The sequence below is a fragment of the Streptomyces kurssanovii genome, from assembly GCF_040677245.1.
GTDB lineage: Bacteria > Actinomycetota > Actinomycetes > Streptomycetales > Streptomycetaceae > Streptomyces > Streptomyces kurssanovii.
On record NZ_JBFAQK010000019.1, the window covers coordinates 1 to 57671 of the forward strand.

51 protein-coding genes (1 of these 51 running past the window's edge) are annotated in these 57671 nt (G+C 71.4%); 23 read left to right on the forward strand and 28 right to left on the reverse strand.

The annotated features are described in order from the left end of the window. Positions 1–48: 48 nt before the first annotated feature. Positions 49–2874, reverse strand: a complete 2826-nt coding sequence (locus AB0K36_RS15940; RefSeq protein ID WP_364593905.1) for a glycoside hydrolase family 3 C-terminal domain-containing protein — start codon at positions 2872–2874, stop codon at positions 49–51. 353 nt (positions 2875–3227) lie between these two features. Between AB0K36_RS15940 and AB0K36_RS15945 the strand changes: the two genes are divergently transcribed. From AB0K36_RS15945 to AB0K36_RS15975, 7 genes are all read left to right on the forward strand, one after another. Next, positions 3228–4895 (forward strand): extracellular solute-binding protein, encoded by a 1668-nt coding sequence (locus AB0K36_RS15945; protein ID WP_364593908.1) that lies wholly within the window; start codon positions 3228–3230, stop codon positions 4893–4895. 37 nt (positions 4896–4932) lie between these two features. Continuing rightward, positions 4933–5991 carry an ABC transporter permease gene (locus AB0K36_RS15950; protein ID WP_364593911.1) on the forward strand — a complete coding sequence of 353 codons (1059 nt, stop codon included), beginning with the start codon at positions 4933–4935 and terminating at the stop codon, positions 5989–5991. Further along, the gene (locus AB0K36_RS15955; RefSeq protein ID WP_364593914.1) at positions 5988–6917 is read left to right on the forward strand and encodes a carbohydrate ABC transporter permease; all 930 of its coding nucleotides are present in this window, start codon (positions 5988–5990) and stop codon (positions 6915–6917) included. Before AB0K36_RS15950 ends, AB0K36_RS15955 begins: the two co-directional genes overlap by 4 nt. 146 nt (positions 6918–7063) lie before the next feature. Then, positions 7064–9301 (forward strand): 1,4-beta-glucanase, encoded by a 2238-nt coding sequence (locus AB0K36_RS15960; RefSeq protein ID WP_364593917.1) that lies wholly within the window; start codon positions 7064–7066, stop codon positions 9299–9301. A gap of 41 nt (positions 9302–9342) precedes the next feature. After that, positions 9343–11325, forward strand: coding sequence for a beta-galactosidase (locus tag AB0K36_RS15965; protein ID WP_364593920.1), 1983 nt, complete (start codon positions 9343–9345; stop codon positions 11323–11325). After that, positions 11322–13553: a glycosyl hydrolase family 95 catalytic domain-containing protein gene (locus tag AB0K36_RS15970; RefSeq protein ID WP_364593923.1), complete on the forward strand. Its 2232-nt coding sequence runs from the start codon at positions 11322–11324 to the stop codon at positions 13551–13553. Before AB0K36_RS15965 ends, AB0K36_RS15970 begins: the two co-directional genes overlap by 4 nt. 38 nt (positions 13554–13591) lie before the next feature. Further along, complete coding sequence (locus AB0K36_RS15975) at positions 13592–14308, forward strand: glycoside hydrolase family 12 protein (protein ID WP_364593926.1); 717 nt, start codon at positions 13592–13594, stop codon at positions 14306–14308. A gap of 64 nt (positions 14309–14372) precedes the next feature. Here the strand turns inward: AB0K36_RS15975 and AB0K36_RS15980 are convergent, their stop codons facing one another. From AB0K36_RS15980 to AB0K36_RS15990, 3 genes are all read right to left on the reverse strand, one after another. Next, complete coding sequence (locus tag AB0K36_RS15980; RefSeq protein ID WP_364593929.1) at positions 14373–16397, reverse strand: glycoside hydrolase family 31 protein; 2025 nt, start codon at positions 16395–16397, stop codon at positions 14373–14375. Between the two features lie 90 nt (positions 16398–16487). Then, a complete protein-coding gene (locus tag AB0K36_RS15985) occupies positions 16488–17504 on the reverse strand; it encodes a LacI family DNA-binding transcriptional regulator (RefSeq protein WP_364593932.1) in 1017 nt (338 codons plus the stop codon). 257 nt (positions 17505–17761) lie between these two features. Beyond that, positions 17762–18598: an SMP-30/gluconolactonase/LRE family protein gene (locus AB0K36_RS15990; protein WP_364593935.1), complete on the reverse strand. Its 837-nt coding sequence runs from the start codon at positions 18596–18598 to the stop codon at positions 17762–17764. Between the two features lie 222 nt (positions 18599–18820). Between AB0K36_RS15990 and AB0K36_RS15995 the strand changes: the two genes are divergently transcribed. Further along, positions 18821–19315 carry a protein-tyrosine phosphatase family protein gene (locus AB0K36_RS15995; protein WP_364593938.1) on the forward strand — a complete coding sequence of 165 codons (495 nt, stop codon included), beginning with the start codon at positions 18821–18823 and terminating at the stop codon, positions 19313–19315. A gap of 12 nt (positions 19316–19327) precedes the next feature. On the opposite strand, the gene AB0K36_RS16000 is transcribed toward AB0K36_RS15995, so the two are convergent. Then, complete coding sequence (locus tag AB0K36_RS16000; protein ID WP_364593941.1) at positions 19328–20044, reverse strand: MerR family transcriptional regulator; 717 nt, start codon at positions 20042–20044, stop codon at positions 19328–19330. 201 nt (positions 20045–20245) lie between these two features. On the opposite strand from AB0K36_RS16000, the gene AB0K36_RS16005 reads away from it, so the two are divergent. Further along, entirely contained in the window at positions 20246–20443 is a 198-nt protein-coding gene (locus AB0K36_RS16005; RefSeq protein WP_364593944.1) for a hypothetical protein, read from the forward strand. 152 nt (positions 20444–20595) lie between these two features. On the opposite strand, the gene AB0K36_RS16010 is transcribed toward AB0K36_RS16005, so the two are convergent. The 7 genes from AB0K36_RS16010 to AB0K36_RS16040 all read right to left on the reverse strand — a co-directional run bounded on the left by AB0K36_RS16010 (position 20596) and on the right by AB0K36_RS16040 (position 25116). After that, entirely contained in the window at positions 20596–21684 is a 1089-nt protein-coding gene (locus AB0K36_RS16010) for a YihY/virulence factor BrkB family protein (protein WP_364593947.1), read from the reverse strand. Positions 21685–21976: 292 nt separating this feature from the next. Continuing rightward, the gene (locus AB0K36_RS16015; RefSeq protein ID WP_364593950.1) at positions 21977–22243 is read right to left on the reverse strand and encodes a DUF4235 domain-containing protein; all 267 of its coding nucleotides are present in this window, start codon (positions 22241–22243) and stop codon (positions 21977–21979) included. Beyond that, entirely contained in the window at positions 22240–22629 is a 390-nt protein-coding gene (locus AB0K36_RS16020; protein ID WP_364593953.1) for a DUF3618 domain-containing protein, read from the reverse strand. The genes AB0K36_RS16015 and AB0K36_RS16020 overlap by 4 nt, the downstream gene beginning before the upstream one ends. Beyond that, positions 22626–23033: a phage holin family protein gene (locus AB0K36_RS16025; RefSeq protein ID WP_364593956.1), complete on the reverse strand. Its 408-nt coding sequence runs from the start codon at positions 23031–23033 to the stop codon at positions 22626–22628. The genes AB0K36_RS16020 and AB0K36_RS16025 overlap by 4 nt, the downstream gene beginning before the upstream one ends. Before the next feature lie 282 nt (positions 23034–23315). Then, positions 23316–24017 (reverse strand): class F sortase, encoded by a 702-nt coding sequence (locus AB0K36_RS16030; protein WP_364593958.1) that lies wholly within the window; start codon positions 24015–24017, stop codon positions 23316–23318. A 14-nt stretch (positions 24018–24031) separates the two neighbouring features. Next, positions 24032–24550, reverse strand: a complete 519-nt coding sequence (locus tag AB0K36_RS16035; protein ID WP_364593961.1) for a hypothetical protein — start codon at positions 24548–24550, stop codon at positions 24032–24034. Between the two features lie 197 nt (positions 24551–24747). Next, on the reverse strand, positions 24748–25116 hold the full coding sequence (locus AB0K36_RS16040; RefSeq protein WP_159694553.1) for an ArsR/SmtB family transcription factor: 369 nt from the start codon (positions 25114–25116) through the stop codon (positions 24748–24750). 124 nt (positions 25117–25240) lie between these two features. On the opposite strand from AB0K36_RS16040, the gene AB0K36_RS16045 reads away from it, so the two are divergent. After that, positions 25241–27226, forward strand: coding sequence for a heavy metal translocating P-type ATPase (locus tag AB0K36_RS16045; RefSeq protein ID WP_364593964.1), 1986 nt, complete (start codon positions 25241–25243; stop codon positions 27224–27226). A gap of 165 nt (positions 27227–27391) precedes the next feature. On the opposite strand, the gene AB0K36_RS16050 is transcribed toward AB0K36_RS16045, so the two are convergent. From AB0K36_RS16050 to AB0K36_RS16070, 5 genes are all read right to left on the reverse strand, one after another. Beyond that, a complete protein-coding gene (locus AB0K36_RS16050; RefSeq protein WP_364593967.1) occupies positions 27392–29419 on the reverse strand; it encodes a CocE/NonD family hydrolase in 2028 nt (675 codons plus the stop codon). 91 nt (positions 29420–29510) lie between these two features. After that, positions 29511–30818, reverse strand: a complete 1308-nt coding sequence (locus tag AB0K36_RS16055) for an ATP-grasp domain-containing protein (protein ID WP_364593970.1) — start codon at positions 30816–30818, stop codon at positions 29511–29513. Between the two features lie 163 nt (positions 30819–30981). After that, positions 30982–32532 (reverse strand): DUF4246 domain-containing protein, encoded by a 1551-nt coding sequence (locus AB0K36_RS16060; protein ID WP_494517677.1) that lies wholly within the window; start codon positions 32530–32532, stop codon positions 30982–30984. A gap of 75 nt (positions 32533–32607) precedes the next feature. After that, on the reverse strand, positions 32608–33267 hold the full coding sequence (gene folE, locus AB0K36_RS16065) for a GTP cyclohydrolase I FolE (RefSeq protein ID WP_364593976.1): 660 nt from the start codon (positions 33265–33267) through the stop codon (positions 32608–32610). A 1-nt stretch (position 33268) separates the two neighbouring features. Continuing rightward, the gene (locus tag AB0K36_RS16070) at positions 33269–33409 is read right to left on the reverse strand and encodes a hypothetical protein (RefSeq protein ID WP_364593979.1); all 141 of its coding nucleotides are present in this window, start codon (positions 33407–33409) and stop codon (positions 33269–33271) included. 124 nt (positions 33410–33533) lie between these two features. On the opposite strand from AB0K36_RS16070, the gene AB0K36_RS16075 reads away from it, so the two are divergent. Together AB0K36_RS16075 and AB0K36_RS16080 are read left to right on the forward strand one after the other, a co-directional pair. Further along, the gene (locus AB0K36_RS16075; protein WP_364593982.1) at positions 33534–34391 is read left to right on the forward strand and encodes a helix-turn-helix transcriptional regulator; all 858 of its coding nucleotides are present in this window, start codon (positions 33534–33536) and stop codon (positions 34389–34391) included. Beyond that, the gene (locus AB0K36_RS16080) at positions 34388–35638 is read left to right on the forward strand and encodes an NAD(P)/FAD-dependent oxidoreductase (RefSeq protein ID WP_364593985.1); all 1251 of its coding nucleotides are present in this window, start codon (positions 34388–34390) and stop codon (positions 35636–35638) included. Before AB0K36_RS16075 ends, AB0K36_RS16080 begins: the two co-directional genes overlap by 4 nt. Positions 35639–35727: 89 nt before the next feature. On the opposite strand, the gene AB0K36_RS16085 is transcribed toward AB0K36_RS16080, so the two are convergent. The 4 genes from AB0K36_RS16085 to AB0K36_RS16100 are packed head-to-tail and all read right to left on the reverse strand — an operon-like array spanning position 35728 to position 39865. After that, the gene (locus AB0K36_RS16085) at positions 35728–36801 is read right to left on the reverse strand and encodes an acyl-CoA dehydrogenase family protein (RefSeq protein WP_364593988.1); all 1074 of its coding nucleotides are present in this window, start codon (positions 36799–36801) and stop codon (positions 35728–35730) included. 39 nt (positions 36802–36840) lie between these two features. Beyond that, positions 36841–37830 (reverse strand): acyl-CoA dehydrogenase family protein, encoded by a 990-nt coding sequence (locus tag AB0K36_RS16090; protein ID WP_364594221.1) that lies wholly within the window; start codon positions 37828–37830, stop codon positions 36841–36843. Next, a complete protein-coding gene (locus AB0K36_RS16095; protein ID WP_364593991.1) occupies positions 37830–39008 on the reverse strand; it encodes an acyl-CoA dehydrogenase family protein in 1179 nt (392 codons plus the stop codon). Before AB0K36_RS16095 ends, AB0K36_RS16090 begins: the two co-directional genes overlap by 1 nt. Further along, positions 39008–39865 carry an enoyl-CoA hydratase gene (locus AB0K36_RS16100; RefSeq protein ID WP_364593994.1) on the reverse strand — a complete coding sequence of 286 codons (858 nt, stop codon included), beginning with the start codon at positions 39863–39865 and terminating at the stop codon, positions 39008–39010. Before AB0K36_RS16100 ends, AB0K36_RS16095 begins: the two co-directional genes overlap by 1 nt. Before the next feature lie 101 nt (positions 39866–39966). Between AB0K36_RS16100 and AB0K36_RS16105 the strand changes: the two genes are divergently transcribed. The 4 genes from AB0K36_RS16105 to AB0K36_RS16120 are packed head-to-tail and all read left to right on the forward strand — an operon-like array spanning position 39967 to position 43737. After that, positions 39967–41133, forward strand: coding sequence for an acyl-CoA dehydrogenase family protein (locus AB0K36_RS16105; protein ID WP_364593997.1), 1167 nt, complete (start codon positions 39967–39969; stop codon positions 41131–41133). Then, positions 41130–41918: an SDR family oxidoreductase gene (locus tag AB0K36_RS16110; protein ID WP_364594000.1), complete on the forward strand. Its 789-nt coding sequence runs from the start codon at positions 41130–41132 to the stop codon at positions 41916–41918. Before AB0K36_RS16105 ends, AB0K36_RS16110 begins: the two co-directional genes overlap by 4 nt. Before the next feature lie 45 nt (positions 41919–41963). After that, positions 41964–42551 carry a TetR/AcrR family transcriptional regulator gene (locus AB0K36_RS16115; RefSeq protein ID WP_364594003.1) on the forward strand — a complete coding sequence of 196 codons (588 nt, stop codon included), beginning with the start codon at positions 41964–41966 and terminating at the stop codon, positions 42549–42551. 28 nt (positions 42552–42579) lie between these two features. Further along, on the forward strand, positions 42580–43737 hold the full coding sequence (locus AB0K36_RS16120) for an acetyl-CoA C-acetyltransferase (RefSeq protein ID WP_364594006.1): 1158 nt from the start codon (positions 42580–42582) through the stop codon (positions 43735–43737). A 193-nt stretch (positions 43738–43930) separates the two neighbouring features. Here the strand turns inward: AB0K36_RS16120 and AB0K36_RS16125 are convergent, their stop codons facing one another. From AB0K36_RS16125 to AB0K36_RS16140, 4 genes are read right to left on the reverse strand one after another with little or no spacing between them, the layout of a single operon-like run. Next, on the reverse strand, positions 43931–44995 hold the full coding sequence (locus AB0K36_RS16125; RefSeq protein WP_364594009.1) for an NAD(P)H-dependent flavin oxidoreductase: 1065 nt from the start codon (positions 44993–44995) through the stop codon (positions 43931–43933). Continuing rightward, complete coding sequence (locus AB0K36_RS16130; RefSeq protein WP_364594012.1) at positions 44992–45762, reverse strand: CoA-transferase subunit beta; 771 nt, start codon at positions 45760–45762, stop codon at positions 44992–44994. The genes AB0K36_RS16125 and AB0K36_RS16130 overlap by 4 nt, the downstream gene beginning before the upstream one ends. Next, positions 45759–46622, reverse strand: coding sequence for a CoA transferase subunit A (locus tag AB0K36_RS16135; RefSeq protein WP_364594015.1), 864 nt, complete (start codon positions 46620–46622; stop codon positions 45759–45761). Before AB0K36_RS16135 ends, AB0K36_RS16130 begins: the two co-directional genes overlap by 4 nt. Next, the gene (locus AB0K36_RS16140) at positions 46619–47374 is read right to left on the reverse strand and encodes an enoyl-CoA hydratase family protein (RefSeq protein ID WP_364594018.1); all 756 of its coding nucleotides are present in this window, start codon (positions 47372–47374) and stop codon (positions 46619–46621) included. Before AB0K36_RS16140 ends, AB0K36_RS16135 begins: the two co-directional genes overlap by 4 nt. 77 nt (positions 47375–47451) lie before the next feature. On the opposite strand from AB0K36_RS16140, the gene AB0K36_RS16145 reads away from it, so the two are divergent. The 5 genes from AB0K36_RS16145 (at position 47452) to AB0K36_RS16165 (ending at position 53589) form a co-directional block, all read left to right on the forward strand. Then, positions 47452–48228, forward strand: a complete 777-nt coding sequence (locus tag AB0K36_RS16145; RefSeq protein ID WP_364594021.1) for an SDR family oxidoreductase — start codon at positions 47452–47454, stop codon at positions 48226–48228. 116 nt (positions 48229–48344) lie between these two features. Further along, complete coding sequence (locus tag AB0K36_RS16150; protein ID WP_364594024.1) at positions 48345–49259, forward strand: SDR family oxidoreductase; 915 nt, start codon at positions 48345–48347, stop codon at positions 49257–49259. Positions 49260–49656: 397 nt separating this feature from the next. Further along, on the forward strand, positions 49657–50118 hold the full coding sequence (locus AB0K36_RS16155) for a hypothetical protein (protein ID WP_364594027.1): 462 nt from the start codon (positions 49657–49659) through the stop codon (positions 50116–50118). 736 nt (positions 50119–50854) lie between these two features. Next, entirely contained in the window at positions 50855–52909 is a 2055-nt protein-coding gene (locus AB0K36_RS16160) for a hypothetical protein (RefSeq protein WP_364594030.1), read from the forward strand. Between the two features lie 80 nt (positions 52910–52989). Next, complete coding sequence (locus tag AB0K36_RS16165) at positions 52990–53589, forward strand: hypothetical protein (protein WP_364594033.1); 600 nt, start codon at positions 52990–52992, stop codon at positions 53587–53589. A 139-nt stretch (positions 53590–53728) separates the two neighbouring features. Here the strand turns inward: AB0K36_RS16165 and AB0K36_RS16170 are convergent, their stop codons facing one another. Then, on the reverse strand, positions 53729–54328 hold the full coding sequence (locus AB0K36_RS16170; RefSeq protein ID WP_364594036.1) for a GNAT family N-acetyltransferase: 600 nt from the start codon (positions 54326–54328) through the stop codon (positions 53729–53731). Between the two features lie 140 nt (positions 54329–54468). On the opposite strand from AB0K36_RS16170, the gene AB0K36_RS16175 reads away from it, so the two are divergent. After that, a complete protein-coding gene (locus AB0K36_RS16175; protein ID WP_364594038.1) occupies positions 54469–54966 on the forward strand; it encodes a hypothetical protein in 498 nt (165 codons plus the stop codon). Positions 54967–55172: 206 nt separating this feature from the next. Here the strand turns inward: AB0K36_RS16175 and AB0K36_RS16180 are convergent, their stop codons facing one another. After that, the gene (locus tag AB0K36_RS16180; protein WP_364594041.1) at positions 55173–55898 is read right to left on the reverse strand and encodes a dienelactone hydrolase family protein; all 726 of its coding nucleotides are present in this window, start codon (positions 55896–55898) and stop codon (positions 55173–55175) included. A 391-nt stretch (positions 55899–56289) separates the two neighbouring features. Here AB0K36_RS16180 and AB0K36_RS16185 point away from each other — a divergent pair, with 391 nt between their 5' ends. After that, on the forward strand, positions 56290–57087 hold the full coding sequence (locus tag AB0K36_RS16185; protein WP_364594043.1) for a maleylpyruvate isomerase N-terminal domain-containing protein: 798 nt from the start codon (positions 56290–56292) through the stop codon (positions 57085–57087). 229 nt (positions 57088–57316) lie between these two features. On the opposite strand, the gene AB0K36_RS16190 is transcribed toward AB0K36_RS16185, so the two are convergent. Next, on the reverse strand, positions 57317–57671 hold the 3' portion of the coding sequence (locus AB0K36_RS16190) for a DUF4259 domain-containing protein (protein WP_364594046.1). Its footprint extends 77 nt past the window's final position; only the last 355 of its 432 coding nucleotides appear in the window; the start codon falls outside the window, past its right edge; it ends in the stop codon at positions 57317–57319.

A 57671-nucleotide genomic window follows, 5' to 3' on the forward strand; every position in this document is an offset into this window, starting at 1 on the left:
GCGGGGACCGGCCAGGCCGGTCCCCGCCCGCCCGCGGCGGCCGCCCCGTCAGCGGGCGAAGGCGATCACCGCCAGACGCACCGGACCGCTGACCTCGACGTGGAGGTCCTGCACGCCGGCGAGCCGGATGTCCGAGCGCAGGGTGACGTAGTCGTGGACCCCTCCCGTCGCGGTGACGTCGACCGTGGCGAGGGCCGTGCCGTCCGGTGTCCGCAGGGCGAGCGTTCCGGGGCCGGTCGCCGCGACGTCGAGCGAGACGGCCGTGGCGCCCTCGCCGAAGTCGCAGCGCCGGTAGACCAGTTCGCCTCCCTCCGCGCCCGCCGTCGTCACAGCGTCCCCCGAGATCCTGGTCCGGTCCACGATCACGGTGCCGCGCTGTTCGTCGTAGTCGACCGCGTCGAGGGGCGTCTCCAGCACCACGCGCGGAGCCGGAGCGTCACCGCCGACCTCGAGGGCCGCCCGCTGCCGGATGTCGGTGCTGGAGGCGCCCGCCAGGACCTCGTACCGGCCGGGGCCGACCGTCCAGCGCCCGTGAGCGACGTCCCAGAAGCCCAGATCGGTGACGGGGAACGAGAAGTCGAGGCGCCGGCCTTCGCCCGGTGCGAGCCGGACCCTGCGGTGCGCGGCGAGCTGCCGTGAGGGCAGGGGCACGGTGGGGTCCAGGGCCCGGGTGTAGAGCTGCACGACCTCGTCGGCAGCGAGGGAGCCGGTGTTGGTGACGGTGAGCGAGACGGTGACCTGCTCGCCGTCGTGGCCGGCGGTGAGGCCGTCGTAGGCGAAGGACGTGTACGACAGGCCGTGGCCGAACGCGTAGAGCGGGGTGCCCTCGAAGTAGAGGTAGGTCTGGCGGCTGCCGATGATGTCGTAGTCGAACAGGTCCGGCAGATCGGCGTCGGCCTCGTACCAGGTCTGCGGCAGCCGGCCCGCAGGGGAGACGTCGCCCGCGAGGACGCGCGCCAGCGCGGTGCCCGCGGCCTGGCCGCCGTGTGCCGTCCACAGCAGGGCGGGCAGCGCGGCATGCGCGTCGCCGACTGCGTACGGGTACGAGGACACGAGGGCCAGCGCCGTACGGGGGTTGGCCGCGCGGGCGGAGCGCCACAACCGCGCCTGGTGCTCCGGGAGGGCGAGCGTGCCGCGGTCCTCGGTCTCGCGCCCGTTGATGTGGGGGTCGTTCCCGGCGACGACGATGACGGCGTCGGCGGCGTCGGCGGCCGCGGCCACCGCGTCCTCGCCTCGTTCGGTGACGACGACGTCGAAGAGATCACCGTCCTCGGCAACCTTGAGGCCGTCGGCGGCGACAGAGACGTACCGGCCCGTTCCCACATGCGCAAGGAGGTGGCCCTCGCCGTGCTCCTCCAGCCGGAAAGTCTCCTGGACGACCCAGCCGCCGGGCTGGTCGGCGGAAGCGCGCACGTATCCGTCGTCCGCGACGGACAGGTAGCCGCCGGGGGCGCGGAGGGTGACCAGGCCCTCGCCCCAGTCGGCCATCGCCAGCTCGGTCGGCTCGTCACCGCAGGTCAACGGTGGCAGGTCGGTGCGGCCGGCGAGCAGCGCCGGGTCCAGCGCGCCGTCGGCGGCGCGTACTTCGGTGGTGGTGGAGGACTCGGGCACCCGCACCCAGCCGCTCGCGGTCCGCAGCCGCACCCGGTCGACGCCTTCGGCGAAGGACACGTTGCCGGCGCCGAACCGTGCGCGCAGCCCCTCCAGCGGGGTGACGCGGTGGATCAGAGTGCCGCTGTACCAGTCGAGTTTGCACTCGTCGGCGAGCAGTCCGACCACCGCGATGCGTGTGCCCTCGGCCAGCGGCAGCAGTCCGTCGTTCTTGAGCAGGACGACGGCCTGTTCCGCGGCCTCCTGGGCGAGGGCGCGGTGCTCGGGGGTGTCGAAGGTCTTCTCGTCGGCGTACGGGTCGAGGTGGGGGTCGAACTCGCCGAGTGTGAACCGCATGGTGAGGAGCCGGCGTACGGCGTCGTCGATGTCCTTCTCGCCGATGAGGCCCTGTTCGAGGGCGCCGCGTACCCGGCCGGTGATGACGGAGGAGTCCTGACCGTGGTCGGTGAAGCTGTCGACCCCGGCGCGCAGGGCCGCGGCCGTCGCCTCCTCGTGAGTGTCGTAGTAGTGCTCCGGGTCGACGAGGTTGGAGGGGGCGCCGGCGTCCGAACACACCACCAGGGACCGGTCGGTCCAGCCGCGCAGCTGCTCGCGCAGCAGGGGCGAGAGGTGGTTGGGCCGCCCGTTGACGAGGTTGTAGGACGGCATCACGCCGGCGACGGCGCCCGCCCGTACGGCCGCGCGGAAGGCGAGCAGGTCGTACTCGTGCAGCACGCGCGGCCGGACCGAGGAGGAGCAGGTGTCGCGGTCGGTCTCGTTGTTGTGGGCCAGCCAGTGCTTGAGCACCGGTGCGGTGCGCCAGTAGGCGGGGTGGTCGCCGCGCAGGCCGCGGGTGTAGGCGACGGCGACGGCGGAGGTGAGCCGGGGATCCTCGGAGTAGCCCTCCTCGTTGCGGCCCCACAGCGGATGGCGCAGCAGATTCACCGTGGGCGCCCATACGTTGAGCCCGACTCGGGGGTCGTTCGCCCGCATCGCGCGCGTCTCGGCCCCGACGGCCTCGCCGATCCGGCGTACGAGGTCCTCGTTCCAGGTGGCTCCCATTCCCACGGCCTGCGGGAAGACGGTGGCGGGACCCATCCAGGCCACACCGTGGAGGGCTTCCTGACCGGTGCGGAAGGCCCCGACGCCCAGGCGTTCGACCGCCGGCGCGAACTGGTGGAGCATCGCGATCCGTTCGTCGGCGGTGAGTCGTGCGAGCAAGTCGTCGACGCGTTCACCGAGGGGCAGGCTGGAGTCGCGGTAGGGCGGTCGGGTCTCGGTCACGTGGGTCCCCTCGAGGGCGGTGGTTCCGGTTTGCTCGACGTGCTTCGAAGCGCTTCGATGCTGAGCCGCCTCGGCCGGTGTGTCAAGACTCCCAGCCGGCACGGGCCGCCCGTGCGGCCAGGGTGCAGGCCAGTGCGCCAAGCGGCAAAGTGCTGCGGTGAATTTCGCATCGACTCTTGAACGGCCCGGCATCCTCACTTAACCTCGCTGCAACATCGAAGCGCTTCGACAGACCGTTGCAGGGAGCTTGCGCTCCGACAGCGTCCCGCTTCAGCTCAGCCACATAAGCCGACACACATGCGCGAAGCCGATCCATGCCCGCCGGCTGCCCGCGTGAGGAAAGGGTTGACGCCATGCCCAATGCCCAGGCCCCCAGCCGGAGATCGTTCCTCGCCTCGACAGCGGTCGCCGCGGTCGCCGTCGCCGGCGGCGTACCGCTGCTCGGTGCGTGCAGCGGCTCCTCCGGCGGCGACCGGACCGAAGGCGCCACCACCGGCAAGAAGCTCCGGGACATCCTGCCGACCTTCGTGGGCTCCGACGTCGTGCAGCCCGACGTGCCGAGCAAGAACGGTTCCGCGCTGGGCTTCACCACGGCACTGCCGGCGTCGCAGCTCGCCGTGTCGGTCCCGCAGAAGCTGGGCAAGGGCAGCACGGTCACGGTCATGGCTCCCCTGTGGGGCACGCCGCCCAAGTCCGGCAATCCGTACTGGACCGCGATGGACGAAGCCATCGGCGTCAAGGTGAACTGGCAGAACCAGGACGGCAACACCTACGGACAGAAGCTCGGCGCCGTCCTCGCCTCCAGCTCCATACCCGACGCCGTCGTCGTCCCCGCGTGGGAACTGGGCGGCAAGATACCGAGCGCCATCAACAACAAGTTCGCCGACCTCGGCCCCTACCTGTCGGGCGACAAGGTCAAGGAGTACCCCAACCTGGCGGCGATCCCCACCGGCGCCTGGCAGCGGGCGGTCTTCGGCGGCAAGTTGCGCGGCCTGCCCATGCCTGCCAGCGACATCCCCAACATCGCGCCGTTCTACCGGGTCGACCTCTTCAAGGAGAAGGGGTACGAGGCACCCACCACCACCCAGGAGTTCTTCGACCTCGCCAAGGAGATCACCTCCGCGAGGAACAAGGTCTGGGGCTGCGGCGACATGACCTGGGCCGCGTACAAGTTCTTCGGCGTCCTCGACGAGAAGCCCACCTGCTGGAAACTCGTCGGCGACAAGCTGGTCCACCGCATCGAGACCGACGAGTACCTCGAAGCCCTCGAATGGTCCCGCTCGCTGTACTCGGCAGGGCTCGTCCACCCCGACGCCAAGGCGGAGACCGGCGATCTGGGCAACCTCTTCGCGGCCGGCAAGGTCTGGATGTACAACGCGGACATCTCCGACTGGTACGGCAAGACCGTGGTCCAGCGCGGCGACAACCCGGACTTCTCCATGGCCGCCATGGACTACTTCCACCACGACGGAGGCGAGCCCCGCCTCTACGCCGGCTCACCGTCCAACATCTGGGCCTTCATCAACAAGAACGCCGACGAGAAGACCATCCGCGACATCCTCGCGATCGCCAACTTCACCGCCGCCCCCTACGGCACCAAGGAACAGCGCCTCAAGGCCTACGGGGTCGAAGGCGTCCACCACACCGTCAAGGGCGACGAGATCACCAAGACGGAGACCGGCAACAACCAGGTCTTCGCCACCTACGAATACATCGCGAGCCCCCAGCAGTTCTTCGCCTACCCCAACCACCCGGACGTCGCCGAGGGCATGGTCGGCTGGCAGCAGCGCATGGGCGCCTTCCTCACCAAACCCCTCTTCTACGGCATGCAGGTCCAGGAGCCGAACCGCTGGGCCGAGCTGAGCAGCCAGTTCGAGGACCTCGAGAAGGACATCGTCCGCGGTCGCAAGAAGATCGCCGACATGCAGCAGGCCGTCTCCGACTGGCGCTCACGCGGCGGCGACCAGCTGCGCGACTGGTACCGGAAGCTGCTCGACGAGTCCGGCGGCCAGGCGTCCTGAGCGGCCGCCCGGCGGACGGGGAGCGAGGAGAGAGAACGTGTCGCAGAGCAAGGTGGCGGGTCCCGCCCGTACCACCGACGACAGCACGGAATCACCGCCAGGGGAGCGCGGGCCGGCGCCGGCAGGACCGCCGGAGGCGGGGTCGCCCGGCCGCGCCGCCGGCGGGGGCGGGATCACCTGGCGGATCCGGCTGCGGCGCGACCGCACGCTGATCCTCATGACGCTGCCGGCCGTGCTGCTGGTGCTGGTCTTCAACTACATACCGCTGCTCGGCAACGTCGTCGCCTTCCAGGACTACGACCCCTATGTCGGCGACAACGCCTGGCAGGCCATGGCCCGCAGCCCCTGGGTCGGGGCGGAGCACTTCGCGCGGATGGTGGAGGACCGGCTGTTCTGGCAGGCGCTGGGCAACACCCTGGCGATCTTCCTGGTGCAGCTCACGCTGTTCTTCCCCGTGCCGATCCTGCTGGCACTGCTCATCAACAGCTTCGTCCGGCCACGGGTGCGTGCCGTCGCCCAGGCGATCCTGTACCTGCCGCACTTCTTCTCCTGGGTCCTGGTCGTCACCGTCTTCCAGCAGATGTTCGGCGGCGCCGGCATGCTCGCGCAGACCCTGCGCGAACACGGCCACGAGGGCATCGACCTCATGACGAACCCGGGGCTGTTCAAGTTCCTCGTCACCTTCGAGATGGTCTGGAAGGACGCCGGCTGGGGCGTCATCGTCTTCCTCGCCGCGCTGTCCGCCGTCAGCCCCGACCTGTACGAGGCGGCCGCGATGGACGGCGCCTCCCGATGGCGGCGCATGTGGCACGTGACGCTGCCCGCGCTGCGCCCGGTGGTGGCCCTGCTGCTCGTCCTCCAGGTCGGCAACGCCCTGACCGTGGGCTTCGAACAGATCCTCCTCCAGCGCACCGCCGTCGGCCCCACCGCCGCGGAGGTCCTCGACACCTACGTCTGGAACGTCGGCATCCAGTTCGGTGACTTCAGCTACGCGGCCGCCGTCGGCATCGTCAAGGGAATCTTCGGCCTCTGCCTGGTGCTGGCGGCCAACAAGGTCGCTCACATGATGGGCGAACAGGGAGTGTACAAGCGATGAGCCACGTTCTGGGCGTCAAGCGGCGCGAGGGGACCCGTGGCCGGCTGCGGCCGGCCTGGGAGGAGGAACCGCGCCCCGCGGGGCTCGCCGCGAAGGGCCTGGTCCTCGCACTGGCCTGCGCCGCCGTTCTCTTCCCGCTGTGGATCGTCGTCGTGACCAGCGTGTCGTCGGTGAAGACCATCACGGAGGCGGGCGGCCTGGTCGTCGTGCCCCGCGGCATCACGTTGGTCGCCTACCAGGAGCTGCTCGGCGGCGGCCAGGTCACCCGGGCGGCGCTGGTGAGCCTCGGTGTCACGCTCGTCGGCACGCTGTTCAGCATGACGGTGTCGGTCCTGTGCGCCTACGGGCTCTCCCGCAGCGGCTCCGTGCTGCACCGGCCGCTGCTGATGGTCCTGCTCGCCACGATGTTCTTCGGCGCGGGCCTCATCCCCACCTATCTGCTGGTGCAGGGGCTCGGGCTGACCGACACCTACCTGTCGCTGATCCTCCCCAGCGCGGTGAACGTCTTCAACATCCTCGTCCTGCGCTCCTTCTTCATGAGCGTGGCGCCCGAACTCATCGACAGCGCGCGGATCGACGGCGCCGGCGACGCCCGGATCCTGTGGCAGATCGTCATGCCGCTGTCCCGCGCGGTGCTCGCCGTCATCTCCCTGTTCTACGCGGTCGGTTACTGGAGCGCCTGGTTCAACGCCTCGATCTACCTCAGCGACCAGGACATGATGCCGCTGCAGAACGTGATGATGCAGCTGGTCCTCAAGCAGGAACGGCCGACGGGACTGGCGCAGGCGATCAACACCGGCCATCTCTCGCCCCTGTCCATCCAGATGGCCGTCATGGTGCTCGCCCTGCTGCCGGTCGCCGTGCTGTCGCCGTTCGTCCAGCGGCACTTCAAGAAGGGCATGCTCACCGGCGCCGTCAAGGGCTGACGCCCCGATTCCCGCGGCGCCGTGGCCTGCGCGCGCCCTCCTCGGGCGTCCACGATCCGCCGCCGTGTCCGGCCGTACCTGACCACGGCCGGACACGGCGGCCACCACCACACCCCCCGCTCACCTCACGGATCGAGGTACCAGCCATGTCCCTGCCACCGAACCCCGGCAGGCGCACCGTCCTCGCCGCCGGCGCCGGCGCCGGCCTCACCGCCCTGCCCCTGCTGCACGGCGTGGCCACGGCCACCGACCGCACGACCGCAACGGCAGCGGGCCCCGATCCCGCGGCGCGGGGCACCCAGGCGCACCGCTGGCGCAACGTCGTCATCGGCGGCACCGGATTCGTCACGGGCGTCCTCTTCCACCCCCGCGTCAAGGGCCTCGCCTACGCCCGCACCGACATCGGCGGCGCCTACCGCTGGGACGCGCGCAAACGGGCCTGGACGCCGCTGACCGACAACCTCGGCTGGGACGACCACAACCTGCTCGGCGTCGAGGCGATGGCCGTCGACCCGCACCACCCCGACCGCCTCTATCTCGCCGTCGGCACCTACACCCAGAGCTGGGCGGGCAACGGCGCCGTGCTGCGCTCCGACGACCGGGGAGCCACCTGGGCGCGTACCGACCTGCCGATCAAGCTCGGCGCCAACGAGGACGGCCGCGGCGCCGGCGAGCGACTCATCGTCGACCCGCGGGACAGTGACACGCTGTGGCTCGGCAGCCGCCACGACGGGCTGTGGCGCTCCACCGACCGCGGCGCGAGCTGGGCACGGGCCGACTTCCCTGCCCAGCCGTCCCCGACCGGGCAGGGCATCACGTTTCTCGTCGCCGCCGGACGGGCGCTGTACGCGTCCTGGGCCGACGGCGGTCCGACGCTGCGCCGCACCCTCGACGGCGTCGGCTGGGAGGACGTCCCCGGCCTGCCGGGCGGGGCGGCGGCCCGTGTGCCGATCCGCGCGGCGTACGACGCGGGGAGCCGCGCGCTCTACGTCACCTTCGCGGACGCGCCCGGCCCGAACGGCCAGAGCGACGGCGGCGTGCACCGGCTCGACACCGCCACCGGTGTCTGGACCGACGTCACCCCCGTCCGTCCCGGCGGAACCGCCGACGACGGCTCGAGCGACACCTTCGCCTACGGCGGTGTGGCTGTCGACGCCCGACGCCCTGGCACCGTGGTGGTGACGACCAACAACCGCTGGGCGCAGGTCGACACCGTCTTCCGGTCCACCGACGGCGGCCGCAGCTGGACCTCCCTGAAGGACACCGCCGTCCTGGACGTCTCCGAGACGCCGTACCTCCGGTGGGGCGAGCGACTGCCCAAGTTCGGCTGGTGGATCCAGGCGGTCGCCGTCGACCCCTTCGACTCGCGGCACATCGTCTACGGCACGGGCGCCACGCTCTACGGGACGCGGGACCTCGTCCACTGGGCGCCGGAGATCCGCGGGCTGGAGGAGAGCTCCGTACGGCAGCTGATCTCCCCGCCCGCCGGCAGGGCCCGTCTGATCAGCGGTCTCGCCGACATCGGCGTCATGTACCACGACTCCCTCACGGCCTCGCCCTCCCGCGGCATGGCGGAGAACCCCGTCTTCGGCACCGCCACCGGCCTCGCCGTGGCCGCCGGCAGGCCCTCGTACGTGGTGCGGACCGGTTGGGCCTCCGGTGGCAACGGCGCGTACTCCCGCGACGGCGGCAGGACCTGGCGGCCCTTCAGGAGCCAGCCGGACATCGCGGCCACCGCTCCCGGGCCGATCGCGGTGAGCGCCGACGGACGGGTTCTGCTGTGGTCCTTCGTCCACTGGGACGGCTCCACGCACGCGACGCACCGCTCCACCGACAACGGGGACACCTGGACGGAGGTGCCGACGTTCCCGAAGGGGGCGACCCCGGTCGCCGACCCGGTCGACGCCGGTCGCTTCTACGCCTACGACACCGCCTCCGGCACGGTGTACCGCTCGGCCGACGGCGGGCTCACGTTCACCGCCGGCGCGGCCGGACTGGCTTCCGGCGACAGCCAGTTCAAGGTCGCCGCGGCGCCCGGCCGACGTGGTGACCTGTGGCTCTCGGCCAAGTGGAACGGGCTTTTCCGCTCCACCGACGGCGGCCTGACCTTCACCAAGGTCACCAGCTGCTGGGCCTCCTACAGCCTCGGCTTCGGCAAGGCCCCCGACGGCGCCGACTACCCGGCGGTCTTCCAGGTCGGCGCGACCGAGGACATCACCGCCGTCCTCCGGTCCGACGACGAAGGCGCCTCCTGGACCCGGATCAACGACGACGCCCACCAGTGGGGGTGGATCGGGGAGACCATCACCGGCGATCCGCGCCTCCACGGCCGCGTCTACCTGGGCACCAACGGCCGCGGCATCCAGTACGCCGACCCCGTCTGACGCCCTTCCCCCAGCCACTTCGTGACGAAGCGAGTTCTCCCATGCCCTCCCTGTACGACGCCACCGGCCGCCGTGTGCTCTTCGGCGGCGACTACAACCCCGAGCAGTGGCCGGAAGAGACCTGGCTCGAGGACGTACGGCTGATGAAGGAGGCCGGGGTCAACTCCGTCACCCTCGGGGTGTTCTCCTGGGCGACGATCGAACCCCGCCCCGGAGCACGCGAGTTCGGCCGGCTCGACCGGCTGACGGACCTGATGCACGGCAACGGCATCGGGATCGTCCTCGCCACGCCGACCGCCTCGCCGCCGCCGTGGATGGGCTCACGCCATCCCGAGACCCTGCCGCGCGGCGAGGACGGCTCGGTGATCTGGTACGGGTCCCGCCAGCACTTCTGCCCGAGCTCGCCGGTCTACCGGGAGTACGCGGCGGCGATCAGCGAAGACCTCGCGGCACGCTACGGCGACCACCCGGCGCTGCGGATGTGGCACATCAACAACGAGTACTGCACCTTCTGCTGGTGCGACGGCACCGCCCGGCACTTCCGCCGCTGGCTGCGGGAGAAGTACACGACCCTCGACGCGCTCAACGAGGCCTGGGGCACCGCGTTCTGGAGCCAGCGCTACGACGACTGGGAGGAGATCATCCCGCCCCGCAAGGCCCAGTACCTGCGCAACCCGGCCTGTGCGCTGGACTTCCGGCGGTTCACCTCCGACGCGCTCCTCGAGTGCTACGTCGCGGAGCGGGACATCGTCGCGGCGCACACCCCGCGACTGCCGGTGACGACCAACTTCATGCCCTTCTGGACCGGTCAGGACGCCTGGCGGTGGGCCGAGGAGGAGGACGTCGTCTCCGTCGACGTCTACCCGGACCCGCGCGATCCGCTGGGCGGACAGTACGGGGCGATGATCCAGGACATGACCCGTTCACAGGCGCGCGGGCCGTGGATGCTGATGGAGCAGGCGGCGGGGCCGGTGAACTTCCGGGGGGTGAACCATCCCAAGCCCCCGGGCCTGAACCGCCTCTGGTCGCTCCAGGCCGTGGCACGCGGCGCGGACGCCGTCTGCTACTTCCAGTGGCGGCAGTCCCGGCAGGGCGCGGAGAAGTTCCACTCGGCGATGGTCACCCACGCCGGTGAACAGGGCCGCACGTACCAGGAGATCAAGCGGATCGGGGCCGATCTCGCCGGGATCGGCGAGCATGTCGCAGGCACCGGCGTGCCCGCCGACGTGGCGATCCTGCACGACTGGAACTCCTGGTGGGCGGGGGGCCAGGAGGGCCGGCTGTCCACCGGCCTCGACTACCCGGCCGTCGTCCGGGCCTGGCACCGTGCCCTGTGGGAGAAGGGCCTCACCACCGACTTCGCCCACCCCGCGCACGACCTGAGCGCCTACCGCCTCGTCGTCGTCCCCCACCTCTATCTGCTGACCGACGCCGCCGTCGACAATCTCGTCGGGCATGTGCGCCGCGGGGGCACGCTCGTGTCCGGCTTCCTCACCGGAACCGCCGACGGCGACGACCGCGTCCGGCCCGGCGGCATGGACGAGCGGCTGCGGGAACTCTTCGGCATCGCGACCGTGCACGAATGGTGGCCGCTCGACGCCGGCGAGACGGTCGCCTGCGACGGACCCGGCGCGTTCCACGGCACGGTGTGGTCGGAGGAGCTGGAGGTCTCCACCGCGGACACGGTCGCCGTCTACAGCAGCGGCGAACTCGCCGGTCTGCCCGCCGTCCTGCGCCGGGGCAGCGCCTGGTACGTCTCGACGCTCCCGGACCCCGGGATGCTGCGGGAGCTGCTCTCACAGGCCGCCGAAGAGGCCGGGGTCCGTCCCGTGCTGCCGGACCGGCCGGCCGGGCTGGAGGCCGTACGCCGGGGAGACCTGCTCTTCCTGCTCAACCACGCTCCCGGACCCGTCACGGTCACGGTGCCGGGGCACCACCAGGACCTGCTCACCGGCGACCGGGTCGACGGTCCGGTCCGTCTCGACCGCCACGGCGCGGCCGTACTGCAGGAGACACAAGGGTGAGGCACGGGACTTGGGAACCGCGCCCCGCCGCGCGGTGGGAGGACGCCTTCCTCAGCGGCAACGGCCGGCACGGCGCCATGGTGTACGGCGACGCCGGCGACGAGCGGGTCGTCGTCAACCACCACAGCCTGGTGTGCCCCAACGGCAGTGAGACGGCCGGCCCACCGGAACTCGCCGCCGGGCTCCGGGAACTGCAGGACGCCCTGCTCGCCGGTGACACGACGGCGGCGGAACGCTTCGGGGCCGGACACCCGCATCTGTGGGTGCAGCCGTTCCACCCCGCCTTCCAGGTGCGCGTCCGCCGTAGCCCCGCGGGCTCCGCCGGCGCCGGGACCTACCGCAGGGAGGTGGACTTCACCTCCGGTGTCGTGACCGCCGTGCGCGGCGCCTGGCGCAGCGAAGTGTTCGTCTCCCGCGCCGACGACGTGATCGTCCACCGGACCCGGACGGAACCGGGCGGCCTGAGCGCGGAGCTCACGCTCGACGAGCAACTGCCCGGGCTCCCCGGCGGACTTCGGTTCACCCGCACCACCCTGGAACACGTAGGTCCCGGCACCGCCCTGCTGAGCCTGCGCACCGACTACCCGAACGGGCGGACCTCCTTCACCGGCACCACCCTGATCACCGTCACCGGCGGGAGCACGACACGGACCCGCGACGGTCTACGGGTGACCGACGCTTCCGCGGTGCTGCTGCTCACCCGGGTCGAGCGGCACACGGCGGCCGTCGACCCCTCGGCCGGGCAGGCGGCGGCCCTGCGGGCGCTCGCGGCGCCGGACACAGTGAACACCCCCGCATACGAACGGCTCCTGGACCGCCATCTCCCACCGCACCGCGACGCCTACGAGCGGGCCGGGCTCTGTCTGGACGCCGACCCGGTGGAGCGGGATCTGCCCGGCAGCGAACTGCTCCGCGGGCCGGCCGGCCCCGCCCTGCTGGAACGGCTCTTCGCGGCGGGCCGCTACCACCTGCTGTCGTCCAGCGGCATGCTGCCGCCCCGTCTGGTCGGCCTGTGGACCGGCGACTGGAACACCGCATGGTCCGGCGCCTTCACCACGAACGCCAACCTCAATCTGCAGATCGCCTCCGCCGCGGCCGCCGCGCTCCCTGAGGTCACCGAAGCCCACGCCGCGCTGGTCCACCGGCAGCTTCCGGACTGGCGGGACAACGCCCGCGCCATCTTCGGGGCCCGGGGCGTCGTCGCGCCCTCCCACACCGACGGCGAATCCGGGCACACGTACCACTTCAGCCGCGAGTACCCCCTGCACCTGTGGACGGCGGGCGCCGACTGGCTGCTCAAGCCGCTCGTCGACCACGACGAGACCCGCGGCGTCCGCGACCCCCGCACCAGTGCCGTGCTCGCCGAAGTCGCCCTGTTCTACGAGGACTTCCTCACCCGGACCGACGAGAGCGGCCGTGTGGTCGTCGTCCCCTCCTACTCGCCCGAGAACCGGCCCGCGAACGCCGGTTGGGGCACGGTCGACGCGGCCATGGACCTCTCCGCCGCCCGGCACGCCCTGCTGACCGCCGCCGACCGCCACCCCGAGCACGCCGACCGCTGGCGCGCCCTCGCCGACCGCCTCCCACCGCACCGGATCAACGACGACGGCGCCCTTGCCGAATGGGCCCGGCCCGGCCTGGCCGACTCCTACGACCACCGCCACCTCAGCCACCTCTACGGCGTCTGGCCGCTCGACGAGATCACCCCGTACGACACCCCCGAACTCGCAGACGCCGCCCACCGCGCCCTCGAACTGCGAGGCGCCGAGAACGACTCCGCCCACGGGCACCTCCACCACGCCCTGATCGCGGCCCGGCTCGGCGACGGCGCCCGGGTGGCCCACGCCCTCGGCCGGGTACTCGACGGCGACTTCTTCCACACGTCCCTGATGAGCTCGCACTACCCCCACCGCGACGTCTACAACGCGGACGCCGCGCACGCCCTCCCGGCCGTACTCATCGAGATGCTCGTGCAGTCGACCCCCGACCGGCTGGTCCTGCTGCCGGCCCTCCCGGAGTTCTGCCCGGCGGGCCGGCTCACGGGCGTACGCACCCGCTTCGGGGCGGAACTCGACCTCGCCTGGGCCTCCGACGGCGACGCGAGCGCCGTCCTCCGCCCCACGCGCACACACCGCATCGAACTCCGGACTTCGTCCGGCGCCGAGCCGCTCGACCTCGTCGCCGGAGAAGACCGCGTCATCGACCTCACGAGGGTCATGGCGCGGTAGCCCCCCCCGGCACATCCCCCCACCCTGGAAGGAACCCCATGGCATCACGCACCCGCGCCACGCGAACCCTGACGGCACTCCTGGCCCCGGCCCTCGCGCTGGGCGTCACCGTCGGCCTCGCCGCCGCCCCCGCCCAGGCAGCGGTCTGGCACTCCTGCGACCAGTGGGGCAACACGAGCCTGAACGGCTACACCCTCTACAACAACATCTGGGGCTCCGGCGCCGGCAGCCAGTGCGCCTGGGCCAACTCCGGCACCAACTGGGGTGTCTGGGCCGACCACCCGGGCACCGGCGGCATCAAGTCCTACCCGAACGCCAAGGAGGTGATCAACAAGTCGATCACCTCCCTCGGCTCGCTCAACAGCAGCTACAACGTCACCGTCCCGTCGTCCGGCGCGTACAACACCTCGTACGACATCTGGGACACGGACTACGACTACGAGATCATGCTGTGGGTCAACCACCACGGCGCCGTCGGCCCGCTCGGCAGCCCGCAGGGGACCGTCACCCTCGGCGGCCACACCTGGAACGTCTACAAGGGTGACAACGGGGCCAACGAGGTCTTCTCGTTCCTGCGCACCTCGGACTCGAACGCGGGGAGCGTCCAGATCCTGCCGATCCTGAAGTGGATCAAGGACACCAAGGGCTGGATGGGCAACGAGACCATCGGTGACGTCCAGTTCGGCTTCGAGATCACCTCGTCGGCCGGCGGTCTGGACTTCCGGACCAACAGCATGTCCGTCAGCGCCGGCTGACGTCCACGGGCAGGGGGGCCGGCCGCGCCGTCAGGCGCGGTCGGCCCCCGGCCGCCCCTCACCGTCACGGAGCCACCGGCAGGTCGGCGCCGTCCCGCAGGAACAGCGGGATCCGCTCCAGCGGCGCGTCCACCGTCACCGTGCGCCCGCCCTCGTACTCCTCGCCCGTCCAGGCGTCCGTCCACCGCGCCCCGGCCGGTAGATACGCCGTACGGCTCGTCGCACCCGCCTCCAGCACGGGCGCGACCAGCAGGTCAGGGCCGAACAGATAGGCGTCGGCGACCTCCCACGCCGCCCCGTCGTCCGGGAACTCCAGGAACAGCGGGCGCATGGGCGGCAGGCCCTCCTCGTGGGCGGCGCGCATCTGCTCCAGCACATACGGCTTGAGGCGCTCACGCAGCCCCAGGTACCAGGACAGGATCTCCTCGGCCCGCTCTCCGTACGACCAGACCTCGTTGGGGCCACCCGTCATCGACGGACCGAGCGGCATACCGGGGTCGCGGAAGCCGTGCAGCCTCATCAGCGGGGAGAGCGCGCCGAACTGGAACCAGCGGACCATGACCTCGCGGTACGCCTCGTCGTCCGGGTCGCCGCCGTGGAAACCGCCGATGTCGGTGTTCCACCACGGGATGCCCGACATCGCGGTGTTCAGGCCGGCCGCGAGCTGGCGCCGCAGCGTGGCGAAGTCGGTGCCGATGTCGCCCGACCACAGGGCCGCGCCGTAGCGCTGACTGCCCGCCCACGCCGAGCGGTTGAGGGTGACGACCTCCTCCTCGCCGGCGGCCAGCATCCCCTCGTAGAAGGTGCGGGCGTTCTCGCGCGGATAGAGGTTGCCGACCTCGAGGCCCGGTCCCGCGTGGTAGCGCAGGTTCGCCGAGAAGCCGGGCTTGAGCTCCGGCTCGCACGCGTCCAGCCAGAACGAGCGGATCCCGTACGGCTCGAGGTAGTTCTCCCGCACCCGCGACCAGACGAAGTCACGGGCCGCCGGGTTCGTCGCGTCGTAGAAGGCGACCTGGACGGGCTCCGCGACCTCCTTGTCCGGCCAGTCGGCGTGCGCCATCGGACCGTACTCGGTGCCGATGAAGTACCCGCGCTGTTCCATCAGCAGGTGGTTCTCGCTCAGCGGCGACACCGAGGGCCACACCGAGACGACGAGCCTGATGCCCAGCTCCTCCAACTCCCTGACCATGGCGGCCGGGTCGGGCCATTCGGCCGGGTCGAACTTCCACTCCCCGAGGTGCGTCCAGTGGAAGAAGTCGCAGACGATCACGTCGATCGGCAGGCCGCGGCGTCTGTACTCGCGGGCCACGGAGAGCAGTTCCTCCTGGGTGCGGTAGCGCAGCTTGCACTGCCAGAACCCCGCCGCCCACTCCGGCAGCATCGGCGTCCGGCCGGTCACCGCCGAGTAGCGTCGCTGTGCCGCGGCCGGGGCGCCCGCGGTGATCCAGTAGTCGATCTGCCGGGCGCTGTCGGCGACCCAGCGGGTGCCCGTCCGCGCGAGCTCGACCCGGCCGATCGCCGGGTTGTTCCACAGCAGGGTGTAGCCGCGGCTGGAGGTGAGCACCGGAATGGTGACCTCGGCGTTGCGCTGGACCAGGTCGACGACCGCGCCCTTCTGGTCGAGGAGACCGTGCTGGTGCTGGCCGAGGCCGTACAGCCTCTCGTCGTCGTAGGCGGCGAAGCGCTGCTCCAGGCGGTGGTAGCCGTTGCCGTTCGGGGTGTAGAGGCGGGAGCCCGGCCACCAGAAGTGGGCGCGCTCCTCCGCGAGGAGTTCACGTCCGTCCTCGGTCGCCGTGAACCGCAGCAGCCCCTCGGCGTCGATCTCGGCGGTGATAGCCCCGTTGACCAGCACGCCGGCGCCCTGCTCCGTCTTGACGGCGAAGGAACTGCCCGGCGGGCCGTCGGTCAGGGCTCCCGGCAGACCGTCGAGCAGCGGCCCTCCGATCCTGGCGCGGACCCGGACGGCGTCCGGGCCCCACGGCTCGATGCGCACGGTCTCCTGACGTCCGCTCCACTCCAGAGCACCGTCGTGCTCCCGGACGGTCCCCACGGTGGGGGAGGACTGGGCAAGGCTGGGTGACTGGTCCACGTAGGGAACTCCTGGGCGTCAGAGGGTCAGTCTTGGGGCTGTGCGGTGCGGTGCGGTGCGGTGTTGGGAAGGGCCGGGAGGCGAGGCGGTTCAGGCGGCGGGTGCGGGGGCCGGACCACTGCTGGCACGCACGGTGAGTTCGGGCTCGAGGAGGACGACCTCGTCGCCGGCCCGCCCCTCGATCTTGGCGACGACCTGTTCGACGGCGTGCCTCGCCATGTCCCGCGCAGGGATGGCGACTGAGGTGAGCCGTACGGAAGCGTGGACGGCGACCTGTTCCGGGCAGATCGCGACCACCGAGATGTCTTCCGGCACGGCCCGTCGATGCTGGCGCAACAGACCGAGCAGCGGCTCCACGGCGGTCTCGTTCTGTACGACGAAGCCGGTGACGTCGGGGCGTTCGGAGAAGATCTGGGCGAGGGCGCCGGCCATGGCCGCGTAGTTGCCCTCGCAGGGGCGGTGCAGCACCTGGAGCCCGAGGGCCCGTGCCCGCGTGCGCAGTCCGTCGATGGTCCGCTCGGCGAAGCCGGTGCGCCGCTCGTAGACGGCGGGCGCCTCTCCGATGACGGCGATCTCGCGGTGACCGAGCCCGGCCAGATGCTCGGCGCACAGCGCGCCCGTCGCGGTGAAGTCGAGGTCCACGCACGTCAGTCCGGTGGTCGTGGCGGGCAGTCCGATGAGCACGGCCGGCCGGCCGCTCTCGCGGAGCAACGGGAGCCGTGCGTCGTCCAGTTCCACGTCCATGAGGATGATGGCGTCGGCCAGCCCGCTGCCCACGACCCGGTGGACCGCTTCGGGTCCCTCCTCACTGGTGAGCATCAGAACGTCGAACCCGTGAGCGCGGGCGTGGGTGGCGATCGCGATGGCGATCTCCGTCATCACCGGGAGATACATGTCCATGCGCAGCGGCATCATCAAGGCGATGATGTTCGACCGGTTGCTCGCCAGCGCACGGGCCCCGGCGTTGGGGTGGTAACCGAGCTCGGTGATGCTGCGTTCGACCCGCTCCCGGGTGAGCGCGGAGATGGTCCGCTTCCCGCTCAGGACGTAGCTGACGGTGCTGGCCGAGACTCCGGCGTGCTGCGCTACGTCGGCGAGGGTGACCATCGGATCTCCAGATGATGAAGCGCTTCGACAACGCGCTTCCGCGTCGGTGACTTCGGATGTGGGTAGACAGTAATCCGACGGGTTCGGCACTGTCCAGACCTCTTGTCGAAGCGCTTCAATAGATGCGCGGGCCCGAGTCGAGGGGGCCTTGCGCCGACGCTGTGCGTGCGTTCGGACCACGGGCTCCCTCGCCCGGCACGGGCCTGGAGCGGCGTCGCGGGGTTCATCGGAAGCCGCGGACGCGGGCGGATCGTGTGTCAGGGCCGACCCGCTGCCGGTACGGTGACTTCTGTGGCGAGGACCTGACCGGTGCCCGCCGGGACCGGCTCCGGTCCGTTGCTCCATTCCGCCGCGACGATGAACAGCGTCGTGCCGTCGGGACCGCCGAGCGTGCAGGCGAAGCCGCCTCGGTCCAGTTCGACGGTCTGCAGCACCTGGCCGCCCTCGGCGACCCGTACGCACCGTTTGCCGGGCACGTCGGCGTACCAGACGGCGCCCTCGGCATCGAGGCAGATCCCGTCCGGGGTGCCTTCGCCGAGATCGGCCCACACCCGCCGGCCGGAAAGCCCGCCGTCGGGCTCGATGTCGAAGGCCGCGAGGCTGTGGCCGTACGACTCGGCGACGACGAGGGTCGAGCCGTCGGCGGTCACCGCCATGCCGTTGGGGAAGGCGAGGCCGTCGGCCACCTGCCGAACCGCGCCGTCCGGCGTCGCCAGGACGACGACACCAGTCTCGTACGGCGCGCCGGCCATCATGTCGAAGCCGATGCTGTTGACGTACGCGTTCCCGCCCCCGTCCACGACGATGTCGTTCCAGCCGGGCCGCCTGCCCAGCTCGGCATGCGTGACCAGCGACCCGTCCGGCTCACGGCGCAGCAGGAGCCCGTCGGGGGACGAGACGAGCAGCATCCGCCCGTCCGGAAGGAAGGCGGTGCACAGCGGCAGTGACGTCAGGCGCGCGACCGTCTCGCTCCGGCCGGCGAGGTCCACGGCGATCACCTCGCCTGCGGACCAGTCGGAAAAATAGAGCCGGTCACCGTGCCATCGTGGCGACTCCACGAGGCCGTGTCCGGTCAGCAGTGTTCGCAGAGTCACTTTTGCCTCCATCGTCGGCCATGTACCGGTTCTGACCGCCGGCCGACGCAGAACTCATCGCCGGGGCCGACCGAACGGCCCTTACGCACGCCGCCGACGCCGCACGACCGCCCTGCACGCCTTCTCGGCGCGCTCACGAGGCCACCCGCCGGTCCTCCCCGATTCACGAGCGAGCCCTGTTGCTCACGCTTCATCCATCCGTCGAACGAAAGTGATTCCGCCGTGCGACCTCGTCTCTTCACCGTCGATCTGCCCGGCCCGGGACGGCTGAGCACCATGGCCAGGCCCCGGGGTGCGGACTGGCTCGAGGACGAGATGAGCGCCCTGCGCTCCGCCGGTGTCGACGTGCTCGTGTGCCTGCTCACGCAGGCCGAGCTCGACGAACTCGGTCTCGCCCTGGAAGCCCGGGCGGCTGCGGACGCAGGGTTGCGGTTCGTCGCTGTTCCTGTTCCCGACCGCACCGTTCCCGACCTCGCCACGGTCCTGCCGACGCTGCGGAAGCTCGCGGAGAGCCTTCGTGAGGGGGCGCACGTCGTCACTCACTGCCGCTTCGGCATAGGACGCGCTTCTCTCCTCGCCGCAGCGCTCCTGGTCCTCAACGGCGTCGATCACGGCCTTGCGTGGGAGCGCCTCGAGCAGGCGCGGGGACTCGCTGTCCCCGACACCCCCCAGCAGCGGGACTGGACGGCCGACCTGCGCGAGTACGCACGGACTTGAGGTTCGGACGCGTCAGGCTGTGTGGCCGAGGTACCGCAGGTAGGCATGCAGAGCCGCGGAAGCCTTGAGCCGGTCGAGGCTGCGGCGGTGGAGCTCCCGTCGCCTGTTCGTCAGTTCGCGAAGCACGCGGTCGGGGCTGCCCGTGGCCCGGAGTTCGCCCAGTACCGCGTTGATGGTGGCCAACGGGTAGTGCCCTCGCCGCAACAGGGCGACGATCTGTGCGGCGTGGAGCTCCGAGCGGGAGTAGACACGGTACCCCGTGCCCGGCTCCCGGTCCGGTCGCAGGAGACCATGGGCCTCCCAGAGCCGGAGCACGGGTGGCCGGACGCCCACGGAGCGGGCGACCTCGCCGATGCGCATGCCGGGAGGCGCGGTGGCTGTGGTGGCCGCCGGGTGGGCGAGGACGGTGCCCAGGGCCTCGTGCACCGCCGCCAGTTCGGCGCGTTCCTGGTCCAGTCGGGCATGACCGGCGTCGAGAGCGGCCAGCGCGGTCTCCAGGTCGCCGTCGTGCACGGCGCGCATGACGGTGCGGGTTGTGGCCCAGCCGTGCCCGGCGGCCGCTGCTCGAGCCGTGGCGAGGGCTTCGGCGTGCGCGGTGGTGAAGACGCGGTACCCACTGGCGGTGCGTTCGACCGGTGGCAGAACCCCCGTGTCCACGTAGTTGCGGACCTGCTGGACCGAGATGCCGGCCGTCCGCGCGAGGTCGACGGCCCGCAGGCGGTTCGCCACGTCACCACCACCCCCTCGGCTGCCGCGCCCGACAGATCACTGTGACGCCTCACCACTGTTTGAGACTTGTCAGGCATATCGACGAGCTGATCTGCGGTGACCGTCCTCAAAGTCTCACATAGCACTTGAATGAAACAATTGATACCGCAGGCCGGCCCGCCGCCGGCGGGCCGAACAGTTCAGTGAGGGGAGACAAGGGACGTGAAGTTCGTTCTGGAAGTCGAGGTGGACGCCGGGCGGCCCGCGGAGGAAACCGCGGGCGAGCTGGGCCGCATCCTCCGTTACTGGGGTGGGAACCTGAACCACTACGCGCTGAAACCGGGTGACGGGTCGGCCGTCTACGACTCGCGGTACCAGGAGGTCGGCAGGTGGCGGATCGTGGAGGCCGACGGATCGTGACCGGACGGCGGGGCACGGCACCGCACCGCGACGCAGGGGATGTGAAGGCGGGGTCGGCCGGGGACCGTGGATGTCACGCGGTCCCCGTCGTCGGGCCGGTCTCCGTCGTCGGGCCGGCCCCCGTGGTCGACCCCGTCCGCCGGTGGGCGGGGTCAGCCCATTCGCCGTCGGTCCTCGTCGGTCCACTTGCGGGTGTCGCGGGGCTCGACGTAGGGCTCGGCACCCTTCGGGTGTCCCCCGGCGAGCGCGCGTCCGCGGGCGAGCTCCGCGTCGAACTCGAGTCCCAGGAGGATCGCCAGATTGGTGATCCACAGCCAGATCAGGAAGATGATGATGCCGGCGAGGGTGCCGTACGTCTTGTTGTACGAGCCGAAGTTCGCCACATAGAAGGCGAAGCCGACCGACGCGACGAGCCAGATCACCACGGCGATGAAGCTGCCGGGGCTGATCCATTTGAAGCCGTGGACCTTGGCGTTGGGTGTGGCCCAGTACAGCAGCGCGACCATGAGGCTGACCAGCACGACGAGCACCGGCCACTTGGCGTACGTCCAGACCGTCATGGCGGTGTCCCCGACGCCGAGCGTCGTGCCGAGCTGCTGAGCGATGCCTCCGGAGAGGACGACGATGAGGGAGCTCACACACGCCATGATCATCAGGGCGAGGGTCACGCCGAGTCGCACCGGCAGCACCTTCCACGCGGGACGGCCTTCCGGGACGTCGTAGATGGCGTTCGAGGAGCGGATGAACGCGGCCACATAGCCGGACGCGGACCACAGGGCGCCGAGCAGGCCGACGACGGCCAGGATCGAACCGGTGCTGGAACTCCCCTGAAGCTGGGTGACGGCGTTGGTGATGACGTCGCGTGCCGGCCCCGGTGCGAGTTGCTGGATGTTGTCGAGCACCTTCTGCGTCGTGCTCTCGCCCATGATGCCCAGCAGGGAGACGAGCACCAGCAGGGCCGGGAACAGCGCCAGAATGCCGTAGTACGTCAGGGCGGCCGCGCGGTCGGTGAGTTCGTCGTCCTTGAACTCCTTGAGCGTCCCCCGCAGCACTTGTCCGAAGGACCTCTTGGGCATGTCGGTCGGCTTGTCCGGGGCGTTGCGCTCCACATCCCGCCCGGGACCGGGCTCTCGATCCGTGCCGGCAGCGGGCTGCGGTCCCGTGTCGGTGGCACGGTCGGCCTCGTGACGGGAGGCTTCGGCTTCTTCGTGGCGATGCCGCAGGTTCGCAAAACGGGTCATATGGCCCGTGTATCCGTATTCGCGGAAGACAATCAACCGAATGCCCTCACGGCCGAATGCCCTCGCGCCGGCGCTCTTTTCGGCATGCTCGGCGCCTCGGCATGCCCCTGCCCTCCTCCACCCTGCGCTCCGTCTTGGCGGCAGGTTCCACCCGACCACGCGCCCTCCCGTGGACACGAAAAGAGCGCACCGGCCCGGGGCGCCGATGTCCGCGGCGCCCGGGCCGGTGCCCGGAGGGGGAGTGCAGTGGGACGGAAGTGGAGTGGGACGGGAGTGGGTCGGCGACGGCGTGTCAGCCGGGCCAGGCGCCGGTGAGGCGTTTCGTGGCGACGGCACCACTGCGGTCGACGGCAGCCTTGACGACAGCGAAGATCGCGCCCTGCAGTGTCGCGGCGAGCAGCACCTCCCGCCAGCCGCGGTCCTCGTCGGTCGCGTCCGGCGCGTCCTCGTCGTGGCCCAGCTTCTTCCATACCTGGCCGAACACCGCTCCCGCCAGGGCGCCGCTCGCGGCACCGATCGCCAGACCGACGGGCTTGTAGAAGACCTTCGAAGCCTTCATCGGTGCCTCCTGTGCCTGACCAGCATCAGGAGAACAAGGGCCAGGGCGACTCCCGCTCCCGCTCCGGCGAGGAGCTTCGTGTTGTCGTCGCGTGCCGCGTGTGCGGCGTGGTGCTCATGGCGCGGGTGAGGGGTCTTGTCCCGGATCGTGTCGCCCACCGCGGCCGCGCCGGCGGCCACCTGCTCCTTGGCGCGGCCGGCCTTGAGCCCCACCTTGTCCTTCACGCCCGCGGCGGTCTCCTTGGCCCGGCTCTTGACGTCGGCCTTGGCTGCGAGCGCCTCCACCGTTTCGCCGAGTTCGTCGCGGGTGTGCTGGATCTGCGTGCGCAGTTCGTCGGCCGAGAGGGCGCTCGGGTCCCTGCTGCTGCCTTGCGGGGGAGTGTTCATCGGTGTGCCCTTTCCTTGATCTCGCGGACGTCGCGCTGCACGCTGCTGATCGTTTCCTGGGGCTTGGGCGGGCCGGCCCGCCGAATGCTCTTCTTCCCGGCCGCGCCGAGGATCGCGGCGATCAGGAACAGCGCCCCGGTGACGATCAGTGCCGCCGCCCACCACGGCAGGACCAGCGCGAGCGCGATGATCGCCGTGGCGACCAGCGCCTGCAGGGCGAGGACCGTGACCAGGCCGGCGCCTCCGAACAGCCCGCCGCCCATGCCGAACCGTTTGCCCTTCTCACTCATCTCGGTTCTGGCCAGCTGCATCTCTTCCCGCACCAGCTGCGAGATCTGCTGCGAGGCACGGCTGACCAGCTCACCGACCGGCTCGTCCGTGGCCGTGCGATGGAAATTGCTCATCGGGTCCACCTCCTGACGGGTCCACGGGCTCCGGTTACCCGAGATGGCGCCGGGCACACAACGGGTGGGGCCGTGGCCGGGGACAGCCTCCGCAGCGGCGGTTCCATGGGCGTTTCCGCCTGTGGCGGCCACGCCCATGGAACCGCCGACCGGAATCGCGGAGCCGCAACGGCGTCAGGCCGTCGCGCCGAGGCGGGCGTCACCGACCGCGACGGTCCGGCACGGCCCGCGGCGGGCGTCACCGACCGCGACGGTCCGGCACGGCCCGTTCCGGACGGCGGGTCAGCGAACCGCCACCAGCCGCCCGAAGACGACCACGTTCCCCTCGTAACCGCCGCCCTGCGTGTACCTTCCGCCGCAGGTGAGCAGCCGGATCTCCGCCTCCGCCGTGTCCGCGTACACCTCCTCGGCAGGGAAGTCCCGCAGGTCGAAGACCTCGACCGCGTACACCGCGAACTCCGCTGTGCGCCCGTCCTCGCGCAGCACCTCCACCCGCGTACCGCGCGTCAGCGAGCCGACCGGATAGAAGACGGCCGGTCCTGCCTCGTCGTCGACATGGCCGACGAGGACCGAGGTGCCGCGCTCCCCGGGCGTCGCAGCGCCGGAGTACCAGCCGACCAGGTCGTCCCGCGTGGCCGGCGGCACGCTCACCCAGCCGTTCCCGTCGAGCCCGACGGGTGTCAGGGGCGCGTCGATGCCTGCCGCGGGTACGGAGACACGGCGCGGCGCTGAGCGCGGCAGCGGCTCCGGAGCGGGTGGCAGCGCCGCCGAGGCGTGCCGCGCCGCGGACGCGGCGGACGCGGCCGGCTCAGGGGACCCGCGGGACCCGGCCGGCCCGAGGGGCACGGCGGAAGCGGCCGACGAGGACGGCTGGGGCGGACCGCCGTACGGCCCGCCGGTGCCGTTGCCCACGAGGAACACGCCGAACAGCAGGACACACAGGAGCGTGCACCAGGGACCGCGCTTCGACGGCGGCGGCGACATGGGCTGCGTCCCCTTCAGGCGCCCTCGCCCGAACGGCGCCGCAGGAGGTACACGCCCCCGCCGAGCGCGCAGGCGACAAGTGTCCAGCCGGCGACCGACCTTGCGGGACCCGGGTCGGTGAAACTGCCGCCGCTCCCGGCGTGGGCCCCGCCGCCCGGCTTCACCGTCCCGGGCCGGTGGGTACCACCGGAGCCCGCCGCGATGGTGAGCGGGGCATGACCCTTCTCGCCCTTGCAGTCGAAGGTCACCTCGTACTCCGCGCCCGGCTCGGCGTCCTTGTCGACCTTCGCCGTGGCGGGGCGCCCGTCGTGGACGGTGACCGTGTCGAAGACCTCCGACGACATGGTGACCTTCTTGGCCGGGCAATCGGTGGCGGCGAGGGTGACCGTGCCGCCCGGCTCGACGGTCGAGGGGGAGACGGAGAACGCGAACGAGGTGACGCCGCCGCCCTCCTCCGCGTGGGCCGCCGCGACGGGGGTGAGGAGCGCGACGGCACCGGCGAGGGGCAGGAACGCGAGCGGTATGGCGCGCATGGTCGGTTCTCCGGGTTCCCGAGGGCAGTCGCGCGGAGGTTCCGCGGATGTCGGGACGTGCACCTCGACGGGAACGACGCTAGGAGCGGCCCTGTGGCCCTGCCACTTCAAGGGGGCCGATGGGCCGGACCGCCGTCCCGGCCGTGAACGGGCGCAGAGCGTGTGGCGCCTCGCGTGGCGACGGCTTGCCGCGCCGCCTACTCGCTGTCGGCCGGCTCCGGCACGTCACGGGTGCCCAGCCGAAGGTGCTCGATGTGGTAGACGGCCTCGTCGAGCAGCTGGGCGACGTGGTTGTCGTAGAGGCTGTACTCGATCCGCCGCCCCTGACGGGTGCCAGAGACCAGGCTGAGCGCCCGCAGCAGCCGTAGCTGATGGGAGACGGCGGACTGCTCCATCTCGACCGCCTCGGCGAGCTCGGTCACTCCGCACGGACCTTGGCGCAGTCGCGTGAGGATCATGAGGCGGGAAGGCGTCGCGAGGGCCTGCAGGGTGGCGGCGATGGTCGCCGCGGAGTCCGCGTCCAGATGTGCGGCCGGGGTGGTCCCGCCGCTGACTCCGTGTCCCATGGTGCACATCGTAACCGCGCGGAGAAAGCAATGGATGAAGACCTCTTCATGTGTTCCGCTATGGTGGTCGGGTTCCGCCCGCCCCCACCCCGTGCCCGGAACCCGAAGAAGAGGTGTGCTCCCGATGGTTCCTCCGACGTCGCCGACGTCCCCGACCGCCACGCCGGTGCGTGACGCCACCACCGCGCGGCCCGCAGCGACGCCCGGGGCGGCACCGGACCGACGGCGCACCCGGCTGTTCGCGCTCCCCGAGGTCCGCTGGGCGGCGCTGTCCGCCGTCGCGTTCCTGTGCGCCCTGCCGCTCGACCTCGGCGGCGCACCGGCCTGGGCCTGGGGCCCGCTCTACGCCCTCTGCTACGCGGCCGGCGGCTGGGAGCCCGGTCTGGAAGGGCTACGGGCCCTGCGCGAGAAGACCCTCGACGTCGACCTGCTGATGGTCGTGGCCGCCGTCGGGGCCGCGGCCATCGGGCAGTTCCTCGACGGCGGGCTGCTGATCGTCATCTTCGCCGTGTCGGGCGCGCTGGAGGCGCTCGCCACCCGCCGCACCGCCGACTCGGTCAGCGGCCTGCTCGACCTCGCCCCGGCACAGGCCCTGCGCCTGTCGGACGGCGCGGAGGAGATCGTCCCCGTCTCCGCCCTGCGGGTGGGGGACACCGTTCTGGTGCGGCCCGGAGAGCGTCTGCCCGCCGACGGGACCGTGCTCGAGGGCGCCAGCGAGGTCGACCAGGCGACGATCACCGGCGAACCGCTCCCCGTCGACCGCTTCGCCGGCCACACCGTCTTCGCCGGCACCCTCAACGGCACCGGTTCGCTGCGCGTCCGCGTCGACGCGGACGCGGCCGGGTCCGTGATCGCCCGGATCGTGGCGATGGTCGAGGAGGCCAGTGCCACCAAGGCGCCCACCCAGCTGTTCATCGAGAAGATCGAACAGCGGTACTCCACAGGGGTCGTGGTCGCCACCCTCGCGCTGCTGGCCGTGCCGCTCGCCTTCGGCGCCGACTTCACCAGCACGCTGCTGCGGGCCATGACGTTCATGATCGTCGCTTCGCCCTGCGCCGTCGTGCTGGCCACCATGCCCCCGCTGCTGTCCGCGATCGCCAACGCCGGACGCCACGGAGTCCTCGTCAAATCGGCCGTGGCCATGGAGTCGTTGGCCTCCGTCACCCGCGTCGCGCTCGACAAGACCGGCACGCTCACCGAAGGGGCGCCACGCGTCGCGGAGGTACGTCTGCTGACCGCCGGCGGCCTCGACGAGGACACGGTGCTGACACTCGCGGCGGCGGCCGAACACCACAGCGAGCACCCGCTCGGCCGTGCCGTGGTCACGGCGGCACGCGAACGCGGCCTGCGGCTCCCGGAGGCGCGGCAGTTCGAGTCGGCTCCGGGGCGCGGCGTTTCCGCGCACGTCTCCGGCCGTGCGGTGCGCGTCGGCAGCCCCGCCGCCCTGCTCACCGGCGACAGCGCGGAGGCCACGGCGACGGAGGCCGACGGCCGGACGGCCGTCGTGGTGGAGGTGGACGGGGAACCCGTCGCCGTGCTGGCCGTCGAGGACCGGCTCAGGCACGGCGCCCCGGAGGCCGTCGCGGCCCTCACCCGTCTCACCGGCGCGGGACCCACACTGCTCACGGGCGACAACCCGCGGGCTGCGGCCCGGGTGGCGGGTGAGGTCGGCATCACCGACGTACGGGCCGCGCTGCTGCCGCAGGACAAGGTCGCGGCGGTACAGGAGTGGGAACGGGCGGGCGACAGGGTGCTCGTCGTCGGTGACGGCGTCAACGACGCGCCCGCGCTGGCCGCCGCGACCGCGGGTGTCGCGATGGGCCGGGCGGGCTCCGACCTGGCCCTGGAGAGCGCGGACGCCGTGGTGGTGCGCGACGAGGCGGCCGCGGTTCCCGCCGTCGTGGCGCTGTCGCGGCGTGCCCGCCGGCTCGTCGTACAGAACCTTGTGATCGCGTCCGTGTGCATCGGCGTGCTGGTGGTCTGGGACCTGGCCTGGCACCTGCCGTTGCCGCTCGGGGTCGCCGGCCACGAGGGCTCCACCGTGCTGGTGGGTCTCAACGGCCTGCGGCTCCTGCGCGAGGCGGCGTGGCGGCGGGCGGCGCAGGCCTGACGGTGGCGACGGGGGGTGGGACGGGCGGGCGCCTGGGCGAGCGCTCTCCCGCGGGCCGCCCCCGGCCCGTCGCCGATGCCCGTCCCGACCCCGGCCCGTCGCCGATGCCCGTCCCGCCCCCGGCCCGCCGCGGCCCCACCAGAGGTGTTCCCTCGCCCGGTTCCCTCACAGGTGGTCGCGGGGCAGTGTCTCGTTCCACGTACGGGAGAAGACCCGGCGGTCGTTCTCGAAGCCGTCCAGGGTGGCGTCGATGAAGAACTCGGTCTCGCTCGACGTCAGTTCGGTGCGGGTCTCCACGCGTACGTCCCAGTCGTCCCGGCGGAAGCGCATGGTCCAGGCGCTTTCCCCGCCGACCGACGTGAAGTCGTCGGCGACCGCGCTGTACTTCTCGTACGCCCGCAGGCCCACGTCGAGGCCGATGTCGTCGTAGCGCACCATGCCGCGGTCCTTGACGATCTCGAGCGCCGACCGGTAGCCGACCAGATCCCGGGTGACCTCCCAGCGCTGCTCGGGGGGTGTCAGCCGGGTGGTGGTGAGGGGGGCCGTGCCCTCGGGCTCGCCGAACGGACGCGTGGACAGGCCGTCGGGCGCGTCGTCCGGTCGCAGCGGCAGCGTCAGGCTGCTGGTGCCTTCGTACACGCTCAGCAGCACCGGTCGGGGCGGTGCCCAGGCGAGCGGCCAGTAGGAGGTGGACAGCGACAGCCGGATGCGGTGACCGGGCGGGAAGGCCTGGGCGACGCCGTTGAGTTGGACGGTGGCGCGGTAGCGGGCGCCGGGTTCCAGCGGCTCCGGCACGCCCGTACCCTCGCGATGCGTGAGGTTGAGCAGGCCGTAGGTGACGCGGGTGGCGCTGCCGTCAGGGGCCACGTCCGACAGTCGCGCGGCGACCATGGCGACCGGTTCGCTGACCGACAGGTCCAGTTCGACGGTGGGAGAGCCGAGGATCTCGACGCGCTCGGTGAGCGCGTCGGTCTCGAAGACCAGTGAGCCGCCGTCCTCCTCCCGCTGGTCGTAGGGAAGATCCGGCGGGGCGTTGTACGAGGCCCACTTGCCGGCGAACTGCCCGACGGACAGCGGCGACTGCACGGTCAGGGCGTCCTTGCCCGACGCGGCCTCACCGGGGGCGCCGATGCGGTGCCGGCTGAGGGGATGGGCGGTCGGCCGGACGTGCGGAGAGGGCCAGGCGGGTTCGCCCACCCAGCGGCCGGGCCGGGACTCGTAAGAGGTGGAGGGCGGCACGCTGTCCTGCATCCAGGCCCGGAGCATCGGCCCGTCCATGACCCCGTTGTCGACGCCCTTGAGCCAGTGGTCCCACCAGGCGACGACCTCTTGCAGATAGCCGATGGCAGGGCCCGGCTCGCCGAGGTGAGGGTACTTGTGCGACCACGGACCGATCAGACCCTTGCGCGGCACGTCCAGGTTCGCCAGCAGACGCGTCACCGCGTTGGAATAGCCGTCCGCCCAGCCGCTGGAGGCCAGGACGGGGCAGCGTACCGCCTGGTAGTCCTCGCAGACCGAGGCGTGCCGCCAGTACGCGTCGCGGCGCTGGTGGCGCAGCCACTCCAGCGCCCACGGGCGGGTGTTCTCCAGGCGCTCCTGCCACATCTCGCGCCAGCGCTCGCCGACGACGGCGGGGTCCGGCGGGCAGGTGGCGTAGGCGAACATCGTGCCGGCTTCCGCCAGGTTGTCCGACAGCAGCGCACCACCCATGTAGTGCATGTCGTCCGCGTACCGGTCGTCGGTGAAGGACGCGATGACGACGGCGCGCAGGCTCGGCGGCCGGCGGGCGGCGACCTGGAGCGCTGCGAACGCGCCCCAGGAGATGCCCATCATGCCGGTGCTCCCGTCGCACCAGGGCTGCTCCGACAGCCACGCGAGGATCTCCTCGGCGTCGCTCTGTTCCCGTTCCAGGTACTCGTCCGCCAGGACCCCTTCGGACTCGCCGGTGCCCCGCAGGTCGACACGGACGCAGGCGTAGCCGTGACCGGCGATGTAGGGGTGATGGACGGAGTCGCGCACCGAGGACAGGTCGCGCTTGCGGTACGGGATGTACTCCAGCACGGCCGGCACCGGTTCCGCGTCGGAGGAGACGGGACGCCAGATCCGGGCCGACAGACGGACGCCGTCGGACATGGGGACGGCGACGTGTTCCTCTTCCGTTGTCGCGTAGGGCAGGTTGCTCACATAACGCATACGGCCGGCCCTCTCCCTCCTCATTTCGGCTCGGCTGGGCGGCTGCCCAGGATCCTTTCCGGCACACCCGTCCGGCCGGACCGGACGTGGCTCAGGAGTTCTCCCCGTCGTCGCCGTCGGACGCGGCACGGTCGAACGTGAGGTTCAAGGCGGCCACGCAGCGGTCGTACTTGTCGCGCAGCTCTTCTTCGCTGTCGCCGCCGGTGAAGATGTGGGCCAGTTCGAAGCTGTAGCTGTCCTGCTCGTGCATCCGCGACAGCTGCTGCCCCTCCTCGGGCACCATGTCGATCCGCACGCCCGGGATCTCCCGCTCGATGCGCCTCAGGTCCGCATCCGAGGGCACGTCGTGCACGACACCGTCGGCGAACCACCGGTAGTACCACTTGGCCGCCGTCTTGTAGCGGCCTGCGCCGTCGGGCAGCTCAGGGTTCTTGCCGAGGGCGAGGCTGAGCATGCAGTGGTGGTTGGGCACGCCGTCGACGTACTCGAACAGTTCGGCGTGCGACTGGGAGTGCCGGGGATTGATCTCCAGCAGGTTGATCGCGTCGGTGCGCGGGTCGTAGAAGTACTCGATGCTGAACGTCGCCGCGTCCATCCCTATCTGCCGTATCACGCGCTCGGAGATCTCGTGCAGACGCCGCACGACGGGCTCGGGGAGCGTGGAGGGGTACTGGTGGCGCAGGAAGGACGAGCTGTCGGGATAGTTGATGGAGTCCAGTGCGCCGTAGACGGTGACCTCGCCGCGGTGGACGTAGCCCTCGACCGCGACCTGGATGCCGGCGAGCGCTTCCTCGGCCAGACACACCTGGCCTCCGACGCCCTGCATCTCCGGGGGGAGGTCCAGCCGGTCGAGGATGTACTGGAACGGGCGGCCGACGCGTGCGACGCCCTCGCGGATCTCGTCCACCGCCGCGCGGAACTCCTCCTCGTTCTTCACGCCGAAGGCGAGCTCCGACGAGTACGACAGGGCGGGCTTGAGCCACATGGGGAAACGGACACCCTCGGGCGGGCGCGGATCCCGTGCCTCCAGATCGACCGTGCCGAAGCGGGGATGCGCGTCCACGACCTTCTGCTGCTCCAGCCGGCTCCAGTACTTGTGCTCGCACTTGACGACCGACTCCAGAGAGGTGCTGCGCGTGCCGTAGCGCTCGCTCAGGATCGGCACGAGCGTGCTCACGGGAAAGTCCCAGTACCCGACGACGGCGTCGATGCTTCCGTCGAACGCGTCCAGCACTCCCTCTGCCTTCTCCAGCAGCGCGGGCACGGACACCTCGCCGACCTGCAGTTCCCGCGTGCTCAGGAGCGGGTGGAAGCGGTACTCGTCGGCGTCGGGCACGCTGTGCAAGGTGTCCAGGTTGGCGTCGTCGAGGCCGATCACGAAAATGTTCTTCTCGGGCACTGATTCTCCTCGGGTCGGGCGTGGCCGCTGCACATCGGGGATGCCGCCCGGCTACCCGGCCGCCCCGCGCGACATGCCCCACGTATCCGCACCCGACCCGGCCGCGCGTCAGGCGGCCGGGCCGCACCGCACGCCTCCCGTGGTTCCTATCCAGGAAGGCGGTTCAGTGCTCGCAGAGGGAGAATTCTCGTTCGTAGATCTGCTCGTTGTGTTCGTCGACGAAGAACTTGCGTTCCCGCATGAGTTGTTCGCGGTAGGTCCTGGCCTGTTCAAGCGTCATGGTCGAGGTGTCGGACCATGGTTGCTGCGGTGGCACATCGGAGGTCGAGACGATCCTTTCCGACGGGTCGACCAGGAAGAACGCGAGAATTTTGCGATGTCCCGGGCGGGTGGGGTCCGTGAGGCGGAACGAGCCGACGCGGTGTTGCAGGACGTTCGGGAACGCCAGGCAGCGGCCCGCTGGGGTCGATGTCGATCCCAGGACCTGATTCAGTGCGTCTTCGTCCTCCAGGCCGTAGACCTCACGCAGGCCGTTGTCGTCGTTCTGTTCGTAGCGGGGGTAGTCGAGTGCCGCCCGGAAACTCAAGCTGCTCTCGGTGATGTTCTCGCTCTCCCAGTAGTAGATGCCGGTCGAGACGATCCGCTCGTTCATCATCCCCTCGACATGCCAGGCACCGCCGGGGTACTCGGGCTTGTCCGGCGTGAGATGAATGGTGGCGAGCTTGACGATGACCTGGAGACGGCGGCCGCGCAGGTCGACCCGGTCGGAATCACCGGGCACCTCGGGCGGGGTGAAGTCCGGGGCGTCCGGAACGACCGGACGGCGGTTCTCCCACCAGTCCTCATGGGCCTCTTCCCATGCACTGAGGGCTTCTTCGTAGGCCTCCTCATCGCTGTAGGAGGATTCGTCCGGATACTCCGGCTCCGAGTCGTACCACCCGTAGGGATCGGCCTGGATCCGCAGGGGTCGCGGACGGCGCAGATCGGTGAGCACGTTCTCCAGCATCGGGCGGAAGCACGCGAACACGTCCGGCAGTACGGAGGCCAGTTCGCGATGAGTCTCGGGGTGGACGTTGTTGACGTACGAACGGAAGGCGACATCGCCGTCGTCACTGACGTCGACGTCCGTGGGCAGCCACTGGAATCTCTCCGAGAATTCGTACTTCGAGTAGCGGTCCGCCGGGTTCTGCCACGTCTGCTCGGGCGCACCGCTCACCTCTCTCACCAGGCAGAACAGTGAGGGATGGACCAGATCCAGTACCTGGCCGTCGGATCCGGGATGCCAGTCCTGTTCTGCTTCCGGGACCTGTTCCAGCACCCGAACCGCCTCGCGCAGCCGGGATCCGAGCTTGTCGTCGACCAGTGTGTCCGACTGCCACACCCCGTCGACGGCGGACACCTCGATGCCGGTACGTCCGTCCCGCAGCGCGGCGTAATGCCGAAGTTCGGCAAGCACGTAACGCACCTGCGCCTCGGTGAGGCCCTGGGCGATCGCTTCCTGCGTCCACCTGGCGACGATGTCGGCATCGTTCATCTTGTCGAACCATCCCGGCTTCGCCCGAATGTGTGAGCTGCACTGCATCATCTGAAGTTCCCGCAGCGTTCGGGGTGCCGCGAACGATATGGAACGAGAAGCACGAAAGGGCAGCGGGAAAGCAGACAGGCCGGTCAATTCTCTTGGTCCTCTTGGTCGGTGTGCGGTGGCCGGAAGGATACTTCAGCAGTCCGACACCGCAGCCGTGGTCCCTGTCGTCGCCGCACCGCCCCTTCCGGCGCCGCTGAGCCGTGGTCAGTGCGGCAGACCGGTCAGGGCCAGGAACTCGCTGCGGGATCGCGCATCGCTGCGCAGCAGCCCGAGGAGCGTGGAGGTCATCGTCGTGGCCCCGGTGGCCTGGACGCCGCGCAGCGTCATGCAGGTGTGTTCGGCCTGGATGACGACGCCGACGCCTTTCGGCTCCAGGTGGGTCCGGAGCCAGTCGGCGACCTGCTTGGTGAGCCGCTCCTGCACCTGGGGACGGCAGGCGAAGTGCTCCAGGACCCGAGCGAGTTTGGACAGGCCGAGGATCCGCTGCCCGGGCAGGTAGCCGATGTGTGCCGTACCGACGAACGGCAGAAGATGATGCTCACAGACGCTGCGGAGCGGGATGCTCCGGGCGAGGACCAGTTCGTCGTAGCCCTCGTCGTTCGGGAACGTCGTCAGGTCGAACGGGCGAGGGGTGAACAGCTCGGCGTAGGCGCGGGCCATGCGGCCCGGGGTGCCGCGCAGGCTCTCCGAACCGGTGTCGATACCCAGCGCCTGAAGGAACTGCCCCGCTGCGAGTTCGGCGGCCGTCAGGTCCACCCCTTCCCCGTCGTGGACAACGCGCAGGGCGACCGGCGCCGCGACCGGTTCGGGGGAGGGGGACGGGCCGGGGGCTATGTGCACGGTGGAGCGGAGGTCCTGGGTCATGTCACTCACCCGTCCCGGGAGCACTGCCCGCCCGCGCACCGGCCGGCGCGGTGACCACCACCGGATCGAACGGGTGCCCGTACGAGTCCGCGAGAGCGGCGCTGACCGGCTGTTTCGCCTGCTTGTGCAGTTCCAGGGGCATGATGGCTCCTCCTCCAGAGTTTCACCAATCAGTATTGGACTTATTCCGGAAGCTGGTCAAGAACCCAGGGAAAACACCACGTCTCTTCGGTTCCGCCAGCATCGATTGGAGTTATCGTGGAGGTATGACCTCAGGACCGACTCCGGCTTCGTCCCGTCCACGCCCCACGGCGGGAGTGGAAGCGGTCTCGGTGCTCGCGGACGAGGTGCGCCGCACCCTTTACCAGTTCACCCGGCGCGCGCACCGGCCTGTGACGCGGGAGGAGGCGGCCTCGCAGGCCGGCATCTCCGCCAAGCTGGCCGCCTTCCACCTGGACAAGCTCGTCGCGGCCGGGCTGCTGGACTCCCACTACGACAGTCCGGGAGGCGCCCGCAGGGTCGGCCGCAGGCCCAAGGTGTACGAGCCGGCCGGGACCGACATCCGCATCAGCATCCCCGAACGCCGTACCGACGTTCTCGCGGAGATCCTCGTCGACGCGGTCCTCGAACAGGGACAGGGTGAAGACGCGCAGTCCGCCGCGCTGCGCACGGCCCGGCGGCGGGGTGAAGAGCTCGGAGCCGCGACACGCTCCGACAGCCGTCCCGGACGCCTCGGCCCTGAGCGGTCCATCACCCTGACGGCGTCCGTCCTGGAGGAGTTCGGATTCGAACCGGCGCGTCAGGCCCCTGACGAACTGCGGCTGCTCAATTGCCCCTTCCATCCCCTCGTTGCCCGCTCGCCCCAGCTGGTCTGCGGCATCAACCACGCCTTCCTCGGCGGTTTCCTCACGGGACTCGAGGCCGGCGGCATAGACGCGGTCCTCGCCCCCCACCCGGGACGGTGCTGTGTGGAGTTGCGTGCCGCAGCCGACCACCCCGGAGCATCCGGCTCCCGCGACGGCACCTGTGCGAAGGAGACGGGCGCCCAGCAGTCCGCGTCCGATGACGGCACCACGCCACCGTCGGCCGGCGGGCCGGCCGACGCAGCAGAGGAGAGAACATGACCGCGAACACGGCATTCGTGATCGTCGGAGCCGGCCTGGCCGGTGCGAAGGCAGCGCAGACCCTACGGGAAGAGGGCTTCGACGGCCCCGTGGTGCTGCTCGGAGAGGAAAGCGAATACCCGTACGAACGCCCGCCGTTGTCCAAGGGCTATCTGCTGGGCAAGGAGGAGCGTGACACGGTCTACGTCCACCCTCCCGAGTGGTATGCCGAGCACGACGTCGACCTGCGCCTGGGCACCGCCGCCACCGCGATCGACCCGGCCGGACGGGAGGTGACGCTCGCTGACGGCAGCCGCATCGGCTACGAGAGGCTGCTCCTGACCACCGGCTCCTCACCGCGCCGCCTCACCGTGCCCGGAGCCGAGCTCGACGGCGTCCACTACCTGCGCCGGCTGCCCGACAGCGACCGCATGAAGGAGACCTTCGGGTCGGCATCCCGCGTCGTGGTGATCGGCGCCGGCTGGATCGGGCTGGAGACAACGGCGGCGGCCCGCGCGGCCGGCGTGGAGGTCACCGTACTGGAGCGGGCGGCGCTGCCCCTGCTGCGTGTGCTGGGCCCCGAGGTCTCACGGATCTTCGCCGAGCTGCACGCCGGTCATGGGGTCGACCTGCGCTTCGGCGTCCAGGTCGCCGAGATCACGGGGAACGGCGGCCGGGCGGACGGTGTCCTCCTGACCGACGGCAGCCGTATCGGTGCCGACGCGGTCGTCGTCGGGATCGGCATCACCCCCAACGTCCGGCTTGCCGACGCCGCCGGTCTTCAGGTGGACAACGGCATCGTCGTCGATGCCCACCTGCGTACCTCGGACCCGTACATCTACGCCGCCGGGGACGTCGCCAACGCCTTTCACCCGTTGCTCGGCAAGCACATCCGCGTCGAGCACTGGGCGAACGCCGTCAACCAGCCGCAGGACGCGGCCAAGGCGATGCTCGGCCAGGACGTGGCCTACGACCGTGTTCCGTACTTCTTCACCGACCAGTACGACCTGGGCATGGAGTACACCGGCTACGTCGAACCCGGCGGCTACGACGAGGTCGTCTTCCGCGGCCGGAGGGACACCCGCGAGTTCATCGCGTTCTGGCTCGCGGAGGGCCGGGTACTGGCCGGCATGAACGTCAACGTCTGGGACGTCACCGACCCGATCCGTGCCCTCGTGACCTCCGGGCGCCCGGTCGACGCGACGAGGCTCGCCGACCCCGGCGTCCCGCTGACGGATCTTCTCGACCGCCCGGCCCCGGCTGTGTGATCGTCCCGGAGAAGGTGGCCTGAGCGCCCCGGCACGGACCAGGAGCCGGCCGCGGCGGAGCGTCGACGGACGGGCAGGGGCCGGTCCGGTCAGACCGCGGTCAGTCCGAGCTCCTCGGCGAGCCGGCCCCGGTGCCACGCCGGGGAACCGAACAACTGGGCGGAGCCGTGGGCGCGCTTGAAGAAGCGGTGGGCATCGTGTTCCCAGGTGATGCCGATGCCGCCGTGCAGCTGGATCATCTCGCCCGCCACCGTCGACAACGCCTCCGAGCAGGCGGATTTCGCGACCGCCGCGCAGCGCGTCAGCTCCGATGAGCCGGCGGCTGCCGCGAAGGCCGCGCAGAGGGCGGCCGACCGTGCCGATTCCACCAGCACGTACGCGTCCGCCAGCCGGTGCTTGAGTGCCTGGAAGGAGCCGATCGGCCGGCCGAACTGGATACGCTCCTTGGCGTGGGCCACCGTGAGCTCCAGGCAGCGCTCGGCCGCGCCGGTCTGCTCGGCGGCGAGCGCCGTGCAGGACAGGTCCAGTACGTGCCGCAGGACACGGCCGCCGTCGCCCTCCGCGCCGATGAGCCGCCCTTCGGCCCCCTCGAGCACGATGCGCGCCTGCGCCCGGGTCTGATCCATGGGGACCGCCGCTTCACGCCGCACACCCGCGCCGTCGACGGGCACCTGGAAGAGACAGAGCCCGACCGCCGTTCGGGCCGCCACGAGCAGGACATCGGCCTCGGTCCCGTGGAGGACGAACTCCTTGGCCCCGGTGAGCCGCCAGCCGCCACCCGGGTTCCGGGCGGCGCGGGTCCGGACGGCCGCCGGGCTCCAGGAACCGCGTTCGGCCCACGCAAGGGCCCCCACCGTCCGGCCCTCGGTGAGGTCCGGCAACAGCCGCCCGCAGGCCTCCGCGTCGCCGGAGGCGAGCAGGGCCTGGACCGTGAGCACCGCGGAGCCGAGATAGGGGAGGGGGCTCAGGTTCCGGCCCAACTCCTCCATGACCACGTGCACCTCACGTGCACCGCGGCCGGCGCCGCCGTACTCCTCGGGGACGGAGAGTCCTGCGGCGCCGATCTGTTCGGTCAACGGCGGCCAGGCCGCCGCGCCCTCGTGCCGCGCGAGCGATGCCCGCACGGCGGACCGCAGTTCCTCCAGTTCTTCCGTCGGCCTCACCGCAGACTCCTTTCGAGCGCCGCTCGGTCCGGGATGGGTTCAGGGGGCCAGCACGCGGGCGCGGCAGGCGGCCGGTGTGCCCCAGGCGGACCGCAGCGGGCGGGCCTTGCGGATCCACAGGGAGAGGTCGAACTCCTCGGTGTATCCGAGGGCGCCGTGGATCTGCAGGGCGGTACGGGCAGCGGCGCAGGCCGCCTCGCACGCCGTGACCTTCGCCGCCGCGATCGCGCGGTCCGACTCCGGATCACGCGCGGCCAGGACCACGGCCGCGGCCTGGACCAGGGGCTGGGAGAACTCCAGGGCGATCAAGGTGTCGGCCAGCCGGTGCTTCACTGTCTGGAACGAGCCGATCGCCACACCGAACTGGGTGCGCTGCCGCGCGTATTCGACGGTTCGTGCGAGCAGGGTGCGGCCCAGACCGAGCGCCTGGGCCGCCGTCATCAGCGCCGCGACGCCGGCGGCGTGCGCGGCCGCGGCGGCCACTTCCGGCCCGCGCGCCAGGACGGTTCCGCCGAGCGGACGGGCCGGCCGGCGCGCCGGGTCGGCGGACGGCTGGACGGGCCCGGCCGCCGCTGCCAGGCGTACCGTGTCGCCCTCCACGACGAAGACCGCGTCGGCGGCGTGGGCGTCCAGGGCGTAGGGGCTGTCGTCGGAGAGCCGGCAGAGCGAGGCGGCCGTCCTGCCGGACGCGATGCCCGGCAGCCATGCGGCGGCCACCGCCTCGTCGCCCAGGCGGTCGAGGAATGCCGCCGCGGCCACCGTCTCCACCAGTGGGCCAGGCACCGCGTGGCGGCCCATTTCCGTGAAGGCGACGGTGAGTTCGACGGGCAGCGGGCCGAGGCCGTCGTGCTGCTGCGGCACGGCGAGGGCGAAGACCCCGGCCTCCGCGAGCCGGGACCAGAGCGCGCGGCCGGGTGCGGTGTCCCCGGCGGCCCAGGCCCGTACGACGGAGGCGGTGTCGGCCGCCGTGAGCATGCCGTCCAAGGAGCGGGCGAACGCCTGCTGCTCGTCGTCGAGGAGGAACCGCATCACCGGCGTCCCTTCGGCAGGCCGAGCAGCCGCTCGGCGATGATGTCGCGCTGGATCTCGTTGGTGCCGGCGTAGATCGGGCCGGCGAGGGAGAAGGTGTACCCCTCGGCCCAGCTGCCGTGTGCGGGCGCTTCCCCGGCCGTGTCCGACAGTTCGCCGTACGGGCCCAGCAGGTCCAGAGCGGTCTCGTGGAGGGCGATGTCCAGCTCGGACCAGAAGACCTTGTTGAGGCTCGCCCCGGCGACGGTCGTCTCTCCGGCGGTGATCCGCGAGGCGTCCGCGTAGGCGAAGAGCCGGTACGCGCGGGCGCCGACGACCGCGTCCGCGACCCGGTCGCGCAGGGCGGTGTCGCTCGGGTCCGCGTTCGAGCGCCACAGCGCCGTCAGGCGGCCGGCCGCCGCGGTGAACCGCCCGGGGCTGCGCAGCGTCAGCCCACGCTCGTTGCCCGCGGTGCTCATGGCGACCCGCCACCCCTGGCCCGGCTCACCGATCACGTCCCGGTCGGGGACGAAGACGTTGTCGAGGAAGAGTTCGGCGAAGGCGGGCTTGCCGTCGAGCCGGCCGATGGGACGCACGGTCACCCCGTCCGCGTCCAGCGGGAACATGAGGTACGTCAGGCCGTGGTGGGGCTTGGTCGCTTCCGTTCCGCCGTGGCCGCTGCGGAAGAGCCCGAACGCGCGGTCGGCGAAGGCCGCCCGCGACGACCAGGTCTTCTGGCCGCTCACGAGCCAGCCCCCGTCGGTCCGTACGGCCGTGGAGCGCAGGCTCGCGAGGTCCGAGCCGGACTCCGGCTCGGACCAGGCCTGGGCCCAGATCACCTCGCCGCTCGCCATCGGCGGCAGGACCCGGGCCAGTTGCTCGTCCGTGCCGTACTCCAGGAGGGTGGGGGCGAGGAGATTGATGCCGTTCTGGCTGACCCGGCCGGGTGCGCCGGCGGCGTAGTACTCCTCCTCGAAGATCAGCCACTCGAGGACGGAGGCGCCCCGGCCGCCGTACTGTTCGGGCCACGAGACCACCGACCAGCGGTCCGCGGACAGCGTCCGCTCCCACTCGCGGTGGGCCGAGAAGCCCTCGGCGGTCTCGAGCGAGGGCAGCGGTGCGGCCGGCACACGGGTGGCGAGCCAGGCGCGGGCCTCGGCGCGGAACGCCTCCTCCTCGGCGGTGAAGTCGAGGTCCATCAGGAGGAGGCCTCCTTCATCGCCCGGACGTCCATGCCGCCGAGCGGGTCCTTCGCGGTCTCGGCGTTGTGCGCGTGCGCCAGGTGGTGCAGCCCGAACACGGAGTCCAGTCCGGCGTGGAGTCCCTGAAGGTCCTCGGCCTGGTTGACGGCCCGCTTGGTCAGCGCCAGCCCCAGGCGCGGCATCTCGGCGATACGGGTCGCCAACTCCATGGTGCGGTCCGCCAGTTCGGCGCGGGGCACGACCCGGTTGACCATCCCGACCTCGTACGCGCGCTGCGCGCTCATCCGGTCGCCGGTGTAGAGGAACTCCTTCGCGATGCGCGGCGGCATCACCCACGGGTGGGCGAAGTACTCCACGCCGGGGATGCCCATGCGCACCACCGGGTCGGCGAAGAAGGCGTCCTCGGAGGCGACGATCAGGTCGCACAGCCAGGCCAGCATCAGGCCGCCCGCGACGCACGCGCCCTGCACGGAGGCGATCAACGGCTTGGGCAGTTCGCGCCAGCGGCGGCACATGCCCAGGTAGACCTCGGACTCGCGGGCGTAGCGGCTCTCCGCTCCCTGCTTGTCCGAGTGGTCCCACCACAGGCCCGCCTTACGGTCGAACGGCAGATGCGCGTCCCGCTCCGGGGTGCCGATGTCGTGGCCGGCCGAGAAGTGCTTCCCCGCTCCCGCGAGGACCACGACCTTCACCTCGTCGTCGTCGGCCGCGGTGTAGAAGGCGCGGTCCAGCGCGTAGGTCATCGCGGAGTTCTGGGCGTTCCGGTGGTCGGGCCGGTTCATGGTGACCACGGCGACGGCGCCGTGGCGTTCGTACCGGACGGGCTCAGCGGGTGCGGTGCGGGCAGCGGACATCCGCCCCTCCTTCCCTAACAAGTGTTTGGTAGGTTAACGTACGGGCCATCGGCCGTCGAGAAGTCGAACCGCCCATGCGTCGAGAGTCGCCGGAGCCGCCCATGAGCAGCGTCGAGGAGTTCCGCGCCGAGTTCCGGGACTGGCTGCGAGGCGGCCTCACGGGCGAGTTCGCCGGTCTGCGAGGGCGCGGCGGACCCGGCCGGGAACACGAGGCCTTCGCCGAACGCCTCGCCTGGGAGCGGCACATGGCCGCCGCGGGCTGGACCTGCGTGGGCTGGCCGAAGGAGTACGGCGGCCGGGGCGCCACCCTCGAGCAGCAGGTCGCCCTCCACGAGGAGTACGCCCTCGCCGACGCCCCCGCCCGGGTCGGCCACATCGGGGAACAACTGCTCGGCCCCACCCTGATCGCCTTCGGCACGCCCGCGCAGCGCGAGCGGTTCCTCCCCCGGATCGTCGCCGTCGAGGAGCTGTGGTGCCAGGGGTACAGCGAGCCGGACGCCGGGTCGGACCTCGCAGGCGTGCGCACGCGGGCCGAACTCGACGGCGACGAGTGGGTGGTCACCGGGCAGAAGACCTGGACCTCACTCGCGCACGCGTCCGACTGGTGCTTCGTCATCGCCCGCACCGAGCCCGGCTCCACCCGCCACCAGGGCCTGTCCTATCTGCTGGTACCGCTGGACCAGCCAGGCGTGGAGGTGCGGCCGATCACACAGCTGACGGGCACCTGCGAGTTCAACGAGGTGTTCTTCGACGGCGCCCGCACGCCGGCGGGGAACGTCGTCGGAGCGCCGGGCGGGGGCTGGAAGGTCGCCATGGCCACGCTCGGTTTCGAACGCGGAGTGTCCACCCTGGGACAGCAGGTGGGCTTCCGCCGCGAGCTGGAGGCCGTCATCGAAAGGGCCAAGCGCAACGGCGCGGCGGAGGACCCGCTGATCCGCGACCGGATCGCCCGCGCCTGGACCGGGCTGGAGATCATCCGGGGCAACGCACTGCGGATGCTCGACGGCGCCGCGGCCGGCGCGCCGGGCCCGGAGGCGTCCATCGTCAAGATCTTCTGGGCGACCTGGCACCGGGAGCTGGGAGAGCTCGCCATGGACGTCTGCGGCGCCGACGGAATGCTGGCGGCCGGTGAGCCCTACGACCTCGACGACTTCCAGCGGCTGTTCCTCTTCTCCCGCTCCGACACCATCTACGCCGGATCGAACGAGATCCAGCGCACCATCATCGCCGAGCGGGTGCTCGGCCTGCCCAAGGAGGTTCGCCCATGACCGCGGCCCCGCCGCCGTACGTCCCGGGCCATCGCCTGCTCGCCGGCCGTACCGCCGTCGTCACCGCCGCGGCGGGCGCGGGGATCGGCGGCGCGACCGCCAGGCGGCTCCTGGAGGAGGGGGCGAGCGTCGTCCTCTCCGACGCGCACGCCCGCAGGCTGAAGGAGTCGGAGGCGGAACTGACCGCCGGCTTCGGTGCGGACCGCGTGACGTCGCTGCCCTGCGACGTGACCGACGAGACCCAGGTCACGGCACTCTTCGACCTCGCCGAGGAGCGGCACGGACGCCTCGACATCGTGGTCAACAACGCCGGGCTCGGTGGCACGGCCGACCTCGTCGACATGCCCGACGAGCAGTGGGACAAGGTCCTCGACGTCACCTTGAACGGGACCTTCCGCTGCACCCGCGCCGCCCTGCGCCGCATGAAGGCCGCGGGCGGCGGGGGCGTCATCGTCAACAACGCCTCGGTGATCGGCTGGCGGGCGCAGAAGGGCCAGTCGCACTACGCCGCCGCCAAGGCCGGGGTCATGGCGCTCACCCGCTGCGCCGCACTGGAGGCCGCCGAGTACGGCGTACGCGTCAACGCCGTCTCGCCCAGCCTCGCCATGCATCCGCATCTGGTGAAGGTCACCACCCCCGAACTGCTGGACGAGCTGACCTCCCGCGAGGCGTTCGGCCGCTGCGCCGAGCCGTGGGAAGTGGCCAACGTCATCGTGTTCCTGGCCAGCGCCTACTCCTCGTACATGACCGGAGAGATCCTTGCCGTGAGCAGCCAGCACCCGTGAGGCGAGAATGGCCGTGTGCCGAAAAGCAGCAGCAGGAAGACCACCATGAGCCAGACGCCCGACCGGCGCGAAGAGCTCCTCGCCACAGCGGCCGAGGTGTTCGCCGCACAGGGGTACAACGCCACCACCGTCCGCAAGATCGCGGACGCGGCGGGGATGCTCGCGGGCAGCCTCTACTACCACTTCGACTCCAAGGAGTCGATGCTCGACGAGATCCTCTCCACCTTCCTGGACGACCTGTGGGCCCGGTACGACGCCGTCCTCGCAGCCGGACTCGGACCGAGGGAGACGATCGAGGCCCTCGTCACCGAGTCCTTCCGGGAGATCGACCGGCACCGCGCCGCGGTCGCCATCTACCAGAAGGAGTCCAAGCACCTCCGGACCCGGCCGCGCTTCGGCTATCTCGCCGACTCGCAGCAGAAGTTCGAGAAGGCGTGGCTCGGGACGCTGGAGCGCGGCGTCGCCGAGCGCGCCTTCCGCGCCGACCTCGACGTCCGGCTCACCTACCGCTTCGTGCGCGACACCGTCTGGGTCGCCGCGTCCTGGTACCGGCCGGAGGGACAGCACAGCCCGGAGGAGATCGCCCGCCAGTACCTGTCGATGGTGCTGGAGGGGATCGCCCTCCGCACCTGACACCGCAGACATCGGAGAAGGAGTGGCCATGGCCGAGGCATACATCGTCGAAGCGGTCCGTACCCCCGTCGGGAGGCGGAACGGCGGGCTGTCCGCCGTCCACCCGGCCGATCTCGGCGCACACGTCCTCAAGGCCCTCATGGTGCGCTCGGGAGCCGATCCGGCGGCCGTCGAGGACGTCGTCCTCGGCTGCCTGGACACCGTCGGTCCCCAGGCCGGCGACATAGCCCGCACCTGCTGGCTGGCCGCGGGCCTGCCGGAGGAGGTGCCCGGTGTGACCGTGGACCGCCAGTGCGGCTCCTCCCAGCAGGCCGTGCACTTCGCGGCCCAGGCGGTGCTGTCGGGCACGCAGGACCTGGTGGTCGCGGGCGGCGTGCAGAACATGTCGATGATCCCGATCGCCTTCGCGACCCGTCAGGCCGCCGAGCCGCTCGGCCTGACCCAGGGCCCCTTCGCCGGCTCGCAGGGCTGGCGGGCCCGCTACGGCGACCGGCCGGTCAACCAGTTCGCGGGCGCCGAGACGATCGCCGCCAAGTGGGGCATCTCCCGCCGGGACATGGAGGAGTTCGCACTGCGCTCCCACCGGCGGGCGGTCCGCGCCATCGACGAGGGCCGTTTCGAGCGTGAGCTCGTCCCGTACGGCGATGTCACCACCGACGAGGGCCCGCGCCGCGACACCGGCCTGGAGAAGATGGCCGGCCTGAAGCCGGTGATCGACGGCGGCAGCATCACCGCCGCCTGCTCCTCCCAGGTCTCCGACGGCGCGTCCGCCATGCTGCTGGCGAGCGAACGGGCCGTACGGGAGCACGGGCTGACCCCCCGCGCCCGCATCCACCACCTCTCGGTGCGCGGCGAGGACCCGATCCGCATGCTGACCGCGCCGATCCCGGCCACGGCGTACGCACTGAAGAAGGCGGGGATGACACTCGACGACATCGACCTGGTCGAGATCAACGAGGCGTTCGCGTCCGTGGTTCTGGCGTGGCTGAAGGAGACCGGGGCCGACCCGGAGAAGGTCAACGTCAACGGCGGAGCCATCGCCCTCGGCCACCCGCTCGGCGCCACCGGCACCAAACTGATGACCACCCTGCTGCACGAACTGGAGCGCACGGGCGGCCGCTACGGCCTCCAGACGATGTGCGAAGGCGGCGGCCAGGCGAACGTCACGATCATCGAACGGCTCTGACCTGCCACGACCTGGTGTGTCCCGCTGGTCCCGTCGGCCGGCGGGTCACACGGGACCGGCAACTGTGATGCCCTCGGCCCGCTCCGTGCCCGCCGCGCCCGTCAGGACGGCGCGGGCCCGTCGTTCCGGCGGAAGACGTGGACCGGCCCCCGGCGCCGGAGCATGCCTCGGACGCGGAACGGGCCGCGGCCCTTCATCCGGTGGGGGGAAGGGAGCGGAGGGTGGCGTGCGCTTCGGCCATCACGGAGTCCACGAGCTCGGCGCAGGACGGCAGGTCGTCGATCAGCCCCGCGACCTGTCCGGCCGCCATCACACCGGCTTCGGTGAGCCCTTCGACCATCGAGGCCCTCAGCATCATCGGGGTGTTGGCGGCCAGCAGTACCTGACTCCAGGACAGCTCCTTGCCGTGCTTCATCGCCAGGCCGTCGCGCACCATCCGGGCCCAGCCCATGCCGCTCTCGCGCCGGAAGGCCGCGGCGTGGCGGACCGCCCGCAACAGCGAGGCGGCCCGGCCCGAGCGCTCCAGCGCGTCGACCAGCTCGGTGCGCAGCATCCGGTGGGGCAGGCCGTCCACCTTGGTGGTGACGGTGACGTCCTGGACGGTCGCGGCCAGGTACCTGGCCTTGACCACGTCGGGGACGGGGCTGTCGGAGGTCAGCAGGAAGCGGGTGCCCATGGCGATCCCGGCGGCGCCGAAGGCCAGTGCCGCGACGAGACCGCGCCCGTCACGGAAGCCGCCGGCGGCGATCACCGGGATGTCGACGGCGTCGACGACCTGGGGCAGCAGGACAGTCGTGGTGACGGATCCGGTGTGCCCGCCGCCCTCGGCGCCCTGCACCACCACCGCGTCGGCGCCCCACGCGGCGACCTTCTCGGCGTGACGCCGGGCGCCGACGGACGGGATGACGACGACCCCGGCGTCCTTCAGCCGCGCGATCAGCTCCCGGGTGGGCGCGAGCGCGAACGAGGCGACCTTGACGCCCTCGTCGACGATGATCCGTACCCGCTCGGCCGCGTCCGTCGCGTCCGCCCGCAGATTGACCCCGAACGGCGCGTCCGTACGGCACTTGACCTCACGCACGGCCGAGCGGAGCCGTTCCGTGGTCATGGTGGCGGAAGCGAGGATCCCCAGCGCGCCCGCGTCGGCGGCGGCCGAGACCAGGCGGGGCCCGGCCACCCAGCCCATGCCGGTCTGCACGACGGGGTGCCGGACACCGACCAGTTCGGTGAGCGGGGTCCTGATCGTGGCGTCGCTCATGCGGCGGGCACCTCGCGGTCGCGCAGCGCCTTCGGGTCGATGACCTCTCGGATCAGCCGCAGCTCCTCGGCGGTGGGCTCGCGGGTGTGGGGCACCTTGTGGGGGACGGTGAGCGCGAAGCCGGTGGCCCGGGCGACCTGCTCGACCGTGACGCCGAGGTGCAGCGAGCGCAGGCGCATCGTCCGGTCCGGGGTCTCGAAGTCGAACACACCCAGGTCGGTGATGACGTCCGGGACGCGGTGGAAGCGGGTCGCGGAGGGACCGGCCGCGGCGGCGCGGTCGAAGCCGACCCCGCACACCATGTCGACCCGCTCGACGAAGACCCGTGGGGAGTGCCGGGGCACCCAGTAACTCGTCGGATTGTTGAGTGTGTTGACGGGAGCTCCCCGCACGCCGAGCAGCTGCCGCTTCGGCCGGGCCCACTCGCCGATGCAGGAGATGTTCTGGTTGCCGTGCCGGTCGAGCTGGCTCGCGCCCATCATCACGTGGCGTCGCCCGGTGGCCACCAGGGCCAGATGCTGCCGGTAGGGCAACCAGCCCTCCACCACCTGTGCCCTGGCGCCGACCGCCGGTACGTCGCCGACGAGCAGCGCTTCGCCGTCCGTCAGCAGCAGTTCGGGCGAGAAGGTGAGCTTCGCCAGCCGGGCCCCGATCGTGGGGACGGTGCCCATCGGGGCGGCCAGGACCTCGCCCGCGCCCCGCCAGGCCTCGGCGCACGCCACCACGCAGTACTCGGCCCGCGTCGCCGTCGTCGTGCCGCCGCTCATGTTTCCTCCTCGTGGAACGCCGCCACCGCGGCCCGGTACGCGCCCTCGTCGCCCGACAGGAACCGCTCGCCGAAGGCCCGCCAGGCCTCGGGGTCGCGCGCCGCCTTCGCGTAGGCCCGCTGGAACGCCTCGTCGCGGTCGTGATCGGGGGCGCAGGAGGTGAAGTGCGCGCCGTTCGGGGCCTCGACGACGCCGTTCACGAACGCGCGCTTGACCAGCAGGGACTGCGGACCGGAGTCCCCCCGCAGGTCGGCCGTCTCCACGATCCGCTCGCAGGACACGTACGCCGCGTCGGCGGCCTCGCAGAACAGATCGTCGAAGTACGGGTCCGGGCCCAGGTACTGGGCGTTGCCCTGCACATCGGCCCGGTTGAGGTGGACGAGCGCGGCGTCCAGCCGCAGCGCGGGGACCGCGACCAGCTCCTCGCGGTCCGCGTACGGGGAGGTGACCGTGCGCAGCGACGGATTGACTCTCATCACGTCCGAGGCGAGGCCGGCCCTGACCGGCATGAACGGCAGCCGCTGGGCGGCGGCGGTGAGGCCCCACATGACCATGGCCTCGTCCAGCTCCATCATCTCGAACGCGGCGCGCTGCCGGGCCGCTCCGAAGTGCGGTTCGAGGGGGACGGAGTCGAGTGTGGCGAACGCCGCGACCAGCTTGCGGATCTTCCCTGCGGCGGCGAGCAACCCGACGTCCGGGCCGCCGTAGGAGACGACGGTCAGGTCGGTGACGTCCGAGCGCAGCAGCGCGCGCACCAGCGCCATCGGTTTGCGCCGCGAGCCCCAGCCGCCGATGCCGATCGTCATTCCGCTCCGGAGGCGGCCGGCCACCTCCTCGGCGGTCATCGTCTTGTCGCTCACCGTTCCTCCTGCTCGACCGGGACGAACGCGTCGCGGTGCTTGTCGGCGATGCCGCCGAGGTTGGCCTCGAAGGTGAAGCCCTGCTCGAAGCGGTAGCTGCGGCGGACGTCCACCGGATCGATCCCGTTGATCGCGGCCTTGGCGAGGCGGATCAGAGAGCCGTCCTTGGCGGCGATCTCCCGGGCCAGTTCCAGCGCGGCGTCGTGGAGCTGCTCGCGCGGGACGACCCGCCACACCGAGCCGTGCCGGTGCAGCTCCTGGGCGGTGACGGTGCGCGAGGTGTAGTACAGCGCCCGCATCAGATGCTGGGGGACCAGCCGGGAGAGGTGGGTCGCCGCGCCGAGCGCGCCCCGGTCCAGTTCGGGCAGTCCGAAGGCCGCGTCGTCGGCGGCGACGATGACGTCGGCGTTGCCGACGAGGCCGATGCCGCCGCCCAGGCAGAACCCGTGCACGGCGGCGACCACAGGGACCTCGCATTCGTACACCGCGGCGAACGCCTCGTAGCAGCCGCGGTTGGCCCCGATCAGGGCGTCGTACCCGGCCGTGCGCTGCATCTCCTTGATGTCCGCACCGGCGTTGAAACCGCGGCCCTCGGCCGTGAGCACCACGCAGCGCACGGTCGGGTCCCCGCCGGTCGCGCGCACCGCGGCGGCAAGCTCGTACCAGCCCTGTACGGGAAGGGCGTTGACCGGTGGGAAGTCCACCGTGACGACGGTGATGCCCTCTTGCGGGGCGGAGGTGGAGACACCCATGAACACATCAGCTACCTTCCCACCAAACGTTTGTTAGGCGAAGGTAGCAGTGGATCCCTCACTACGGGAGGTGCCAATTGGCAGCGATCACCGACCTGTCCGGTTCCCTCGCCGTCGTCACCGGCGGAACCCGGGGCGTCGGCGCGGGAATCGCCCGCGCCCTGCTCGAAGCCGGTGCGCAGGTCGTGATCTGCGCGCGACGGGCTCCGGACAGGCCCGTCGAGGCAGCCGGGCGCACGGCCCGCTTCCTCCCGGTCGACCTCCGCGACCCGGAGGCGACCGGTGGATTCTTCGAACGGGTGCGGGGCGACTACGGGCGGCTGGACACCCTGGTCAACAACGCCGGAGGCACTCCGTTCCGGATGCTCGACGAGGGCGGGGCCGAACACCACGCACGGGTCGTCGGGTTGAACCTCGTCGCGCCGCTGACCGCCTCGATCGCCGCCTACGAGATGATGCGCCGCCAGAGCAGGGGCGGATCGATCGTGATGGTCGGCAGCGTCAGCGGGACCCGCCCGTCCCCGGGGACCGCGGCGTACGGAGCCGCCAAGGCGGGCCTGGAGAACCTGGCCCGCTCCATGGCCGTCGAATGGGCGCCCCGGGTCCGGGTCAACACGCTCGTCCTCGGCATGGTCCGCACCGAACTCGCCCATCTGCACTACGGGGACGAGGACGGCATCACCGCCGTCGGCCGTACCGTGCCGCTGGGCCGGCTCGCCGACCCTGCCGACGTCGGCGACGCCTGCGTCTTCCTCGCCTCCGACCGCGCCGCGTACATCAGCGGCGCCGCCCTGCATGTCCACGGCGGAGGGGAACGCCCCGCGTTCCTCGACGCCGCCACCGTCGACAACTGACCGCCCGGCAGGGGGGCGAGGCGCGTGTCCGCGCGTCCGCCACCTTCCGTCGTGGAGCCCGGGGGCACCTGTCCCTGGCGGCCGCCGGAAGGCAAGCTCACCGAAAGGACACAGCCATGACCACCGCAATCTGCGCCGGACGCGTCGCCGTCGTCACCGGGGCCGGCCGGGGGCTCGGCCGTGCGCACGCCCTCGCCTTCGCCGCCGAGGGAGCGAAGATCGTCGTCAACGACCTCGGCGTCGGCCTCGACGGCACGGGAAGGGCCTCCGGCCCCGCCCAGCAGGTCGTCGACGAGATCCGCGCGCTCGGCGGGGAGGCGGTCGCCCATGACGGGGACATCACCACCACCGAGGGGGCGGCCTCGCTCGTCTCCGTCGCGGTGGACACCTTCGGACGCCTCGACACCCTCGTCAACAACGCCGGGTTCCTGCGCGACCGCATGCTCGTCAACCTGGACGAGGACGACTGGGACGCCGTCATGCGCGTCCACCTCAAGGGCCACTTCCTGCCGCTGAAGCACGCCGCCGCCCACTGGCGCGCCGAGACGAAGGCCGGCCGTACGCCCGAAGCCCGCGTGATCAACACCAGCTCCGGGGCCGGCCTGCTGGGCAGCGTCGGCCAGGGCAACTACGCCGCCGCCAAGGCCGGGATCGTCGGCCTGACGCTCGTCGCCTCGGCGGAGATGGCGCGCTACGGCGTTCAGGTCAACGCGATCGCCCCGGCCGCCCGCACACGGATGACCGAGCAGACCTTCGCCGACAGCATGGCCGCGCCCGAGGGCGGCGTGTTCGACGCCATGGCTCCGGAGAACGTCTCGCCGCTCGTCGTCTGGCTGGGCTCCTCCGCCTCTGCGGGGGTGACCGGCCGGGTCTTCGAGGCCGAGGCCGGCCGGATCACCGTCATGGAGGGCTGGCGGCCGGGTCCCACCGCGGACAAGGGCGCCCGCTGGACCCCGGCCGAGGCGGGCGGGGCCGCCCTGAGACTGCTGGCCGCGGCCGGGGCTCCGGGGCCGGTGTACGGGGCGCGCTGACTGCCGCCGGTCCGCCGTGACCGCCGTGACCGCCGGTCCACCGGCCTGCCGTGCCCGTTGGTCCGCCGTGTCTGTCGTGACCGCCGGTCCACCGCCTGCCGGTCCGCCGTGTCTGCCGTGACCGCCGGTCCACCGCCTGCCGGTCCGCAGGTCCGTCGGCCCGTCGGCCCGTCGTCAGGGCTGAGTCCTGCTCAGCGCCACGAGGACCCCGACCGTGCCCGCCTGGGCCACTCCGCGCGTCGGCTGCCTCTGGGGGCGTTCTCCGGCTCGGTCCCTGCTCAGCCGTGCCCCGGCTACGCCATTCGGGGCAAAGCGAGCAGACCGGCGTCATGACCGCCCTGCAACCGGCTCTCCCCTATGACGCCACGTCCGGCGTGCAACGAAAGGGAGAGTGGCCGTGACCGATTCGACGACCGAGGCAGCGATGGAGTGGCTGGCGTCCGTCGCGCCGGATCCCCTGGCGTGTCGCCGGGCATGGGAGATCAACCCCTTCCAGGCCTTGCTCCTGCCGGCGGGCAAGCTGTGGGACGTCCTGCTCGTCCCCAGCAGAATCGGTTACCCGGCATTTGACGTGCTCGCCCACCGCATCGACGCTCCGGGCCCCGTCCTTGCCGATCTGGGCGGGACGCGCACCGGCTTCTTCGTGCCCCGGGGCACGACGGAGCACTGGGTCGGTACGGGAACCCGCGGAGCCGGCCTGGGGACATGGATCGTCGTCCCGTGCCCCGGCCGGGCGGCAGGCGGGATGCGGTGGCTCGTGCCGGCGGACGGTACAGGGACCCTCAACGACCCCGTCCTGCTCGAACACGCTTTGCACGAGGCCGCAGCCCGTCTGGCGGAGAGGGACACAGGTTCCTGAACCGCTCTCACGTCCTCGCCCGGCAACCGGCCCCGCCACAGGCTTCGGTCCAGAGCGAAAGGGGGCGCGGCTTTCTCCGCACGTCGGCAAGCTGCAGTCACGGGCCGGACCGGGGGAAGGAACGCCTGCCCTGAACGTGGAACATCCAGAGACAGTGGCAGCCGCCGCACAGGCACTCCGCCTCCTCGGTGACCGGCCCCGAGGACGTCGCCGGCGGAGGGCAGCGCCCTTGGCCGCGGATCCGCACCGCTCCACGCCACGCGAGGGTGGCCGATCGGAGAAGGTGCACCAAGCACCGGGGCCCGGGGGGCCTCTCGTTCGCCGAATGCGTTCGTCCCGCACGGCGCTCGCCCCGTTCCTTGCCGCTCTCCTCTGCGCGGCGGCGGCAGGAACCACGGCCTGCGCACCGAGCGGTCACAGAAGGCTGGAGAACAACATCGCCTCACACAGCTGGACGGACGGCTGCTGATCGTCTTCCACGTGGTCACCGGAGCGCGCCTTGAGGCGGGCTCCGGTGGTGCGTACGGCCTTTGCCGGTTCGCGTTGAGGGGGCCGGTCACTGCCCACCGTCGGCGACGATCTCCGGATGTCACCATCCCGCGCGCGAATCGGCGCGGAACGTCCCCCCCGGTCCGCCGCTCGAGCCCGGGCACGGCCGCAAGCCACCGAAATGCCTGGCCACGGAGCTTGGCAGGCCTGTTCGGGCGCCGGGTGGCCCAGCGCTACAGTCCACCGCATGACCACGCTCGAACTCCGGCCCACCCGGCACTGTTCGCCCGGCGAGAGACTGCTCCACGGCAAGGGCGTGGTCTCGGCGGTGGGAGCAGGGCGTGCCGAGGACTGGGCTGATCTTGATCGCGACGTCTGGTGGGCCACCGTGTCCGCGGTCATGGGCCGTTCGCACCATGGTCGTGTCCGGGTCGGCCACCACTGGTTCGACAAGCGGGAGATCGCGGACTGGAGCCGGGCTCCTTACTGGCACGAGCCTGCCTCCGGTGTGGGCTCGCCTGCTTGGAGCCGGCCTCCGACCGAGTCCGAGATCGCGCTGTGCCTGTGCCACGCGGACACCCGGGTACGTGCTGCGGCGCTCGGACTCGCGGAGTCCGCAGCGTTGCCCGTGTCTGTGCTGCCGCTCGTCCTGATCCGGTGCGCGGACACGGAGAAGCCTGTACGTGACCTCGCCCGGTCGGTCCTCGGCAGTGTTCTCGCCGGGGCGGACGAGGCCGTGCTGCGGCCGCTGATTCCACTCGCTGTGCTGGTGGGCATGCGGCGGTACGGGTCGTGGGCACGGGACACGCTCCTTGAGCGGATCGGTGACGTACCCGTGGAGGCGGTGGCCGAGCTGCTGTCGAGCGACGGTCGCGACGCCCGGATCGCTGGGCTGCGCGCCGGGGCGTCGTCCGGTCGGCTCAGCGCGGCGGAGGCCCGCGCGATCGCCGAAGGGGATCCCGACGGCGGCGTGAGGGTCCAGGCGGTACGCGCCGCGATGCGCCTGGCGTTCCCGCCCGGGCCCGAACCGCGAACGCCACCTACGCAGGCACTGACCGGGCACGCGGATGCCGCGTGGCGGCGGCGTTCCGGGGCGAAGGTCCAGAGCCCAGGGACGGCACGGACCGGGGGAGGGGATCGGACCGAAGTACCGAGACAGGCGCCGGCACTGGATGGGATGCCTTCCGGTCAGGACGCGCGAGCCTGGGTTCTCGCCTTCCTGGACTCCTGCCGCGACCGCGAGGTCCGCCGGGGCACCCTGGCCGCCGCCCTTGAAACGGACTTCTTCCAGGCCGCGGACTTGGCCCACCTCGCCGTCTCCCATCGCGATCGGCACATCCGGCGGCACAGCTGCGCGGCTCTTCTGGCCTGTTCCGACGGGCACTCCTTCCTCGACCTCCTGTGCTCCGCCCGGGACTCGGCCGTGCACGCCGTCGCCGTCGGACGACTGCGGTCCGCCGGCCGTGGCGACGAGGTGGGACGGCACCTGACGGACCCGTCGGCGTCGGTGCGCGCGGTGGCGTGCCGGGAGTTCCGTTCCGCGGGAGGCGACCCTCGCACGCACTACCAGGAGTTGTGCGCCGACCCGAGAGCCGTCACCCCGGCGGCGGTCGTCGGGCTTGCCGAGCAGCGGTGTCCCGCAGACGCCGTCCTGCTCCAACCGCTCACTCGGCACCCGCGGGCCGAGGTCCGGGCACGTGCCCTTGCCGCGGTGCGCATGCTGGGCGGCCTCCCCGACGACGCGATGCCGGTGTTCGCCGACGACCCCGACCCGCGTGTGCGTGCCACCGCGCTCGGCGCGTTGCGCCACAACCCCCGCACACTGCGGGACCTTGTCCACCACAGGCACAGCGATGTGCGAGCCACGGCGCTGTCCTTGCTTTCCCGCCGGCACGATCTGACCTGGCAGGAGGCGCTGCCGTTCCTGGAAGACCCCGTTGCCACCGTGAGCGACGCGGCGGCAAGGGCACTGCGACGCACAGCGCGGGAGATCCCGACATCCCTCCTGCTCAGCCTCGCCGACCCCGATCGCCCACGCGCCCAGCGGGCCACCGCCCTCAGCCTCATCGCCGGGCGGCACGAACCGGACTCCCTGCTCGCGGCCCTGCGTCTGGTCGACGATTCCGACCCCGCAGTACGCAGAACGGCACGCGACCGAGCTGTGACGGTGTTGCGGCGGCGAGAGGAGATCACCGGCCCGCACGCGGACGCGATCCGCACACTGGCGGACCGGTACGCGACCGAACTCCCGGTGTGGCTGGCGCAGATACGAAGGCGGAACGCAGCCGAACGAAGACGGTGACGTCCTCGTTCGAAGGAGCGACGACTCCCGTCCCGGACAACCTGGTCGACGCAGGTCAGCGGGGCTCGTACCCTCGCGATGTGTCCGAACCTCGAAGCCCCGACTCCTGGCAGCAGGTGACGTCCCGCCAGGACTTCACCGCCTACCTCCGGCAACTGTCGGCCGACTGCGAGAGCGCGTGCGGCGGGCAAGACCCCCGCGTCACCGCTGCCCAGCGCTGGACCAACCAGTCCGTCGACGCCTTCCTCTGGGCCTGGGTCCGACTTCTGGAGAGCCGGCTCGACGGTACGGACCTGTTGCACGAAGAAGCTCCCGGCATGCCCGGCTGGCGCGGACTGGCCTTCCAACTGGACACCCTCCGCACCTCCCCGCCCGGGTTCGACAGCGCCCTCGCCGATGTGGTCACCGAGCCGGGCGAGGTGGGCAGTGCCCACGACTTGCGCCTGTATGCCGCGACGCTCGCCACCGACTTCGCCCGCGACCAACGGGAAATGCAGCTGAAGACCGGTCGCGGCGAGTGGGCCGGCGATGGAGGGAGCTGGGCGTCCGGCACCCTGCACGACGTGCTCGAATCCTGGACCGCCTGGCTGGACACCGACGCGCCGTTCCATGCCCGACTCGAACCGGTCACCTGGTGGTCGGTCGCCCACCAGCTTTCGGTCGCCCGGATCTACGAGTAGCCCCGACGGACCAGATCCGGGACGAGGAACGCGAGCGCCACGTCGGCCGTGCCGAGCGGGGCTCGTTCCCCCGGTCCGGCCGTACCCCTTCGACGCCGTGGCGCTCGGTGAGGGGCCAGGGCCTCGATCACGCGGCTGATCAACGGCCCGGCGGCGTCGAGCCGGTGGTGACCGGCACGCCATCGGACTCGTTCGTCCAGCCGTTCAAGTCCCGCTTCCAGTCCTGGACGAGGAGTCCGAGCAGCACCTCGTCCAGGAACTCGCCCATCACCCAGGCCGAGGATCGCAGCACACCCTCGCGGACGAAGCCGTTGCGCTCGGCGGAGCGCAGCATCGCGGCGTTGTCCGACAGTGTCTCGATCTGCAGCCGCTGCAGGCCGCGTACGACGAAGCCGTAGTGGCACAGCACCGCGACCACGTCCGTGCCGTAGCCCTGTCCGCGGGATGACGGGAGCAGTCCAAGGCCGATGTGCGCGGACCGGTTGTGGTTGTCGATGCCCCACAGCGTCGCGGTGCCGACCAGCGTGCTGCCGTCCAGCTCCACCACGGAGAACGGGACGTGCCCCTGCTCCTTGTCGTCCACCACCAGCCGTGGATCCTTCGAGCCGGGCGTGATCGGCCGCCACGGCCCGCTTTCGGCCCGCGAGGCGTTGACCACGTCGTCGTAGAGCTCGGCCCGCAGGACCGGGATGTCGTCCTCGTGCCGGGCCCTCAGCCCGACCTTGTTGCCCCTCAGCATGCAAGCTTCCTATCCGACCGGCCTGACGTGCGGCAAACCAATAAGCAACCGCCGCGGCTCGACCGGCACGGGCCGTTCGACTGTCCCCGTGCACCAGGCGACGGGCTACGCCGATCGAGGCGCCGTCTAGGCTCACGCTCATGAGCGAAGATCACGACGCAGAGCCGGTCTTCGTCCGCTCCAAGTGGGGGACGAATCGTTACGTCTACAACGCGAACAACCCCGTCGGGATGGCGCTCATCATCGCGTCCCTGCTCTTCGCGGCCGGCGCCATGTACTCGCTCCACGACAGTTCGTCCTGGAGCGAGGGGGAGCTCCACGACGCGGTCCACGCCGCCGTGGACAGCCTCAACGCGGCACCCCAGCAGGTGGGCGGGTGGAGCGGCGACTACGAGGAGCTGATAGCCGACGCGATCGAAGCCAGCGGTGAAGGCCCCGAACACGGCATCGTGAGCGTTTCGCCGGAGTACTACGACGCCGATGTCGCAGGGGAGTCCGACTCGGAAAGCTTCGAGGTCACGTCGGACGACGTCGACGATGTGTATTGCCTGCGCGTCTCTCCGCCCCAACCCGAACCCGACACCTTCACCGCCGTCACCGTCAGCATCGACGTGACCGTGGACGCCGATTCCTGCTGACGCCCTCGGGCGCGCGGTCCGCCGAGGTCCACGCCGGCAGACCGCCGGTGTGCTCGGGAGCAACGGCGGTGTCGTGAGGGCCTGTTCCTGCACGAGCAGAAACACGACGGCGGCGGACTGCTGCGGCCTTGGTACTGGTGGGCTCGCGCATTCAACTGTCCCGGTTCCCCGAGGAACCCGGCCCGCTGTCGTGGTTGCCGACCAGATCACCCCGTTACGGGCAGGCACTCGGCGAGCAGGTCGACGACGTCCCGCCAAGCTCGCTGCGCATGCTGAGGGTGAAAACCGACCCCAGGAAGCACGATGTGGTCGACCGGCGGGTGATGGAAGGCGTGCAAGGCGCCGCCGTAGACCACGAGGCGCCAGTCAACGCCCGCAGCCTGCATCTCGGCAGTGAATGCGTCCCGTTGCGTGGGCGCCATGATCGGGTCTTCCGACCCGACCCCGGCCCACACCGGGCAGTGAATGCGCGCCGTCTCGCCTGGTCGGCCCGTGGTCAGTCCGTTGACCGTCGCGATCGCGCGCAGGTCGACGCCGTCGCGCCCGAGTTCCACCGCGATCGCGCCCCCGGTGCCGTAGCCGACGGCGGCGATCCGGTCCGGGTCGGTCCGCGGCTCGGCACGGAGCACGTCGAGCGCCGGGTGGCCGATGCCTCGCATCCGGTCGGGGTCAGCGAGAAGCGGCATGCAACGGGCCAACATCTCCTCCGGGTCGCCCAAATAGCGCCCGCCGTGGAGGTCGAAGGCCAGGGCCACGTATCCCAGCTCGGCGAGCACATCGGCCCGGTGGCGCTCGACGTCGCTGAGCCCCACCCCCTCGGGCCCGACCAGGACTCCCGGCCGGCGGTCGACACCGGCCGGGAGCGCGAGATGCCCGATCATCGTCAGGCCGTCGGCCGCGTATTCGATCGTGCGCGTCGTAACCGTCGTCATGAGCCTGGACTGTAGTGATCGTCGAGCCCGGCCGGGCCGGTGTTCTGCCGCTGGCAGAGGGCAGGTCTCCGGCGCATTCCGGAACCACCCCGTCAGCGGTTCGGCTCAGAGCCTGAGAACAAACCGCCGTCCGCCCGAAGGACGGACGCACCGGACGCCGCTGCTCGCAGGCGGGGTTTGTTCAGTCGCATGCCGCTTCAGGGCCTCAACCGCTCTGGTCACGCAGGGGAGTTCGGGCATCCTCCGACGCCGCATAGCAGACCGTCGCGCCCTGCTCGGGCGACGCACGGTCGGCGGCGGAGAGGTCGTTTCTCCGTGGTGGTGCGGGTCCGCGTGCGGCCGCTGTGAAAATCGCTGTCCGATTGCAGGAAGGCGGTGATAGAGAGTCCGGGTGACAACGACACTTGAGTTCCCCGCTCTGCTGCGACTGATCGACGAGCGGTCGACCGCCTTCCGCGCCGCGGTCGCCTCCGCGCCCAGCCTCGACGTGCAGGTGCCGACCTGCCCCGAGTGGACACTGTTCGATCTGGTGCAGCACCTGGGCGAGGGGCGTCGCTCCTGGGCCGCCACCGTTGCCGCGGGGCCTGCTCCGGCCAAGTCGGCAGCGGAGGGCGCCCCCGTTGCGCCCCGGGAACGCGAGGCGCTGCGGGCCTGGTTGGCGGAGTCCACGGAGCAACTGCTCGACGCACTGCGGAAGGCCGGCCCGGATCGCGGATGCTGGACGTGGTGGGAGACGTCGCAGTCGCCGCAGACCTCCGGTGCCGTAGCCCGGCACCAGCTCCAGGAAATCGCGGTGCACACCTACGACGCCCAGATCACCGTGGGTGCCCCGCAGCCGCTGCCGGCCGAGGTGGCACTCGACGGTGTCGACGAGTTCCTGTCCACCTGCGTCGCAACGACGAGTGCCTGGCCGCACAAGCCCGCTGCTGTCGACTTCCACGCCTCCGAGGGCCGCTCCTGGCGCCTCGCCCTCTCCGCCGACGGCGCACGGACCACCCGTCGCCCCGGGCCCGGCACCATATCGGCCACCGCTGCCGGCCAGGACCCCGACGCGGCCAACGCCTCCGCCCGGGGCACGGCCGGCGAGCTGGTCCTCGTCCTGCACGACCGTATCCCGATCAACTCCCTGAAGCTCGACGGCGACCGACGTATCTTCGACCAGCTCAGCACCTGGGACCCGAGTGAGTAGGACGTGACGATGCGCCCTCTCGTACGCCCCGAGGCATGCCTGCCGCCAACGGCTACAGCCACGCCGTGGTGGCCTCGGGGCCGCTGAGGAAGCAGACCACCACGGCTGCGAAGCGGCTGGCCAAGGGCGGCGGCCTGCAAGCTGGTCATCGGCCACCTGGGGCCGATGACACGGGAAGCGCTGTCCGACCTCGGGTTCCGGCTCCGCTTCTCTGACGAGTGATGCTCCGTCATGTACGGACATCGAAGAGAGGGATGGTAGGTGGTGGAGGGGAAAGTACTGCGCGAAGGCGGGTGAGTGTCACTCGCCATTGCTTCAAGTCCTGCGGGTCGACCCAGTTCGAGGCCGGCCCCGTCTCGTCGTCGGCAATGCGGGCGAGGGCTTCGCCGGCGAGTGCCCGAAGGTCGGCGGGAAACGCGGGCATGGGTGTTTCCGGACCGCAGGTCGTGTCGACGGATTCGCCTCCGGGGCACTGCGCCGCGATCACTGCAGCGGCGGCCACTGCCTCGTCTGCCTCCGTGAGGTAGCCAGTGGCGTCGATCGTCCGGATGAGGACGCCTCGGATCAGGGCTTCGCGTGCGTCG

Coding starts and splice junctions, on each gene's coding strand:
- folE (WP_364593976.1), bottom strand. CDS start 33,267: ATGACCCAGGACCTCCGCTCCACCGTGCACATAGCCCCCGGCCCGTCC.
- AB0K36_RS16080 (WP_364593985.1), top strand. CDS start 34,388: ATGACCGCGAACACGGCATTCGTGATCGTCGGAGCCGGCCTGGCCGGT.
- AB0K36_RS16075 (WP_364593982.1), top strand. CDS start 33,534: ATGACCTCAGGACCGACTCCGGCTTCGTCCCGTCCACGCCCCACGGCG.
- AB0K36_RS16105 (WP_364593997.1), top strand. CDS start 39,967: ATGAGCAGCGTCGAGGAGTTCCGCGCCGAGTTCCGGGACTGGCTGCGA.
- AB0K36_RS15985 (WP_364593932.1), bottom strand. CDS start 17,504: ATGGTCACCCTCGCCGACGTAGCGCAGCACGCCGGAGTCTCGGCCAGC.
- AB0K36_RS16115 (WP_364594003.1), top strand. CDS start 41,964: ATGAGCCAGACGCCCGACCGGCGCGAAGAGCTCCTCGCCACAGCGGCC.
- AB0K36_RS16175 (WP_364594038.1), top strand. CDS start 54,469: ATGAGCGAAGATCACGACGCAGAGCCGGTCTTCGTCCGCTCCAAGTGG.
- AB0K36_RS16150 (WP_364594024.1), top strand. CDS start 48,345: ATGACCACCGCAATCTGCGCCGGACGCGTCGCCGTCGTCACCGGGGCC.
- AB0K36_RS16010 (WP_364593947.1), bottom strand. CDS start 21,684: ATGACCCGTTTTGCGAACCTGCGGCATCGCCACGAAGAAGCCGAAGCC.
- AB0K36_RS15955 (WP_364593914.1), top strand. CDS start 5,988: ATGAGCCACGTTCTGGGCGTCAAGCGGCGCGAGGGGACCCGTGGCCGG.
- AB0K36_RS16090 (WP_364594221.1), bottom strand. CDS start 37,830: ATGCGGTTCCTCCTCGACGACGAGCAGCAGGCGTTCGCCCGCTCCTTG.
- AB0K36_RS16120 (WP_364594006.1), top strand. CDS start 42,580: ATGGCCGAGGCATACATCGTCGAAGCGGTCCGTACCCCCGTCGGGAGG.
- AB0K36_RS16035 (WP_364593961.1), bottom strand. CDS start 24,550: ATGCGCGCCATACCGCTCGCGTTCCTGCCCCTCGCCGGTGCCGTCGCG.
- AB0K36_RS16070 (WP_364593979.1), bottom strand. CDS start 33,409: ATGCCCCTGGAACTGCACAAGCAGGCGAAACAGCCGGTCAGCGCCGCT.
- AB0K36_RS16180 (WP_364594041.1), bottom strand. CDS start 55,898: ATGACGACGGTTACGACGCGCACGATCGAATACGCGGCCGACGGCCTG.
- AB0K36_RS16020 (WP_364593953.1), bottom strand. CDS start 22,629: ATGAACACTCCCCCGCAAGGCAGCAGCAGGGACCCGAGCGCCCTCTCG.
- AB0K36_RS16015 (WP_364593950.1), bottom strand. CDS start 22,243: ATGAAGGCTTCGAAGGTCTTCTACAAGCCCGTCGGTCTGGCGATCGGT.
- AB0K36_RS15965 (WP_364593920.1), top strand. CDS start 9,343: ATGCCCTCCCTGTACGACGCCACCGGCCGCCGTGTGCTCTTCGGCGGC.
- AB0K36_RS16095 (WP_364593991.1), bottom strand. CDS start 39,008: ATGGACCTCGACTTCACCGCCGAGGAGGAGGCGTTCCGCGCCGAGGCC.
- AB0K36_RS15945 (WP_364593908.1), top strand. CDS start 3,228: ATGCCCAATGCCCAGGCCCCCAGCCGGAGATCGTTCCTCGCCTCGACA.
- AB0K36_RS16030 (WP_364593958.1), bottom strand. CDS start 24,017: ATGTCGCCGCCGCCGTCGAAGCGCGGTCCCTGGTGCACGCTCCTGTGT.
- AB0K36_RS16025 (WP_364593956.1), bottom strand. CDS start 23,033: ATGAGCAATTTCCATCGCACGGCCACGGACGAGCCGGTCGGTGAGCTG.
- AB0K36_RS16170 (WP_364594036.1), bottom strand. CDS start 54,328: ATGCTGAGGGGCAACAAGGTCGGGCTGAGGGCCCGGCACGAGGACGAC.
- AB0K36_RS15975 (WP_364593926.1), top strand. CDS start 13,592: ATGGCATCACGCACCCGCGCCACGCGAACCCTGACGGCACTCCTGGCC.
- AB0K36_RS15960 (WP_364593917.1), top strand. CDS start 7,064: ATGTCCCTGCCACCGAACCCCGGCAGGCGCACCGTCCTCGCCGCCGGC.
- AB0K36_RS16045 (WP_364593964.1), top strand. CDS start 25,241: ATGGTTCCTCCGACGTCGCCGACGTCCCCGACCGCCACGCCGGTGCGT.
- AB0K36_RS16110 (WP_364594000.1), top strand. CDS start 41,130: ATGACCGCGGCCCCGCCGCCGTACGTCCCGGGCCATCGCCTGCTCGCC.
- AB0K36_RS16100 (WP_364593994.1), bottom strand. CDS start 39,865: ATGTCCGCTGCCCGCACCGCACCCGCTGAGCCCGTCCGGTACGAACGC.
- AB0K36_RS16125 (WP_364594009.1), bottom strand. CDS start 44,995: ATGAGCGACGCCACGATCAGGACCCCGCTCACCGAACTGGTCGGTGTC.
- AB0K36_RS16140 (WP_364594018.1), bottom strand. CDS start 47,374: ATGGGTGTCTCCACCTCCGCCCCGCAAGAGGGCATCACCGTCGTCACG.
- AB0K36_RS16160 (WP_364594030.1), top strand. CDS start 50,855: ATGACCACGCTCGAACTCCGGCCCACCCGGCACTGTTCGCCCGGCGAG.
- AB0K36_RS16040 (WP_159694553.1), bottom strand. CDS start 25,116: ATGGGACACGGAGTCAGCGGCGGGACCACCCCGGCCGCACATCTGGAC.
- AB0K36_RS16130 (WP_364594012.1), bottom strand. CDS start 45,762: ATGAGCGGCGGCACGACGACGGCGACGCGGGCCGAGTACTGCGTGGTG.
- AB0K36_RS16050 (WP_364593967.1), bottom strand. CDS start 29,419: ATGCGTTATGTGAGCAACCTGCCCTACGCGACAACGGAAGAGGAACAC.